Origin of the sequence: Psychrobacillus sp. BL-248-WT-3 (assembly GCF_012843435.1) — a bacterium.
Lineage (GTDB): Bacteria > Bacillota > Bacilli > Bacillales_A > Planococcaceae > Psychrobacillus.
The window spans coordinates 1-57671 of sequence record NZ_JABAFC010000007.1 but is presented as its reverse complement, the minus strand read 5'-3'; the positions used below and the strand labels follow the sequence as shown (position 1 = coordinate 57671).

The window sequence follows — 57671 nt, the reverse complement described above, 5'->3', positions numbered from 1 at the left end:
TTCTAATAATAAAGAGAATTGGATTTCCTTTTTAAGCTGGTTCCATACAATGGCTGTTTTTTGCTTTGCGATTATCTTTGTGACTGGTCTAACTTTAATGTCATACTCGATGACTATCACGGAATATCCGAATTCATGGATGCAGCCCTATGGTCAAAGCCTTCTGATCAAACATTTACTTATCCTTCCCTTGATAGGCTATGCTTTTATTAATGGATTTTTGATGAAAAGAAAGCTACGTGTAAAAGTTGATATGGACCCGCGTCCTTGGACTCGGTTAGAATCTGTTATAGTATTATTCATCTTTGCAGCAACAGGTGCTATGAGCCAGCAGGAGCCACCACACAACAATGTGTTGCTAAGTAATGAAACACTTTTACAAGCCTTCGGTATCTTCCCGTCTAGTGAAGGCTCTTTAGTTCCTTTAACAGTGGAGCTTGTGGCAAATTACAAAGGTATTTCTTTTGGTATTCTAGCTATGGCCTTTTTAGCTATTAGCATCTATTCCTTTATCAAAAAAATGCCACCAATATTTTCATTTATTATGAGTATCTTATTAGTCCTATGTGCGTTATTTGCCATCTCATTTAGCGTAATAGCGTATTAACTAAAAAAGCACTTCTTACAAGGAATTTTTCCTTTGAAGAAGTGTTTTTTTTATTATATTTATATATAAACTCATATTTACTTGTCGTATAATATGAGAAAACATGGAGAAATGAAGGGATTAGGCATGATTCATAAAGAGATAGCTATCAGGAAACTGATGGAGAACGATTGGGAAAAGGTGCGTGCGATTTTTATAGAGGGTATTCAAACAGGATACGCAACCTTTCAAACGGAGGCTCCTACATGGGAGGAATGGGATGCTAGCCATACAGCAAATTGCAGACATGTAGCGGTGTTGGAGGATCAAGTCGTAGGTTGGGTTGCCCTTAGCCCAATTTCAAGTCGAGAGGCCTTTTCTGGAGTTGCTGAAGTAAGCATTTATATATCTGGTTCAGCGACAGGCATGGGGATTGGCGGAAAGCTATTAAAGCATCTGATTGAAGAAAGTGAAGAACAAGGATTTTGGACAATTCAATCCATGATCTTCCCAGAAAATGAAGGAAGTATTCACTTACATAAAAAATATGGGTTTGAAACAGTCGGTACGCGAAAACAAATGGGTAAGCTTAACGGTATCTGGAGAGACGTCGTATTATTAGAAAGAAGAAGCTCTACATTAGGAAAGGATTAAAGTTTATATATGGAAGAGTTATGAGATATAATAGATATTAAATAGATTAGTAATCTCATGGGTGGTTGGCACAATGATCCCTTATGTCACGGCAAAGCGAGACAGGAGGGAGGTGCTGCCTTTTTGACTGTATTTGAATCCCTTGTAATTATGATTAGCTTCGGTTCGCTAATTATTGCTTTAATTACTTTGGCACTTTCAATGACACAAAAAAAGTAACCCACCTGTGAGTTAGCGCTCGGATGGGTTACTTTGCCTTAAGAGCCAATCCCCATTGAAGGGAACTAGTCTATTTTGCCGCTCGGATGCTACCAACATCTAAGCGGTTTTTATTGTTTAGGAAATTCTAAACATATGGACCGATAAAATCGATGTCTAGCTCCATCGCCTTGCCCCTCGGGGTCAAATGGTTAAAAACTCTTGGCTGAAAAGCTGCCTCCTCGCTTTTCTCCATTTGCCTGTCGGGGCAGGAATAGGCGATTGCGCTTTTCTTATTTTATACATTTCTTAACACGAGTATACCAATATTATATGCTAGTATCAATTTAAAGGGAGTGGTGAGATGAATATTAAGCTGGCTGAAAGAAGTGATCTCGTTTCCATTGTAAATATCCTAGACAAAACGACACTGAAGCTATTAAGGAAAGGAATTGAGCAATGGTCTTATCCATGGCCATCATCAATCGTGGAAGAGGAAATAAATAAAGGCTTAGTCTTTAAGATGGAGCTAGATAATGAGATATTGGGAACTTTTATGATAAAGCCTATCCATCGACTAAATAGCCTTCATATTAACCCAAACAGTCTATATGTTGGAAGAATTGCTATTATACCTGAATACCAAGGTAAAAACCTTGGTGCCTCCATTATTAACTTTTGCCGTTCTTTTTCTAAGGAACACAAAAAAGATATGTATTTAGACTGTTGGGCCGGAAATAACAAGCTTAAGTCATTTTATATGAGCTGTGACCTAGATTATTTAGGAGATTTTCCTGAGGATGGTTATCATATAAGTATATTTCAATTTTAAGAGATGTATTTATTTAGGAGGTGGTTTGTTTAAGGAACTTGTTACATAAAGCATCACACAAATATGCTACAACTACACCTAATGTATATCTCCATAGATCTTCGATTAAAAATCCTCTTCCAAGTATTAAAGCCCCGAGTGTATTTCCTCGAATACTATTCATCCACTGACCTTGATATAACTGACTAAACTCAATTCCAAAACAAAAAAATAAACTGATGTAGAAGGAAATATGAGGCTTTTTAGTAACGAAAATAAATCGTGTCCCAAAGTACACCATGGCCGCCCAAAGTGCGTCCCCCGCATTATCGGCTACGATTTCAATAAGCATGTAATCATATTTTCTTGAAGCTAGTCCAAATACGATCATGAGCAAAGTAAGTATCAAATACGTGATGCGAAAATGAATAATTGGCTTCAAAGTATACACTCCTAAAAAACGAGTAATAAATATGGTAATTCCTAAATTTTTCGACAAATTAATAGTTTATTTATATTTACATAGTATAATTAAAATTGTATTTATCTGAATAAAGAGTTAAATAAAAGATTACTTGAAGAGAAGGAGTGTGAAAAACTATGGAAAGAATATTATTTAACCTAGCAAGTGCTCCCAGAAGAATTATAGCATTTTTAGTGGATAGCTTACTCTTTTTATTACTGACTATTATCGTTTCATACATTGTCAAAGGTGATTTTGATAGAACTTTTATAGACAGCAAATATTGGGACGCGATCTTTGCATTATATTTAACGATTCTCCCAGTCGTTTGGATCGGCTATACCGCTAGCAAGAAAATGTTCAACATTAAAATAGTTCGTGTAGATGGTGAACTGGTAACCTTCAAAAATATGCTATTAAGAGAACTAGTCGGCAGATACTTATTGGGGGTTGTAAGTTTTGGTATAACTAACATTGTAAGCTTTTTTATGATTATATTTCGCAAAGACAAGCGAGCTATACACGATTTAATAGGTGGGACAATAGTAGTTCCAAGTAATAAGAAAAAAATGCATTATTCATCTGAAGAGGAATTATTAACTGGTGAGAGAGAAACTATACGTCTTTAGATTATGAATTTCTTATTGTCTTAGCATACATACTGAGAAATGGTGGGGAGTAGATGAGCGAGCGATTTGATTTGAGTTTTAAAAACAAGGAAGTTAGGATGTGGTTTTATATTATATTGCCGACAGTTGTCGCATGTAGTATAGCCTTATTAATTATTAATCCTTATTACGCTTACATTCCACAAGTGATAATTTTTGTTGCCTGGATCATCTATTACTTATGGAGATTTTTTCATAGACGTCATAGAGATCAACGTGATCCTAATATAGACGGTCATTAATACATTAAATATTAAGTTGTGCTCTGAAATGGAAACGCTGTCTTTTTAATAATATGATTACATACATAGCTAAGAAAGTGACTATCACTAAAGTGTATTAATCTTATTCTAAGATTGTGTGTGCAATATAATTAATAAATTGCGGTCCCATCTTGAGTTCCTCACGGGTTAGATAATAAGAAATTATAATTATATAAAAAGGAATAACTAGTTCAGAAGATAAATATAAATACAAGAAAACGGTTACATAATAACAGGGTTTTCAAAAATGTTACGACTGAGAAATATAGGGTTTTAAATTTAAAATTAAAAAATAAATATAGAGGGGGAAAAACATGTTTACATTTTTAATTTCAATTGTAATTCTTGTGATTGCTTATTTTACGTACGGGAAGTTTATTGAAAAGATATTTGGTCCCAAAGAAGACAGAATGACACCCGCCTATGCTAATCAAGACGGGGTAGATTATGTACCAATGAGCAAGAATAAGAACGCTTTAATACAATTATTAAATATAGCCGGGACAGGGCCAATCTTCGGACCAATTATGGGAGCTTTATATGGACCTGTCGCCTTTATCTGGATTGTCGTGGGAGCTATTTTTGCTGGAGCAGTACATGATTATTTAACAGGCATGATTTCTATTCGGAACCGTGGAGCACATATTCCCGAACTTGCAGGGAAATTCCTAGGTAAGTTTTCCAAACACTTAGTAAACGTTTTTGCTCTATTATTGCTATTACTAGTTGGTACTGTGTTTGTTACTACACCAGCTTCTTTATTTAGCGCACTCCTGGATAATAGAATAGCACTAGGTTATATTATTGCAGCTATCTTTATTTATTATTTCTTATCTACCATTTTACCAATAGACAAAATCATTGGTCGCTTTTACCCAATCTTTGGTGCAGTTTTATTAATCGGGACACTTGGAGTTGGCGGAGCATTAATGTTCTCTGATTATACAATTCCTGAATTGACTTTAACGAATATGCACCCAGCAGGGCTGCCTATATTCCCAATCCTATTCTTAACGATTACTTGTGGAGCTTTATCTGGCTTTCACGCAACACAATCCCCGATTATCTCGAGGACTACTCAAAATGAAAGTCAGGGACGATACATTTTTTACGGAATGATGATTACCGAAGCAGTTATCGCAATGATCTGGGCTGCTGCTGCAATGAGCATGTTCGATGGGCAAGGATTACAAGGATTAATCAATGAGGGTACCGCTTCTTTAGTAGTTAAAGAGGTATCTATGACCTTACTAGGAGCAATTGGTGGAACAATCGCTGTATTAGGTGTAATTGTACTACCGATTACATCTGGTGACACAGCATTCCGTGCAGCTCGTTCAATTATTGCGGATTATTTAAATATTAATCAAGCAAAAGTAGCTAAACGTCTGGCAATCGCGATACCATTGTTTGCGATTTCATTCCTATTAACGAAAATAGACTTCAATATTTTATGGAGATATTTTTCTTTTGCAAACCAAGGAACTTCTGCACTAGCTTTATGGATTGCTACGATGTATCTAATGGTAAAAGGGAAGAATTACTATGTCAGCTTAATTCCTGCACTGTTTATTACCGACATGATAGCAGTCTATATATTAAATGACGCAAAGCTCGGGTTTGGATTAGCTTACGGAACAGCACATATTGGTGCATTAATCTTTACAATCATTATTACGATACTCTTCTTTATGAAGGCGAAGAAAAATAAAAAAGAAGGCTTACAAGTTGATTTAGAAGAAACAAAAGTAGTACCAGCCCCTTAAACAACCGAGATGGGTAGTTCGCTGCCCGTCTTTTTTTATGGTTTAAATTATAAAATTCTGAACCTGGCGCTTGCGCTTTTCTTGTGTCAAACCCTCCATTATAACCCCAGCGAAATAATAATTGTTAGAATTGGCTTTGGTGTTTAAAGGGAGGGCAAACAATGATGGATAAAAAAGAGATAACATATTTTGAAAAGATTGAAGCTGACCTTGAAGAAGCTTATCAACGTCTATCTGAAGATATAAATAATCAGGATCAAAACTATAAAGAATTACAAAAATATACGATTGAGTATAAAAATGAGCTCGATAAATTTGAAGTGTATGATTATCAACAAACGCTAAATATGATTGTTAAACAAGGGCTTGCACAAGTATTAGAAAGAGAACAAATAAAAAAGCTGATTGAGTCACCTTATTTCGGTCGATTTGATTTTGTCTATAATGGTGAAGAACAGGACGATGCGGAAACCTTTTACATTGGGCGATTTGGTTTTAGAGATGAAGAAGGTACTTCGCTTATCTATGACTGGCGTGCCCCTATTTGTAATATGTATTATGAATTTGAGCTAGGTAAAGCTTACTACGAAGCCATGGGAAGATGTTTTGAAGGAGAACTCATAGGCAAACGTCAAATCAAAATCGAAAACTCACAAATTAAATATGTCGTAGAAAGCTCATTGACAATTCAAGATGAGGTTCTACAACAAACACTCAATCAACATGCTAGCGAGAAGATGAAAACAATCGTCACTTCCATTCAAAAAGAGCAAAACAAGATTGTGCGTAATGAATTAGCCTATAACGTCATTATACAAGGGGTTGCTGGGTCAGGGAAAACTGCAGTTGCATTACACCGTATAGCTTATTACCTTTATAAATATAGAGATACCCTACGTGCAGATCGAATTTTCATACTGTCTCCAAACAAAGTGTTTGGGGACTATATCTCATCCGTATTGCCAGAGCTAGGTGAGCAGCCTATTCGTTCCTTTACTATTGATGATCTGACGGAAAGCTTATTGCCGCCGGCTGTCACGTTAATTTCCTATGAGCAGGAAACGCGAGCAATTATAATGGACCCTTCTGGAGAGCTAGCTACACGTGCGAAAAAAAAGTCTAATTATTCATTTGTGGAACAACTAAACACATTCTTAAGAGACTTAGATACAAAGTTATTAAAGAAAGAATCCATATCGATTGCAGATACAGAATATACAGCTGATTATTTAAATGGACGTTTCTTTCAGTATCGAAAAGAACCGGTCGCTACTCGTTTAGAGCTGCTGGCTGATGATATTCTTCAGGTATTAAAAGCTAAACGAAACGGGGAAGGGACATACCCAAGTAAGAATGAGATTGTGAAGAGATTAAAAAAACGATTGTTATACACGACTCCATTAGATATCTATCGTCATTTCATAGAGGAACTAGGAGAAGATTTATTTAAGTACTCAAAAAAGACGTTTGAATTCAATGACGTATATCCGTATCTATACGTTCAGTTATATTTTAAAGGCATTAAAACCTTCGAGTTGGTACAGCATTTTGTGCTCGATGAAATGCAAGATTATACGCCAATTCAATATGCAGTTCTATCGAAAGTGTTTAACTGTAAGCGGACTATAATAGGTGACTTCAGCCAAGCATTACTGCCATATGAAACTATTTCTAAGCAATCCTTTGAGAAAATATTCTCTAATATAGAATACGTGGAATTGACGACAACTTATCGATCCTCATATGAAATAGCCATGTACGCAAAGAAATTTATGCGAACCGGTGATATTCATCCAATTGCTCGCCATGGGGAAGAACCAGGAGAAATCATTTATGAAACTTTTGATGAGATGATAGAGATAATTCATCAAATGATTCAAAATGAATATAAGACGACAGCTATTATTTGCAAGACAGAAAACGATTTAAATAGGCTAACAAGCAGCTTAACCGTTCCATTTCATATTTTAGATGGACAAACAGAAAAATTTGAAGCTGGCCTTCTTGTCACAACTATCCAGTATGCAAAGGGCTTAGAATTTGATGCAGTTTTGGTTCCCTTTGTAGATGAGTTTAACTACCATACGTCATATGACCAAGGCTTACTTTATATAGCCACTACAAGAGCAATGCACCAATTAACAATGTTCATTGATGCAAACAACAAATCTCCATTATTGTAGCTTTTCTAAAATCGCAATGATTAACTTAATGTTATTCATTGCTTTTTTTAGGTTTACCTCCAGTTCATCGGTTACATGGTAAAATTCATCTTTAAATTTAGCAGAGCTCAAAAGGGATTGAATATTCGTTACATGGTTTACCGATTCAATTTCTTCAAAAAAGTGAAAGATACTTGCGATAGAGAAATGGGCGCTACGTAATGTACGAATGATCAACAGCTTTTGCATATCTGAAGCCGCATACTGACGACGATTTTGTGCATTTCGAGAAACTGCAAATAAACCGTTCCGCTCCCAGTTTCGAACCGTTTCCTCTGTTAATTGCAGTTTTTTGCAAGCCTCTTTATGTGTGAAAATAGGCAAATTTGTTGTTTCCTCATGAAGCAATTTATCCACCGACTGAATAGCCTTCGTCATATAGTCGTATTCCGAATATAAGAAGCTTAGATAGGCTTTGGCAGACAGCAAACTTTTATGAAACAATTCCTTTCCGCTAAGTAAAACAATTTCGGTAGCCTTCTTACGTAAATTATTTTGGATAAACTCTTGTTTAAAGGCAAGCCGAGCAATATATAGTTGTTGTAAATGAACCTCACTATATTCCCGGTAGCCATTTTCTTTTCTAGGAACGGGAGAGATAAACTTCCACTCCTCGTAAAGACGAACGGTATTTGGATGAATTTGCGCTTTTTTAGCAATCTCACTTGTTCTCATATAAGATCGCCCTTTCTATCTTTAGGTAGTATAAGTTTGTACATCCACATTAAACGTAACATAATAATTTTAATACAGTATAGGAAAGATGCGTACATTTTTATAGATTTATGGATAAAGAACAGTACGATTTAAAAAGGCTTTTAACGGAGCAGCATTAGTAACGTATAAGAGCAGATTCTCTAGATAGCTAGTAGCTAGAGACTGAGCAAGTAGCAAGTAACCTATTGTCTGAAATTGCCAAGCTATTGTATTCTTTATATAAAGGTTAGTACCTTTAAAAGTGGAAGGTGAGTTACGATGGAAAAAATGATAGAACAAGCATTACATTTAAGAAAAGAGGGCCAATTATTAGAATCGAACCGTATTTTTCTTCAATTGGTCAAAGAATTTCCTCAAGATGCTTATATTAACTACCAATGTGCCTGGAGCTTTGACACACTAGGAGACGAGTCACAGGCCGTTCCGTTTTATGAGACAGCAATTAGCCTAGGTTTACCTGAAAAAGACCAGGAAGGGGCATTTATAGGCCTTGGAAGCACCTATAGAACTCTGGGAGAGTATGATAAGTCCCAAAAAACCTTGGAGCAGGGGCTAAAACAATTTCCAACTAATAGAGCGATGCAAGTTTTTTTAGCCATGACTCTTTACAACTTAGAGAGCCATCAGCAAGCAATGGAACTTTTACTGAAAAATATAATGGAGACGTCGAATGATGAAGATATTCAAAGCTATAAAAAGGCGATTGAATTTTATTCAAACAAGTTAGATCAGACTTGGAAATGAACAAATATTTCGATGAAGAAGTAATTGGAATTATTAAGGGACTTTATAAGTATGTTTTATCAAGCTATTATATAAAAACGAAAAATCTGTTGGAAGATAGCAGGCGTTTTTTATCCAAAATGATGAATTTTACGGGATGGAAACAAATGTTCTATTTATGTTTAATGGAAGTTTTGGATGAAGAATGGTGCTAAAAAAAGCTCGTATTGGCTTATTTCGTAAATCTATAACGCTTATAATAGGGAATAACTTTGCTACTAAATCCCTTTAGAACAATAGGTGTCTACTGTCTACGAAGAGGGAGCATAGGCGAAATGAGTTTATTATAGTGTTCTAATAGAAAAAGTTTGCTTACTAATTACCAGTATAACTATCCGACTAGCTGACATGGATATTCGACAAAGGAATACATTAACTCGTGGAATACACATATAACATTTTCCATTTAAGAGGAAGATGTTGAAAACTTCAGAAGGCAATATTTTTTTCTGTGATACAAATATAAAGAGAAAGAATATTTGTTGATCTGGATGGTGAAAAATTATAACGGAACATTGTAAGATAAATTGAACTATTAAAAGAAGGAATATATAACAAGGAATTAAAATCGAAAACAAGGCTAAGAATTGCAAACAAATATTAAAAAGAAAAAATATAAATTTTAATGCTGCCAATAAATCTAATGAAATTTTATAAACAAACCAAAAAAAACACGTTTTTCTCAAATATCTCACTGTTTCAAGTATACTTATGTAATGAAACGTAACTTCGTATAATTTATATTATGTAAACTAAAATATTTATAGTAATAGCAATAACCAATCACTTACCTTCCCGAATATGTACATGAACAAGAATCTACCGTCACTTCGGACAATAATATCCAGACACTCCTTTTTCAAATATTAATTCAGTTTTTTATGTTAAAAATACTATTATATCCCTTTTTAGTGGTGTTAATTTAAATGATTAAATATAGTTTTGCTGTTTAATTTGCGATCACTTCACTTAAAAAGTCATTCTAATCGCAGATCTTTCTTCTCCTCTACAAATAACTAATTGATTAGTCATTAAAGCAATACTTACAGTACACAATTGAATTCACTTGCTAAATAGCTTATTAGAGCTACTGGAACTTCATCTGTTACCTTTGTTACTAATATAGTAAGATTATCTCTATAATTTGCAAACGTATCCTCTAGTCTTTCAATTTTTAATCATTTCAACAGATTTTCATTCATAAAGAATTGTAAAAAGTTCCCATGATAATTCACCAAAGAAGGAAGTCAAATTCTTCTTTGTATATTTTTAATCCAAAAGCCAGTTTTCAATAAAATAAAATGCTTTTTCCTAATAATGGTAATATACAATTTCAGGTGTTGACACAAAAGGAGGATTGAATATTTGAAAAAACTACAGTAGCACTCGTTTCTATTATTTTAGCCGGTTGCTCGGACGAGAAAGACAATATGGGCGCAGGTACAGACTACAAGAAGGAAATCGAGGCACTACAAAAAGAGAACCAAGAGTTAAAGGACATCATGAGTGATTACAGCTCGTTCCTACAGGAAACCGACAGAACTTCGAGACGTTTCATGGATCTACTTGCAGCTGAGGATTTTGAGACGTTAAAAGCCGAGTTCCCAGTCGAGTTCGAAGTGAAAGACAATGCGCTATACCTCAAAGAGCCGGAGAACAATCTACCGTTCGAAGTCGAACTGGCTAAACAATCAAAACACATCGGTTTCTTTAACAAAGACGATGAAATGACCGAGATAGGCTATTACATGTACAACCCGCAACACGACAGCAACAGCCTAGTCGTGTTCCATTACGGCAAGGATAATCAACTGGAGTACGTATACTTGGGTACCAGATAGAATAAAAGAAGGAGTTCGGAAATCCGAGCCCCTTCTTTTATGGATTTATTATTCCGGCAATGTTCCGATATAGTTCTTGATTCACTTAGCAATACCCCTTCCTGCTCCCTAACGCTTAACTAGGGTATCTAGCTTACTCTCATCGGAATTGTTACTTAAACAGCCGATTTTGCACAGAACACCTTATGCCTTCCGTTCAAACTATTTTTTCGATTACGTATTCCCTGTTCAATTAATATACTAAAATATATAAAACGTTACTCTTTGAACGTGTTGGGTTGAAATGAGTGATGAAATTAAGCATTTCAACGACTTGATTACTTCCTTTATCAAAAAATTGTAGATCTTTTGGGTAAAAATCAGACTTGTTTATAATTAGGCTTTTACACCATAGAAACAAAAAACCAGACTCCAAATAATATGTAAGCCCAGTTTCGTTGTTAAGCGTTTATTATAGACTTTTTAAAGGATGGTTTCACTTCCGCGATAATAATAGCGGTAAATATCAGGCAGCTTCCAAAAATCATTCTCCCTGTTAAAATTTCACCTAATAATAATACCGAGAAAAATGTTCCAAATAAGGACTCTGTCGACAGAATTAACGCAGATTTTGTTGGATTTGCATACTGCATTCCAATATTTTGACATACATAAGCAATTAAAGTACAAAAAACAGCTAGATATATTATTGTTAAAGTGCCCTCCACACTTGCAGAAGTAGGAATTTCTCCAAGTATAAGAACACCAATCCAACTAAAAATCGAAGCTACGAAGAATTGGACAATTGTTAATGCTAGTGCATCTTCTTTTTTTACAAATATATTCGTATAAAAAATATCAAATGCAAACGCGAATGCACACAGAATGGATAACATATCTCCGAAATTAATCGTAAATGAATCTTGTAGAGATAAAAATCCAATACCTACAATCGCAATGATAGCTGCAAAAATCTCAAAGTGGTCAAATCGACGTTTATAAATGATGTAAGCAATAATAGGTACAATGATCACATTAATAGCTGTTAAAAAGGCATTTTTTGATGGAGTTGTATACTCAAGCCCTAGTGTTTGTAATGAAAACGCAATAAATAAAATAGCACCTAATATAGAACCTTTCCAGAAAACATTTTTAGAAATTAGTTTTAGTTTTTTAGAGAAAATTATGGCTAATAGAACTGTTGCTAATGTAAAACGGAGCGCCATTAATTGCATTACACTCCAATGTTCTAAGCCTACTGACATTCCAACAAAACCGCTCCCCCACATAACAGCGGTAATAATCATTAATAATTCACCTTTATACTTCTTCATGCTGAACCTTCTCTCTAATACATAGCAAGAACATTTTAATATAATCTTTTTTTCAATTTAATCAATATAAGAATCATATTATTACTTTTTCACAATATCAACTAGACAATAAAAAATTTTTTTATATTTTGTTATAAACTATCTCTAAGTAATTACAATAAGCGTAGATTCTCAAAATCTTAGAAAATAAAATAGGACTGCCTATAATAGACAGTCCTTACTGTATTAGTTTTCTATTCTAACTAGCTGAGTTTTTTCTACATCATATTTCAATCCATCAGCACTCGGATCTTTATCATATTGGAGAACAGCCATCGTTTTTTCCGTACCTTCTATTGTATCATAATCTGTATTAGTGACGATTAGAAACATATCTGTGTATGCTCTTCCTTCACCAATGACTAAATTACCTTCATATTTTACGTTTTCCATCGCATCCAGTTTTTCCACCTTTTGCTTTGCGAAAAGTAATCCCTCACCTTCTGAAACTTTCGAAAGAGACTTAGCTACTTTTGTTTTTCCTTTTTCTTGGTTAGTTATTTCACGTATTAACTGTTTGCTTACAAGTTCTTTTGCTGTTTCTTCCGTTAGAACCATTACCTTTTGTGGACCTTGCTCTATCATTTTAATAGTGAACTGTTCTTCTTCGATTATTTCTTTTTTATCACGCTCTACAGAATCTATAATATCTTGTTGTTCGCCATACAGAATGACCCCATTAGCTTTTGCAAAAAGATTGCACCCTGTTAATACGGTTGATGCTATAACGGTAGTAATAAATATAGTTAGTAACTTTTTCATTTTTTTAGCCCCTTTGTTTTTTAATCTTCCTTGCTATAACCCTATTATAGGGGAGATTTTTACAAAGAGCCTTCGCTTTAGATGACGTTCACATTACATTATTGCAACCTTGGATTTCCAATTAAACAAAAAAGAACCATTCTACTTCAAGTCGTAGAATGGTTTAAAATGAATACTTTTTATTGTCCCAGTAACGCTAGCTTGCTTTTAGATGGCGTTTCGTATTTTATATTGGAGGACTTCTGGATGTAGCTCCCCCCGCCTACGCCATATAATCCGCCATTGTTGCTCTTGTAATTATATACGCGGTATTCTTCGCCTTTTTTAAGCGTACGGACAGTCGTCAATGAACCGTTGCTATCCATTTTTACTAGGTTTGTATTCGATAGGATAGTAACTTTACCTATTTGTCCTAGTTTAAGTTCAGTTTTCCCCCACATTACCTTTTTAACAGGTTGAGTATTCGTTTTTTTGTTAATGTAAGCAGAGGATATAAAACCAACATGTTTTTTGTCTTCTGTTCTAACTGGATACCATACAAATTGATTTATGCTCGTTAGTGACTGGTCATATAAAAATGTTCCTTCAATAATTAAGGTCGTATTCTTACCTAAAGTAGTTGAAGCAGATGAAGTGCTGGGTTGCGATCTTAGCCTTACATTGTCTTGAGCTACACTAACCTTGTCTCCTTTTTGGAAATGATACGAGGAAGCATGCATAGGACTCGTAAATGTGTACTCTTTCTTCTTAAAAACTATGTTTTCGGTGCTGCTAGTATCATATTCAAAGTCCTCTGAACGGAAGTCTAGCTTTACTAATTTAGAATTGTTCAAGTAACTGTCCTTTTCGATAAAAGAAAAGACCTTCTCCTGATATGCCTCGGTATTATTTAAACCATTGGATTTATAAACAGGGCTATTAGCTGGTTTTATACCGTTATAAGCCATGACTGGAAAATACCAGCTCTCGATAATTTCTGGTCCTGCTCCTTTTATTTTCGGTAGATCATTACGTTGATACATACTCTTAAGGATTTCCACACCAGCCTGAATATTGTAGGTGACATGGTATTTTAATCGTTCTTGGTCATAAGCTGCCTGATTAGTTATCTGCATAATACCTATCCCTTGGTCCGTTGAAACGATTGGTTGTCCATTTTCATTAAATTGTTTCCATCCACCATTTTCTTTGGACGCCACAGCTTTCACAACCTCCGGAGGAATATTAGCATCTAAAGCTGCATTTGTAAGTAGGCAATTCATATGTTGATATGATGGATTTTGATTTTGCTTAAAATCTCCATATGAAGAACATTTAGCTTCCCATGTCGGCTCGGCTGAAGCTGTATCATATATTCCAACTAGTAGTACCAAACAAGTTATATGGCCCGCAATGATTCTAGATATTTTCATTAATAAATACTCCATTCATTGAATATTTTATATTTATTAGTATATTTTACCATAAAATATTAAAGATGAGCTTTATTAATTACAAAAGGTGGATTTAGAAAAAAAGATAATCAGATACAGATATTAATATAAAGTTAGAGTTTTTTCCCAAGTTAACTCATTTCCCTGGTCATCCTTGAAAATAAATTTAACCTGACCTTCCTCGCCTTTCATAGCATCAGAATAGAAGAACCCGGAATACTCGCCGTTTCCACTAATATAGAACCCTTCTTCTCCGCTAGCTCCATGTTCAATGGCTTCTTGAACAGTATTAATAACTTGACTTTTATTTGAAATCCACTGCATTTCTGTTAAGGAGAATCCCTCTGGTACTTCTTTTATGACAAAGTCAAAGCTATTCCCTTCAATTGGTTTAGCTGTTTGGTCAATAACAATTAAAATCTCCTCGTCCGTCACTTCTTTCAGTTGATTGTCTTCAGTTTTAGTTTCATTTTCGTTATCCGATGTTCCTTTTGCTGCTGTTGATTCATTTTGACTATCTTCCGACTTGTCAGATGTAGTAGAATTTATTTGTGTTCCACAGCCGCTGGTAAAGAAAAGTACCGTTATAGCTATAATGTAAATAGATTTATTCATCTTGTTCTCCCCTATCCTCATTTAATGTAAAAGAAAATGCTACTCCTTGATTTGTATTCATCCCTCGATATTCACTTTGATGAAGCTCGAGTATATGTTTCACTATGGCTAGCCCCAAACCGGTACCACCGGATTTGCGGTTTCGTGAGTTTTCAATACGGTAGAATTGTTCCCAAATATTGCTTAGCTCTTCCTCCGCGATGAATGAGCCAACATTTTCTATTATTACTGTCACTTTACTCACCTCTGTTCGAGTAATACTAACGGTTATTATAGTATTCTCGGAAGCATGCCGAATTGCATTGCTCAAAAGATTCAAGATAACCTGTTCAATTCTTCTGTAATCTGCTTTAACTAATATTTGATCAGCTTCAAAGTCATAGCTGAGTAATAATCGCTTGCTCTCCAACTGCTGAGAAAAAGATTCAGCTACATTCTCTATTAAATCGGTTAAAGAGAAGTTTTCCATCTGTAAGCGGATAGCCTTTGCCTCATATTTCGAAAGCTCTAGCATATCTAAAATTAAGGCATTCATCCGATCTGTTTCACTAACGATCAGAGATAGATACCGTTCGCTTTTTTCTTTAGCTATATTATCCTGCAAGCCTTCAGCGAAGCCTTTTATAATTCCAAGAGGGGTTTTCAGCTCATGAGAGAGGTTTGCAATTAACTGTTTGCGAAGTTTCTCAGCCTGCTGTTTCTCTTTTATTTCCCCTTGTAGTTTCCCATTTGCAAGTGTTAAATCATTTAAAGCTGCTTGTAAATTATTCGATAAGGAATTCATGTCTCGCGCAAGCCCACCAAATTCATCCTTGGAACGGATTTCTATTTGCTCAGAAAAGTCGAGTTTAGCTAAGCGCGTTGCAGAACGGCTTAACATTCTTATCGGTCTTGAAACAATCCTAGAGTAAATCATAGACAGGATAATAACCAGAGCAATAACAATAGGAGCTATTAAGATAAAGTATTGTTGAAGTACCTCGACGGCCTCTCCAACAGGCTGTAAAGAAGCCATAACCATTAAATACCTGTCCTGATCCTCTAGTGCGGATGTTAAGACAATGTAATTTACTCCACTCCATTTGTCCTGCCATTGTCTTTGTACGACAGATCCATCTTTCAAAAGTGATAATTCTCGAGAATTAGGTATCCAATCATTTAAGACTTCATCGATGAGAGTGTCTTGATAGAGAGGGTTGTATGACCTTTGTTCTGGTAGTAGAAAATCAGTTACCTTTCCATGCACTCTTGACAGTCCCATTTGGACGTCCCTAAATTGAGGAGGGTTAATCTCAACTGGCTGTAAAATTTTATTTTTTTCATCTATGAAAATTCCATCTATAACTAATGTATTGCCAATCTCGAGTTCTTGTGGAAGTGATCCCACCTCCATCCCCTCATTGGGAATTCGAATAGAGATCAAGGTTTGGTCAACGTTTAGCTCGATATAATATGGTTCTATTGGGATGTGGTTAAAGTATTCATTTAGTATAGAAATTGTTGCATCTTTTTGATTCATTAAGGAAGCAATTTGCTCGTTTATTTGTTGTTCATTTAGTTCCTCTTTATTGATTTGATCTTTTAAATAAATCATATTCTCTTCTAATGTTTGTACCTTTGACGAATGGTAGAACTTTTCGAAAAAGAACACTTCAGCTAGCATGATAAAAGAAAAAACAATTAAAATAAGAGTAGTCGTTACAATAAACAGTTTAAAAACCACACTATTTCTTCTCATGATTCCACTTCAAATTTATAGCCAGATCGTATAACGGTATAAATATATTTCCCTTCTACTCCAAGCTTCGCTCTTAACTTTTTTATATGTGTATCTACGGTGCGTAAATCTCCCATATAGTCATACCCCCATACAGCGTTTAAAATATATTCTCGGTGTAATACCTTGCCATAATGCTTGATAAGAAAGATGAACAAATCATACTCTTTTGGTGAGAGAAGTATCTTTTCGTGAGCAACCGAAACGGTATGTGCCGATCGATTAATACGTATATTCCCGTAAATCTCCGTCTCTCCATCCTGTACGACAATACCTTCCCTTCTTTTTATCAATGCATTGGCACGGGCTACCAATACCCTTGGACTTAGAGGCTTAGTAACATACTCATCTGCACCTAGCTCAAATCCCAAGATTTGATCATCGTCTTCTGATTTTGCGGTAATAATTATGATAGGTACCTCCGATTTTTCACGAATGTACTTGCATACAGACCATCCATCCATTTTAGGCAACATGATATCTAAAATAACTAAGTCAAAGTTTGTTTGATTTAAACATTCAATCCCTGCTTTTCCGTCATCTGCTTCATAAATTTCCCAATTATCCCTTTTGAAATAGTCTGTTATAAATTCCCTCATCAACATGTCATCCTCAATCAACAATACCTTTAGTTTCATAGTTTAAGACACCCATTTCTCCCTCAATCTTAGTCATCACCCCTAAGGCTCACTATAAAGGCCTTATGTGTACTTTGTGTGTATTTTATATTATTTTTGAAAAGAATTATATAATAGTAGTTAAAATCTTCCTATTTTCCTATATTTGTAGTTCCTTAGCACAAGGTCTGTTTTCCATAATAATAACTGTCTAACTCCCTCAAAGATGCTGACATATACTAATAAAGGATCGGAATAACAGTTATTGGAATGATTAAAAATGTGGACTGAATCACAAATAAGTGCTTGGATTGAAGCAATCGGAACAGTAATTTCTGCTATAGGAAGCACACCTTCACAAGTTTTATCAGATGCTATGCTAAGAGATTTAAATATCATTGGTCTAGCATTACAAGCTGTCGGAAGTGGTCTTATTCCAGAAAATCAGGATTATCTATATAAATTAGGTAGTCAGCTTGAAGCAATCGGGAACTTGGTTTCCCTACAAGGGGAATTCATTGAAAATGAAAACGTTAGCTCGGTATTGAGTTCGCAAGGTGATCTGATCGAGGCAGTTGGTGGAGTATTAACGATTGATTTTACAGGAAACCAATCTATACAAAATGCTTTAAATAATATAGGTGATGTTATTCAGGTCATTGGAGCCTCTTATCAAGCATTGTCAGTCAGATATCCCCCTAATAGCCAAAAAAATCAGGAAATCAATACGGTTGGTAGCTGGATACAAGCAGTTGGAGCTGTTCTATCTGCTATTTTTGTGGAGGGGTAAGGAAACTAGTAATTGTATCCTTTATACAAAGCATTTTCGATGATCTTCCTTCCCTTTTACTTAAACCTTTTCTCCAGTCGTATATTCTCTTTTATGTTTGGTCATTATTGCTATGGGTAATTAATCATTATAATGGAAAATTACAATTAGCTTTCAAGAAGGGAATGATTCTAGTGGAAAACCGAAAAAATGAAAAAATTCCAGCACAAGAACAGAAACGTCAACCAGGAATTGAAGCAGAAATGGAACCAAGACCTGACTTCTCTCAAAACCTTGCTGGTAAATCTCAAAGACTAGCCGGAAAAATTGCTTTAATCACTGGTGGAGATAGTGGTATTGGACGAGCAGTAGCAGTAGCTTATGCTAAAGAGGGTGCAGATGTAGCAATCTCCTACTTAGATGAGCATGAGGATGCGGAAGAAACCAAAAAAATTGTAGAGAACGAAGGAAAAAAATGTTTACTATTACCTGGAGATATTGGTGAGGAATCTGTTTGTCAGGAAATTATAAGTAAAGTAATCGGCGAATTTGGAAAGCTTGATATACTAGTTAATAACGCTGGTGAACAGCATACCCAAACATCTCTGAAAGATATAACAGCTGAACAAATGGAAAAAACCTTCCGTACAAACGTCTTTAGTATGTTCCATTTGACTAAAGCTGCGCTTGATCATTTAAAAGAAGGAAGTACGATTATTAACACTACTTCTATAACTGCATTCCAAGGTGCACCTAATTTGATTGATTATTCCGCTACAAAGGGTGCTATTTTAACGTTTACTCGTTCACTAGCAGGTTCCCTTGTCGAACAAGGAATCAGAGTAAATGCTGTAGCTCCAGGACCAATATGGACACCGCTTATTCCTGCCTCCTTTGCTGCTGATGAGGTGGATGGTTTCGGCAGTCAGACACCTATGAAACGTCCAGGTCATCCAAGTGAGTTGGCTTCAGGCTATGTATACTTAGCATCTGAAGATTCGTCTTATATAACTGGACAAGTACTTCATATTAACGGCGGTACTCCTTTGTAATACGTTGTATATCATCCTAAAACAGGTTCCTCTTTCTTAAGATGAGGAACCTGTTTTTAGATTTTACATAAATAAGCAATGGGATGTGCTGAATATGGAGATTTTAAATCAGTATGCTTCCCCCCTCACCTCCTCTCCTCTAGTAGTATTAAACAAAAGACTAGATAAGACTGCAGACTTAGACAATTTTAGCCTCAAGCCTGATTACCAGTTAACACTATTACGGTATGATGAGTTAATAGATGGAATATTTCTGTAAAATAAGAAAAATACAGGAGGAAAAGTATTGAAAAAATCTATTGATACGAAGAAACTAGGCTTGGTTCTTCTATTAATATTTATCCTATTAGCTAAGTTACCCTTTCCGTTTTTAGGTGAAGTATACGCTAATCACACCTTTAAAATTGAAGACATTGATAAGTTTGTCACTAGCTATATAAAGCTCCATGGACTACCTGGTGCTTCCATAGTAGTTGTAAAAAACGGTCAGTTAATATATGAAAAAGGATATGGTCACGATTCTGAAGGGAATCCTATAACGGAAAAATCGTTAATGAGAATTGGTTCCGCATCTAAATCATTTTCTGCATTTGCTGTTTTACAGCTTGTTGAGGAAGGTAAAGTACAACTCGATGATCGAGTAATTAAGTATTTGCCAGAGGTCACACTTGATGATTCACGCTGGAAGGAAGTTACGATTCGTCAACTTTTGAGTCATACATCAGGTATACCAAATCCGATCATTGTTCCACCAGCGAATAATTTAAAAGCGGGAGTAGAACGTTTAAGTGATTGGAGGCTTCAAGCAAACCCAGGAGAGAAATATTACTATAGTAACGCAAATTACTGGATCATAGCACTTTTAGTAGAAAAAATTAGTGAACAGGAATTCTCTGAATATCTTAATCAAAAGTTATTCTCTCCGCTTGGAATGGACGATTCACTTGCTAATGTTAATTCGAGAGACTTAGTAGTTGGTCTACCTAGAGGATATGTAACCGTATATGGAAAGGCAATGCCTTGGTCAGAGCTAGAAGCGATGAATATGGGGGCTGGAAGTATTATATCTACAGCATCTGATATGGGTAAATGGCTTTCTATGCAAACAAACGAGGGTAAATCTGAAGAAGGAGAACAATTACTTTCAAAAGAATTATTAGAAGAAACTTATTCTCCACAACTTGGAAGTGAAAAATATGGTCTTGGTTGGGAATTAAGCTCACCTAATGTAAAGCCAGCACGCATTTCACATAGCGGGGTGGAAACAACCTATCAAGCGCAACAAGATATAATACCGAATAGTGGTTATGCAGTTGCAGTTCTATTAAATAGCTTTACTCCTACAATTGAACACGCTTATGAGATAAGTACAGGTATTATCCAATTGACTGAGGGGCAAAAACCTGAACTAAAAGCTCCAGTATCTAAAATCATTGATTTATCACTTGGAGTTATTACAATGATCTATTTGTTATTAGGAATTAGAGGTATTCTGCGGAGTAAAAGATGGTCTAAGGAACGGAAAAAACAAACCGCTTGGAGATTTGTCCTTGGATTAATGCCTCAAATAGTTCCATCATTATTAATCGGATGGTTGTTTTTTATTGTTCCCACGTTACAAAATAATAGTTCGACCACAATGAATGTATTTGGTCTTTTTCCAGCTGCGCTGTTCTTACTAGCTATAGTTTTCATGATTGGTGTGGTTCTTACCGTTTTAAGAATCTATTATCGAATATCATTCAAGGATAAGAATTATACGAAAAAACGCTCAGAATTACTCTGAGCGTTTTGTATGCCATTTATTATGGTGAATTTTTTCGAAATATATTGCTAACACTTAACTCTGCCTTTGGAAATATACCTCTTCATAAGGTTGTACAATAACAAAGCCGTCTCCTTGGAACTTCATTTGAATCGACTCTCCACTACCTCTACCCACGAAGGTTTTAAAGTAGACGTCTGTTTGGAAATCAGGCTGAAGGTTGCCGGACCAAGCCACGGTAGCATTAGGATCTGTAAAAACAGGCTTTCCTGGAGTCACACGCAATGTAAGAGGCTCGTAATGAGATGTAATAGCCACTAAACCAGTTCCTTCACACTTTACATTAAACAAGCCCCCAGACATCATTCCTGCCACTTTTTTCATGATTTTAATATTATGCTTAATCGTAGGCTCAAAAGCTAGCAAATCATTCCCATTTACAAAGATCGCTTCATTTTGTAGATGAAGGATAATGATTTTCTTTCCACTGTCGGCAAGATATAACTTACCATGGCCATTTGCCTTCATAAGCGAGGCGCCTTCCCCTGTTAAAGCTTTTTTGAACATTGCACCCATCCCCTGCTCAAAAACGCCCTCACGCTCAAACTTAATCTTTCCATGATAAGCAACCATGGATCCTGCCTTTGCCCAAACTAGCCCCTCCAGATTAACCTCCAGTAGACGTTCTGTTTCTAATTCAAAAAAGCCTTCTCCCTTATCTTCCTGCTCCGTACTTTTTATAAATTCAGCTATTGAATATCTACTCATCAACAAACACCCCTTCTACTTATCATATACGTTGAAGATTCAAACTATGATTTAAATCGATTAATAAAATCTATAAATCTAGCATGATATCCATGATCTTGCTACTGATATCACGATGGACGCTACTATCAAAGTTTAAAAGAATGGCGATGCCAATACTTTCCTCTGGTACTAATGATATTAATGCTCTAACTGCCATTTGCCCTCCGCCATGCTCTACTATGGTATGGCCCTTATAATCCTCTATAAACCACCCTAGCCCATAAAAGCATGTATTCGTCTCGTTATCCCAGTCTTGAGAAACGCGACTCTCTCGACTTTGCATTTCCTTTTTTGAAGAAACGTCAAGTAACTGGTTAAATTCTTTGTTCAAATGAAACAACATATAGGCTGCCAAATCTGTTGCGGTAGAGTAAAGGAAGCCTATCGGAGCAGCCAATGAATTCGTTGGATAAGGTGTTTCAATTTTATCAGGCCCCATATAATATTTAGCATAATTGTCATCGTCCATTATGATACGGACATCTGCCGTAGTTCTCTTCATTTGTAATGGTGTAATAAACCGATTTTGAAGGAAGGATTCCCAGCTTTCACCTGTAACCTTCTCTATCAAATCTCCTAAAATAACATAAGCATCCGTACAATAGTTCCAAGTATGTCCAGGAGGGTAATCTAACTCAACCTTGCGAAACCATCTAGTGATATCCTCTCTACTATGGATACTAGTTACCTCTTCTTCTTTTAACCGATAATGGGCTAAAGCCTCACTCCATTCAGTTGGTGTATCTGAATAAATCTCCCTTACATTTGGCGCAACCAAATTGGCTATCCCTAAATCTGCTGGGAAACCAGAAGTGTGACTTAATACTTGCCTTACTGTGATATGATCACTCGAGCCTTTCTCTTTTGTCCGAAAGTAGGGCAGATAATGTACGATAGGCTTATCTAGATGAATCAAGTCCTCTTCGACTAATTTCATCATACATACTGAAACAAAATTTTTAGTTACACTCTGAATACTCATATACGTATTTTCATCAATTAATTTAGGGGTAGGTTCCAGCTGAGCGTATCCATAGCCTTTAGCAAAAATTAGTTTCCCATTTTTAACAATAGAGACACTAATTCCAACTCCTTGTTCTTCTATAACTCCATTTATTAAAGCGTCTATTTCTTCTAGTTTAGTATTTATTGTTTTCATATTTTCTCCTAAACTTTTACTTTATTAACCGGTTTAGTTCTCGTTTACATAAAAGCAGACTTCTTATCTTTTTTCTTCTTTTAAAATGACTGATTGTTATATCGATCTACTTCTCTATCTGAGTTGGCTTGGGCAGCTACCTGATTCATTGTTTTCTTATGCTCCAGATTATATTTTCTACTACCTAAACGATCCACAAGATAGGCAGCTAGTATGATACCTAAAAAAAAGCCCCAAAAAACCCACATAATCCAGTGCATGACACCCTCTCCTTCTACACGCTAGTATACATACGTTTGAATATTTGGAAAGTTTCAATTATTATAACTGAAATTAAGAAAAGAACCCTATCGCTAGGATTCTTTTTTAAAACTCCTTCAGTAAGTTCATCTCTTTTTTATATCCAATAATAACTTTGATGGTTAAAATAATCCAGAAAAACGTCATAAATGTTATAAGGTACTTTAATACAATAGTAAATGTAGACGAAGGCATATCTAATACCCACTGCATATACAAGGATTGGCCTAAAACTAGTAATAGGAATAGAGTGATTGTTATATTCATTTTAAATGCTTTTTTTATTTGCTGTCGTTTTTCTGCTATATCATAAGTGAACGAAGGTTTAGGTGCTTGCTCACTATAAGGCATTGACCAGATAGAGTAATTCAGCACGGACATATTGGACGTATACTTAAGCTTCCATCCGATTTCCTTGTGAAGCGTATAATAATCGGATTTCAGCTTAGGTTCAAAAGTAACCTCATATGCTATTTTTTCATGCTTAGAAGGAACAAAAGTAAATATGGCAGCATATACGCGATCAAGCTCATAGCCTTTCCTGTGCATTTCATCTAACCACTTTTTAGTTTGAAGCGGTTGATACATCCATGCTAAACGGATTTTCCTTATTCTCTTTCTACTATTTTTGACCTCTTCGTTAAGATTAAACATATATTTTTCATATGCTCTATAGGATATAAAGACAAAAATCGTAACACTTGCTAATAGTAATAATATAAGTAACGGAATAATAATAGATGCAAAGTTAGGATTATTATCATCAAATGATTTTAAAATCAAGAAATTCACGGGACTTGTGGATAAATAAAAGATGGATATGATCAAAAATAAATATGCATGTAATCGAATCCGTTTAAACAAGCTATCGCTAGATGGATAAAACGGAACATGAGATGCTTCATTTTTGAGAATACTCCATTTACCCGCCTTTAATGGATCTCGCCAGCCGGCTTTTTGTAACCGATCGGGTAAACTGCAAGATTTGAATTGTATCGAATAGGTTACTTTGCTAGGTGTTGTTTTATTAAATGTAAATATACGTGTGAATCTATTGAAATCTTTTAACATAAAACCTTTCAAAGCCATGCTTTCTAGCCATTTCTCGGTCGATTGTATACGGTAGCTCCAAAACCATCTAAATCTCTTCATCAAACTCCCCCTTATAAAGCGAAATATTGTTTTGCACTTCCTGTAACCTCTCCATTTCCTTTCGCATAATCAGTTTACCTATTCCTGTAATTTCATAAATTGTTTTTCTTTTTTCATCTGAAAAGACAGTGATCATTTCATCTTTTTGCATTTTAGTGAGCGTTCCATAAATCGTTCCCGAACCTAGATGAAGCCTTCCATTTGTCAGCTCTTCTACTCTTTTAATAATTCCGTATCCATGACGTGGTTCTGTCAAAGAAAAGAGGATATAAAATGCGGTCTCCGTCATCGGTATGTATTTCTTAATTAACTTCTCCAAGCTGCTCCACCCTCTTTATAATATGTCACATCATGACTATATCACAACGTGACATATTAGCCAATATGTTTTTAACTGATTATTTGTTTATTTTACAAAGTAGTAAATATTACCTTTTTCGATATTTCTCTCATAAATAATAGTTTAAAGTTCATACTTAAAATAGTTTATTGAATCGGGAGGTATCTTTTTGACTACTAAAAATTCGGCCGTATCTGTATTTGCACTTGGTGGTATAAATGAAATCGGAAAGAATATGTATGTGATTGAATCATACGATGATATTGTGATTATTGACTGTGGTGGTAAATTTCCAGATGAAAGTCTTCCAGGTGTTGATTTAATTATTCCTGATATTACATATCTGCAGGAAAATGAAAGCAAAATACGTGGATTAATCGTCACCCATGGACATGAGGACCATATTGGAGCAATCCCTTACTTTCTAAAGCAGCTGAATGTGCCAGTCTATGCCACAAACCTCACACTTGGTCTAATTGAGATTAAGTTAAAGGAGCATGGGATTCTTAGGGATAGTAAGCTATTTTTGATAGATGAGGATAGTGTTTTAAGGCTCGGTACCATACGGACAACCTTCTTCCGAACAAGCCATAGTATACCAGATTGCTTAGGAATTACTTTTCAAACTCCATTAGGCACAATCGTTCATACGGGAGACTTTAAGTTTGACTGGACTCCCGTGGATAAACAAGCTGCAGACATTCATCGAATGGCGGCAATCGGTCAAGAAGGTGTGCTGTTGCTTCTTTCTGAAAGTACGAATGCAGAGAGACCTGGCTCCTCCCCTTCTGAGAAGCTTATAGAAGAGCATTTAGATGAAACCTTTAGGAAGGCAACGCGTAAAATTTTTATTACGACCTTTGCTTCCAATGTTCATCGTGTACAGCAAATAGTAGACGTTTGCATTAGAAACAATAGAAAGATCCTCTTACTCGGTAGAAGTATGGTGAATGTCGTTCGAGTTGCTATGCAGCGTGGGTATTTGAGAATACCGGAGGGAATGTTACTGGAGGAAAATGAGGTGCCAACCATGTCTCCCGAGGAAGTGACGATTCTTTGTACTGGTGGACAGGGTGAGCCTATGGCTGCTCTTTCAAGACTGGCAAGCTCTAGGTTTCGTAAACTCGAGGTTCATCCTGAGGATACCGTAATCTTTTCATCTAGCCCCATCCCTGGTAATGAAACGAATGTCACAAGGGTAGTCGATAATCTGTTAAGATTAGGAGCTAACGTGATTTATGGCTCTGGAAGCAAGACTGGTATGCACGTTTCAGGTCATGCTTACCAGGAAGAGCTGAAGCTCATGCTTACATTGATGAAGCCAAAGTACTTTGTCCCGATCCATGGAGAATATCGCATGCTCCATATACATCGCGAGCTAGCACAGTCCGTGGGTGTTAAACGATCTAATATTTTTCTACTGAACAATGGAGATGTTGTAGATATTGTAGATACTAATGAGGTCATACAAACGCGGTCCGTAGAAGCAGGTGATGTCTTTGTAGATGGATCAGGCATTGGAGATGTTGGAGAGATTATTCTACGTGATCGAAGAGTTCTTGCTGGAGACGGGATGGTTGTGATCGTCATTAGTATGCAAAAAGGATTGAAAAAAGTATTAAATGGACCTGATACTCTAACTCGAGGCTTTGTATATGGTCCAGACTCTGAAGAGCTAATCAATTTAATCAATCAAACCGTTCGTACAACAGTAGAAAAATGGGATAACAATAAGAATCAGCGTACACTCAAAAAGAATATTAAAAACTCGGTAGAAAACCTAATATATGCTCGTACAAAGAAAAAACCCATGATTCTGCCAATCCTTATTGAAATATAAACACACTAGCGCATCCTAACTTATAGTAGGATGCGCTTTTTGAAAAGTATTTTGATCTACCCAAAAGCAACATCTAGAATCATCATGATTGTAAATCCGATCATCAAGCACACCGTTGCTAAATCACCATTCCCATACTCCTGGGAGCCGGGAATTACCTCCTCCACCACAACAAAAATCATTGCTCCAGCTGCGAACGCGAGTGCAAAAGGTAGAATAGGGGACATAAAGGAGACTGCAAGGACACCGACTACCGCAGCTATCGGCTCGACCATTCCGGAAAATTGCCCATAAAAGAAGCTCTTTCTACGAGACATGCCATCTCTTCTCAAAGGTAATGCAACCGCTGCACCCTCCGGTAGATTCTGAATACCAATGCCTATTGCTAATGCTAAGGCTGCAGTTAAAGAAGAGGTATCTAGTCCTGCTGCTACTGCCCCAAAAGCAACGCCTACCGCAAGACCCTCTGGGATATTATGAAGGGTGATCGCAAACACAAGCAACGTACTTCTTCTTTTGCCTTTAGGTTTTATCCCTTCTGTTTGGTTCGAGTTCGAGGAAGGATGCATATGTGGAATGAGTTTATCGGCGAGCCACAAGAAGAATCCACCTAGTAAAAATCCGGTAGCTGCTGGAAACCAGGCAGGGAATGTCCCTTCCTTTGACATTTCAATAGCAGGAGCAAGAAGCGACCAAAAGCTTGCCGCTATCATGATTCCTCCAGCCGAGCCAAGCATGCCATCCATTAACTTTTGATTTACTGATTTTGTAGTGAAAACTAGAGCTGCACCTAATGCTGTCATGCCCCAAGTAAATATAGTCGCTAACAATGCCTGCAATACCGGACTGAGCGTAGATATGTAAGCAATCATAAGACCTGTCCCTTCTTCATGTTCTTCTACTATCGTATGATTGACTATACATTTTTATCTTTAAACAAGTCCGTTGTTTGTTACTAAATATTTGAATACAAAAACGCCGAGCAGGTATTAAACTGCTCGGCGCTTGTTCAATCTATTTCTTCCAGTCACTTGCTAGCATACCGTAGACCTCATGATCCACATAATGATCGTATAGCCATTCCGATTGACGAATGGTGCCTTCATGAGTAAAACCAAGCCTTTCAGGAATTGCTCTGCTTTTCTTGTTCTCTACTGCAGCGCGAATTTCTACTCGATTCAATCCTAAATCGATTAAAGCATAATCTACAAATGCTTTTACGGACTTCGTCATGAGTCCATTACCCACATAATCTTCGCCCAACCAATACCCGATGCTTGTGGATTTGTTATTCCAGTCTATTTTATGAAATCCGATAACACCTGCAAGATTGCCTTCATACCATATTCCTGCTTGGATTCCATTGTTTTCGCTGAACTGCTTCATCGTCGATTGGATGAAGTTCTCCGTATCAGCAACCGTTTTTGTATAATCGATAAACGGTAGCCATTCTCTTAAAGAATTCTTAGACCCTACAGTTAAATAGAACAATTGTTCGGAGTCTCGTAAATCTAGCATTTTTAGTGTAATTTTGTCATCAATTGCATATGTAAACATAATATATCCCTCCTTATAAAGAGTATAAAATATTTTTAGAATAATAGAAATAGTTTTTGGTTTACATAATAAAATTATAATAAAAAATGGTTACCCATATTTCATGGATAACCACCATTTAGTTTAACTTAAACTGTACTATCTTTTATAATTGCTTTTTGTGAGATTGCACAAGAGTTACGAACCACAAGCTGATGTGGAATGATAATGCGCTTTACAGGTTCGTTCTCATTCTCCAGTATTTGAATTAAGCTTCTGGCTGCCTGATAACCTAACTCCACAATATTGATATTAATGGATGTCAACGGTGGTCGAGACATTTCTGCAAACAACGCATTGTTGAAGCTTATGATAGAGACCTGGTTTGGAATGTCGATTGCCATTTTCGTAAGCGTGTTAACTACACCTAAGGCCATCAAATCATCCGTTACGATTAAAGCGGTTGGAGAAACACTTGCTGAGAATAGTTTGTTGACCGCTTGCTGGCCACCTTCTCTCAAGAAGTATTCAGAATGAATGATATAGTCCTCTAATAATGGCAGATCTTCCTCGCTCAAAGCATTCTTATAACCTTGAAGTCGGTCCAATGTAACGGTTAGGCTTGGGCTACCTCCAATGAAACCAATATGCTTATGTCCAAGTCCTATCAGATACTCAGTCGCCTCTTTAGCTGCTAGAAAGTTGTCATTATCTACATGAGTTATTTTTTCTACATGCTCAAAAGGCTTACCGATCATCACAAATGGGAAATGGCGTGTTCTTAAATAACTTAAAATCTCATCATTAACACGAGAGTAAAGAAGTATAATTCCATCCACTCTGCCGCCTTGGACCATCTGTACTACTCCATCAAATAGTTCTTCTTCTGTCGTTCCAGTTGTCATTTGAAGGGCATAATGTTTTTCATGCACACCATCGCTTAGTCCGTGCATAACCTCTGCAAAGAAAGGATTTTGAAAGAAAGCACCTGAAGAAGGCGGTAATACCAGGCCAATTACTTTCGTGGATTGATTTGCTAGACTTCGAGCAATAAAATTAGGATGATAACCTAGCTGCTCCATTGCTTCTCTTACACGCTTCTTAGTTTTGTCACTAATGCGGGGATTATTGGCAATTACCCGAGAGACCGTCGAGGGAGCTACATCTGCTAATTTTGCTACATCTTTAATCGTAACCGCCAAAGGAATTCACCACTCTTTTTCTGTTTTCTTCAATATTCTTTAGAATATCATTATATAGATAAGGAAAGTTATTAACTAGTCTATATAGAAGTTAAACCTATTATTTAGACAGATATACTCTTGTCTCGTAGGGCTTTAAAGTCGCCTTTTTTGTTAATGTTTGAGGTGCCCCCTCAAAATTACTTAGCACGAGGCGATAATCCTTCTGCTCCACCTCATGAAGGTCCAGTTCTACTGTCTTGTTACGGAAATTGCATAGAATAACCGCAAATACATTATCTAAGTATCTTGTATAGACATATACATCTGGATCAGTTTCTAAAAGAAGATCATATGCTCCATAAACAAACACTTCATGTTCCTTGCGAAGCTTAATCATGCTTTTAAAAAAGTGGTAAATAGAATGTTCGTCCTTTAATTGAGCCTCTACATTAATGGAGGAATAGTTTGGATTGACTTTCATCCAAGGTGTACCTGTAGTAAACCCGGCATTATCTGTGTTATCCCACTGCATTGGAGTTCGTGAATTATCTCTTCCACTAGTCCAAATAGTTTCCATCACTTCAAGATGTGGACGACCCTTTGCTATTTCTATCTCATAGAAGTTACGCATACCAATATCATCGTAATCATCTATAGAAGGTAGTTGGACATTTGTCATACCAATTTCTTGCCCCTGGTAGATGAAAGGTGTGCCCTGCATAAGGAAATAGCAGGCCCCAAGCATTTTAGCACTCTCATTCCAATATTCCTGGTCATTTCCCCAGCTAGAAACACTTCTTGTTTGATCATGATTTTCTAAAAATAGCGCATTCCAGCCTCTTTCATGGAGTCCCTTTTGCCATTTTGTTAGCGTCTTTTTTAGACCAATGACATCCACAGATTTATTGGCATCCTTGTTCCAAAGCCCTAAATGTTCAAATTGGAAGATCATACTAAATTTCCCGTTTGACTCACCAACCCATTCATCTGCCTCTTCTATACCAACACCATTAGCTTCTCCAACCGTCATGATGTCATATTTAGAGAACGTTTCTTCCTTTAATTCACTTAGGAATGTTTGAATGCCTGGTTGGTTTGTATGCATATCAAAAGAGGAAACAAACTGCTGTCCATCCGGATTTGGCATGTCTGGAAAGCCTTCTCGTTTTTTAATATGACTGATCGCATCTACACGGAAACCATCTATCCCCTTATCCAGCCACCAATTAACCATCTTATATAATTCCGTTCTTACTTCTTCGTTTTCCCAATTTAAATCTGGTTGTTTGATCGCAAAAAGGTGCATGTAATATTGTTCCGTTGCCGTATCATATTTCCATGCGCTCCCAGAAAAAATACTTTCCCAATTGTTTGGTGGCTCCGTTCCTTTGCCATCACGCCAAATATACCAGTCTCTCTTTGGGTTATCTTTAGAGGACCGTGACTCTATAAACCATGGATGCTCATCACTTGTATGATTGATAACAAGGTCTAAAATAAGCTTCATACCTCGTGCATGCGTTTCTGTTAATAATTCATCAAAATCCTTCATATCTCCAAATTGCTCTGAAATCCCTTGATAGTCGCTAATATCGTAGCCATTATCCGCATTTGGGGATTTAAAAAAGGGAGATACCCAAATGACATCTATTCCTAAATCTTTTAAGTAATCAAGCTTTGTTATGATTCCACGCAAATCTCCTATGCCATCACCATTGCTATCCATAAAGCTTCTAGGATAAACCTGATAGCTGACCGCTTCTTTCCACCAATTTCGATTCATATAAAAAATACTCCCTTCGTTATGAGTTGTGTACATCTATCCCATAACTTTTAGACTTTCTTTTAAAGCTTCTTTCAGTCCTTACAATCTAGACCGTTTGTTCACTTCTTTAATTCCTAGTATAAGAATAATGATGAATGACACAATTACTGCAGATGAAAGAACTATAAATAACCAGTTAGGTCCTGGCTTCTCAGCTAGCTCGAAGATTTCTGCTTGACCACTCTCTAATTTAATCGAGTATTCATTCCCATTCGACTTAACGATAGCTTCAGTGAGCTGGCTAACTAACCGTTTCCCATTTTCAAGCTTATCCTTAAGCACAATGGTTTGATCACTCGACATGTTGTTTATGGCAACAACAATTGTCTCTCCATCTAGTTTTCTAGAATAAACTGCGGTCCCTTCTTCTTCATATAGCAGCTCCATCTCACCATTGGTCAAAGCTGGATGCTCTTTTCTTATTGCTCCAAGCTTTGATATGTAGTCAACTACATTTTTTTCTGTATTAAAATCCAGCATACGACGATTATCCGGGTCATTTCCTCCATCCATCGCCATCTCCGTACCATAATAAATGATAGGCACTCCAGGAGCGGTATATAGAAAGGTGAGACTTTGCTTAAGCTGAGTCAAAGGATTTTCTTTTTGATTGATCACCAGATGACTAAACCTTGTCATATCGTGGTTATCGACAAACTGTCCAAGCAAATGGGACCGATCAAAAACCTTCTCGTTTCTTTCAGCATTGAGAACAGCCAGCCAAGTGATTGATTTGATCTCTCGAAAGCAGTGCGCAGACTACCATTTTGGGAAAAGTCAAAAAAGCTATCTATTCCTGTCTCCTCATAGCTGGCAACGACATTTGGATTGTCATGCCACACTTCCCCTATCAAATATAAGTCTTCCTTTTCAGCCTTTACAGCAGAAACGAATTCTTTCCAATAATCCTTTGATACATGTTTGACTGTATCTAAACGGAAACCATCTATATCTGTTTCTTCTATCCACCATTTCGCTGCATCTATTAAATAGGCAGCTACCTCTGGATTGCTTTGATCTAAGTCTGGTAAATCATATAGCCAGCCATTTTCTACTTCCTGCTGGTCATTCCAATTAGTTATGGGTTGTTGGGGATGAAACCAGTCTTCCTTAGAAGGGTCACTTAGCCAGTCATGATTTGGTCCCACATGATTGACAACAAAATCTAAGATAATTTTTATATCTCTTTTATGTGCTTCATCAACAAGGGTCTTAAATTCATCCATTGTTCCGAAATATTCGTTTGTTTTATAGTAATCCTTTGTCCAATAGCCATGGTACCCTTTTGGCATATTTTCAAAGATCGGGGTCAGCCATATAGCTGTGAAACCCATTTCTTCTATATGATCTAGCTTATCCGTAATTCCTTTAAAATCGCCACCATGATAAGCATAAGGGTCATCAGGGTTAGCATCCTTATCATTGGACGGATCACCATTATGAAAACGATCTACCATGATCATATATATAATCTCATCCTGCATCGTACGCTCTCCACTGGCAAAGACTGAAAGTGGCTGGAAGCTAACTAAAAGTATAAGAATGAAAAGTAAATGTCTACCCCTTTTTATAGTCATACACCCCCGATAGTTTCTTTGAACATTATTATCCCTTTGTTCCCCCAGCAGTTAGTCCGGAAACAAAATACTTTTGGAACGCTAAGAACAAAATAGTTATCGGAATTGCGATTAATACGGAGCCCGCAGCAAAAGTGGTGAACTCATTCCCAAATTGCTTAGATACTAGCTCATACAGCCCCACGCCCATCGTAAATTTTTCCTCTGAGCGAAGCATTACGCGAGCCAATATAAAGTCTCCGAATGGAGCGATAAAAGAAAACAACGCAACTACTGAAATAATAGGCTTTGCTAGCGGCATAATGATCTGCCAAAAAATACGAAGGTGTCCAGCACCGTCCATCCTTGCAGATTCATCAAGCTCTTTTGGAATGGTATCGAGATACCCTTTCATTAGCCACGTATTCATCGGTATTTGGCCGCCTGTATAGATTAAAATTAATCCTAAATGAGTGTCTAAAAGACCAGTTCTTTGAGCTAAAACAAAGATTGCAATTAGCGCTGCAAAGTTAGGAATCATTTGTAGCACTAAAAACGTTAGTAGGCCATTTTTGCGTCCGACAAAGCGATAACGTGAGAAGGCATATGCGGTTAGTGATACACTGATGACCGATAAAGCCATCGTGATCAAGCTAATCTTCATTGAGTTGATATACCATAAAACATAATTAGAGTTTTCCATATCAAACAACTCTAAGTAATGCTTAAAAGTCGGGTTTTCAGGAAACATAGTAGACCCGGAAAGACTCTGACCTGGATTTAGTGATGACCCAATTACCCAAAGAAGCGGATAGATAACGACTAGAGCAGCTACTAAGAGAATAAAGTACGAAAGTGTCAGTCTAATAATTTTCTCTGTTTTCGTATTCATATCACATCATATCCTCCTCTTTGAATGAGTTTGTACGTTTGAACTGCCATAAAGCAACGGCTACTACAACTAATGATAAAAGCATCGTGATTGCTGCAGCTTTACCATATTGAGCAGAAGTCATCGTTAGCTTGTAAATCCATGATATTAAAATATCTGTTCCTCCGGCATTTTGGCCAGGTAATGCAGGCCCACCGCCGTTGAATAAGAAAATAACATTGAAGTTATTAAAGTTAAACGTATATTGCGTGATAATAATAGGAGCAGTTGCATATAAAACCATCGGCAAAGTAATGCTTTTGAACTTTTGCCAAATAGACGCTCCATCTACGTTAGCTGCCTCATATAGTTCATCAGGAATTGATTGCAGAACACCTGTAGTCATTGCAAAAACAAATGGGAATCCAAGCCAGGATTGTATTCCTATTAATGCAATACGGGTCCACATTTCAGAAGTCATCCACGGAACAGGGTCAATACCAAGAAAGCTTAAAATTCCATCGTTAATAACCCCGAATGATTCATTGAACATACCAGAAAATATTAAGATAGATATAAATGCTGGGACTGCCCAAGGAAGTATTAAAATAGTACGGAAAACTGCTTTTCCTTTTAAATCTTTTTGATTAATGACAACTGCAAGGAATATACCAACTGCAACCTGGAGTGTTGTAGCTCCAAAAGTCCAAACAATCGTCCATCCGAGCACGCTGAAGAATGTAGAGCGCCACAATTCTAATTTAAAAATGTCTATATAGTTTTGTATACCAACCCAGTCCACTAGCTTTGCAGGTGGCGTATGATACAGGTCATAGTTTGTAAATGAAAGAAGGATAACGAAAAAGATTGGGAAAATAACTACAAAGATTAACAGTAAAAATCCAGGGGAAATCATTAAATATGGAAAACCATTATCTAATAAGTTATGGTACTGCTCTCTTACGCTATTTAACTCAAAGCCTTCATCTCTCTTTTTTCCATTGTTATAGGCATCATAAATATTAAAAGCATATATACCTAACCCGATTGCTGCTACGAGTAAGGCAATAACTCCATCAACTAAAAGGAACACGGAATGATCTAAACCTGGAATTTCTCCAAGCGTAATTAGTCCCCAAAAGCCCCAGTTAAGGGTTTGATAGAAGCTACTGAAAAAAGCTACTGTTAAAACTAAGAAAATGATTCCTTTAACATACTGTTTATTATAAAGCTGACCCATACCTGGAATAATCGATAAAAGCCCAGCAGTTTTTCTATGTTTGTTTGTGACATTATTGTCCATCGCTAAAGCGGCCTCCCTCTTTCCTTTGAAAGGAGAATTTCTTTTCAAAATTATATTATATATAAGCAAAGCCATGTTCCCATGATAGGAAACATGCCTTTGCAATTTAAATCATCAGTTAGGGTGATTTGTTTCAATATTTGTTTTGATGTTTTTAACTGCATCATCCATTGCTGCTTGTGGCTCTGCTTTTCCTGTTGCAATAGTTTGTAGTGCTGATGCTGCAGGACCCCATACCTCTGACATTTCTGGAATGTTTGGCATTGGTACTGCATATTGAGATTGAAGTGCTACTGCTTTCGCCCCTTCGTTGTCTGCAATAATCGGATCGTCGATTAATGTTTTAACTGGAGGAATTTCTTGTGTTGTTTCAAAGCGAATTTTTGCATTTTCTTCATTTGTTAACCACTCTACTAATTTTGTAGACCAATATTTGTGTTCAGTGAATGCTGTTACATGCCACCCTTTAACTCCCATGAACGTTTTCATAGGTTCACCATTAGGAAGCTTAGGCATTGCAGAAATACCGATGTCAATTCCAGCATCCTTCATGCTTTGGAAAGACCAAGGACCATTCATAACGGAAGCAATTTTACCTTCGTTAAATAGTCCATCTCTTGTAGAACCACCGCTTTCCCCAATAATCCCTTTAGGGAAAAGACCTTCTGAATACCATTTTTGGATATAAGAAGCTCCTTCAACTGCTCCTTCGTTGTTTAAACCAATGTCGTCTCTATCAAGAGCGCCATCATTTTCTTTGAAAACGTATCCGCCCATACCAGCAATTACACCATGTGCAAAATAGAAGTCATCCCAAGTTGCAATGAAGCCAAACTTTTTACCATCTGTAAAGCCTTTAGAAAACTCATAAACATCATCCATTGTTTCTGGTGCTTCTGTCATAAGAGCCTTGTTATAAATAAATACAGGTGTTTCCGTTGCTTTTGGAAGCCCGTAAAGTTTTCCATCATATTTTTGTGCATTTACAGAAGACTCACTAAATGTAGAAAGTACTTCGTCACTTACTTCAATTTCTTGAAGAAGCCCTTCTGTAACTACCTGACCAATTTGGTCATGCGGCAAAGTAACAACGTCAGCACCAGTTCCTGATGGACCATCCATACGTAGCTGGTCGCGCATCTTATCTGCCATTCCTAATTCTTTAAATTCTACTTTAATCCCATATTCCTTTTCAAAAGACTCAATTGCAGGTTTTAATGCTACAGATTTATCTGTATCTTCCCATACAACAAGTTTTTCAGGCTTTGCTGGTTCTTCCGTGTTGCCTTCACTTTCTTTTTCACCTGTGTTAGATGACCCTGTGCTTGTTTCTCGATCTGGTCCACATGCTGCTAACATAGCCATCAATAAAACTAGAATCGATAAGAATGATAGTGTTTTTTTCATTTCTTTTAACCCTCCCAATTGTTTATCTCTTTTTCCTAAAGTTGTACAACCGTTTGCACAAATGAATAAATGAAAACGCTCACATAAAATTAGAATATGAACATGCTAATCTACTTATTCTAGCTATTTCTAGTATATTAAGATAAATAGAATCATAATGTTTCAAAAAAATGTTATGAAAGCGATTGCACAACTTATGGTTTTATTATACATTTAAAGTAAGTTTGCACAATACTTTTTTTAATATTTATAAAAAATATTTTATTTCATAATATGAAGTGTGCTGTTCTCACTTCTAAAAAGGAGCAATCATATGGAAAAGTCCGCTGTATTTCATAGACCAGTAGATAACCTAGCTTATTTACTCGATAACAAAACGTTACACATACGATTAAAAACGAAAGCAAATGACCTTCAAGAAGTTTTACTGATTCATGGAGACCCATACATTTGGGCAGATGGTGAATGGATGCATGATATGGAAAGGATGTACTTAGCTGGCACAGACGGCGTACATGATTATTGGGAGATTAAGATTTTCTCAGAAACAAATAGAATCCGATATGGCTTTAAGTTAATTTCTAGTAATGAAGAAGTAATTTATACAGAAAAAGGGTTTTACTCTACTCCCCCTAAAGATTCAGACTACTATTTTTGTTTTCCTTATTTGCACAATATTGACCTTTTTGACGCACCAGCCTGGGTAAAGGACACCATTTGGTATCAAATTTTCCCAGAACGCTTTGCTAACGGTGATCCTTCTATAGATCCTCCAACGGCTAAAGCCTGGGGCAGCGAGCCCCCCGCTATAAACAATTTCTTTGGTGGGGATTTCGCAGGTGTCATTCAGCATTTAGACTATTTGAGTGATTTAGGTGTAAACGGTATTTACTTCACTCCTGTGTTCAAGGCAAGCTCCAATCATAAATACGATACAATTGATTATTTGGAAATAGACCCACAGTTTGGAGACAAAGAATCGTTGAAGCGACTTGTAAAAGAGTGTCATAAGCGTGGCATTAAAGTGATGTTAGACGCTGTTTTTAATCATAGTGGCTACTACTTCCCACCGTTCCAAGATGTTTTAGTTAATGGGGAAAGTTCACGATATAAGGATTGGTTTCATATCCATAGTTATCCTGTTCGGGGTGGTGAAAGACCCAACTATGAGGCATTTGGTTTTGTCGAGTCTATGCCGAAGCTAAATACTGCCAATCCGGAAGTGAAAAAGTATTTAATGGATGTAGGTGCATTTTGGATAGAGGAATATGACATCGATGGTTGGAGATTAGATGTGGCAAATGAAGTGGACCATAAATTCTGGCGTGAGTTTAGGGAAACTGTTAAAGCAATTAAGCCTGACGTATATATTCTAGGTGAAATTTGGCATGACTCCATGCCGTGGCTTCGTGGAGATCAGTTCGATGCAGTAATGAACTATCCGTTCAAAACAAATCTATTTAATCTTTTAGTAAATGAAAGCATTAATTCTACACAGTTTGTAGAAAATATCACAAGGGTTTACTATAACTATCCTAAAAATGTTTTTGACTATACATTTAATTTAGTTGGTAGCCATGACACTGCTAGATTATTAACAGAATGTGACGACAATATAGGTAAAGTGAAGCAAATATTTACCCTTCTACTAACTTTCATGGGGACGCCATGTATATACTACGGAGATGAGATTGGCTTAACTGGTGGTCAGGACCCTGGTTGTAGAAAATGTATGGATTGGGATGAGTCGACACATAACCTTGATTTAAAAAACCACATTAAAGAACTTATTAGTATACGTAAGCAAGAAAGGCTGCTTGCCAACGAAGGCTCAGTTAGGTTTATCCTTCCTACTACTGAAAATGGGATTTTTGGTTATGAAAAATTCGATGAAAAGTATTCTATCATAGTTTTATTTAATCCAGAACGATTGGAGCAATCAGTGGAGTTGGACATAGCTAGTGAGCAGGTGTTGGTGTATAGCGATCCAATGTCTGTCGAGGGCAGTACGCTTACGATTGGAGGAAATGGTTACGTCATTATCAAATCAAGGCTAACGTGATTTAAGCATACTTTGAGGATTTTCCATTAACAGTTAATGCACAGCAAAAAGGTCGGATTCCATCGTTTTGGAATTCGACCTTTTCATTCTGTTAAAATCCTATTTTCATTGGATTATTGAAACCATGTTATTCAGCATTCCTTCTATTATTCTAGCGTTACTATCATTTTTGGGAGCAACCTTACGTACGATAAAGAGAATTTGGTCATAATTTGGGCTCTGTCACATACAATCAATTGATAGACAAATATACAAAACATTATTTATTTATGTATGGAGGTGTAGTCCTTAGATGAGATTCCCGATCCAAGAAAGACGCACTCTATTTCAATGGATAAATATGATAATCCCTTACATTTATACTATTGGAATATTAATCATTGTCGCATGGATGGCCACCTCCTCCTTGCTTATTGGCATTTCTATATGGCAGGAGAACCCCAAGGCATTTTTCCTTCAAAATGCCGAGATTAAAGAAATAGAAGCCGAGCAAGTGATCCAAGACACTGCTTTTTCGATTATCATAAAACCCTTTGTACAATCTAATTTTCATCAGGTCATATTTAGAGGCATCTTTTTGCTTTTTATATGGTTTTTGCTTTTTCTATTGATTCCAGTTGCCTTTAAGAGATTGAAAAGGTTTAAGTTTATGAATTTAGAATTTGAAGTGGATAATATTGAGCAGGCGGCTATTGAAACTGTGGAAATTAGTGGAACAAAGGCAAAGCTCATGGCATATTTTACAGGAGACGATGCCTCAGGTAGGACATTAGAATTTTTGTTCAGATCAGCAATCGATTTCAAAGAGGTCTTGGAGTACTTTTTAGAGGAAACACAAATAGGATACAAAAATTATCCGATTCATGGAGCGTTCTCTTTTCAGGTCTATACAAGAGATACCCCAGAAAAGCTGATTGATTTAATAGAGGAATCGAAGGAAACCGGCGAGGCTGTCGTGTTTAATAAGACAGATGAGTTAAATATATGGAAGAAAAATTTTTTAGTTTACCATTTCACGTATGACGACCTAGAATTTATAACCGTGATTGAAAGCTTTACCTATTCATTTGATATTATTGACAAATATCTCTTTGAGCTGCTTCATAAAACTATTGCAAAAAATATTGAAAACATCGAGTACATGGTAGCTTTAACTAACTCGGAACAAATGGAAAACCAATAAATATTTATTTCTTAAGGAGTGTTGAGTATGCTAAGTGAAAAGGTTCCTATTTGCACGGAAGATGTGAGGAGTCGGGCAGCAAAAAAGCTAAGTGGATTCAATGCATCCAAAAAAAGCAACAAACATGTTAAGACGGTAGCGATTACGGGAGACCTAGTTAAACCAATCCACGTAAAAAAGACAGAGCCATTAGTGAAGAGAATAACTTATTTTCAAAACAACAGTTAGTACCCACTATATTAAAGTGGGTACTTTCTATTTTTTTCTTTGAAATGCTTCGAGTGCTTTTCAGCCATTTCCTGCATTATTGGCGATGGTCCAACCAAGTCTGCTGGATGCTTCACGGGTAATTGGTTTAGCTTTATATCACTAACGTTTTTGAACTTCTCACCCTTTAGTAAACGATTATATATGTCCCTTATTTTCATTGCTTCCCCTCATCTTTTCATATTCCTGTTGTAGTATATTCGTCCATGAAAAAATGACTTAAGTTATCGGTAAAAAAGGATGAACAATTAGTTTACATAATAATATTATAAGTAAATAAAAAGAAAACAACCGTTATTTTGTACCCTTTCTCTTATATTGTCCACAAGACCGATGCCTTTTAAATGTAGTAGAAGAAAAATAAGGATCTTCGCTTTAATCTAATCCATGACTATCAGCTGTAAGAAAAACAGAAAAAATCGAATCCTTATGTAATCGGACTCGACTTTTTCTGTGTTGATTCTAATGCATTACACTACTCCATTACGATCTAAAGGATAAGAAGTTAACAGAATCCAGTGTTTGTCTTTAGGCTATGTTAAAGGTTAGGGTTGATATAAGATGTACTCTTATTCGGGAAGTAAAATTGATTTCCGCGCCAAACGGACGCTGCGCGCGTGGTTGTGACATCCTTATCTGTCTCCCTCATCCCTGCTTATGTCTCCGTTTAACACCCCGAACGATAAATGGAGAACAGCTTTCATTTATAAAGCTCTATTGGTATAAAACACTGTATAAACAAAGCCGTAAAAATGACTCCAACACACTTCATAAATTTATTTATTTCTTAATAGTCATTTAAATTGTACTCGAAATAAAAAGAAATGTTAAGTTAAAATCTACCAATAACCTTAACGTAGCTTTCTTAAAACGATTTTAGTTTACATAATAAAGTTATATGTAACTAATTGATTTGATTGAATGGATTGCTCTCTAAAACTTGTTGTATTTCTTTGTCTTCCACATGCGTATAGATTTGAGTAGTGGAAACGCTCGTATGACCTAAAATATGCTGTAGACTTCTAATATCTGCTCCATGCTTGTACATTATTGTTGCAGCTGAATGCCGTAGCTTATGTGGAGTAATTTTATCATTTTTAAGTCCAGAGTCTACGTTGATCTGCTTCACTATTTTAGCAACGGTTTGTCTTGTTAGACGTGTTCCTTTTTGAGATAAAAATAAGGCATTATTTTCTTTTGCCCCTTGTATCGTTGGTCTTTCCTTCTCAAAATACATTTGAATAGAATTCATACAGGCGTTATTTAAGTATACCGTGCGCTCCTTGTTCCCTTTTCCGACGATTCGAAGGGTTCGATCATGTATCGAATTAAGATCTAAGCTACATAGCTCAGAGACACGAAGTCCTAAATTCAAAAACAGCATAATCATGCAGTAGTTTCTATAGTAATGATTGTTACGCTTGATACCTGCTATAAATTGTTCTGCCTCTACTTGGTTCATGTAAATAGGAGACTTTTTCCCGATTTTAGGGCTTTCCAGCTCATCTGCAGGATTATCCTCCAATAATTTTCGTTTCCCCTTTAAATATTTGAAAAAAGATTTTAGTGTTGCAACCTTTCTCGCTCTAGTTGCTGCACTATTATTTCTCTGTACCTCACAAAATTCAATAAACATATAAAGATCCTCTAATGTGACTTCTCTTATTCGATCTATCTGAATATCTTTAATATCTACTTCTTCTATTTTGTTTGCTGGAATATCCTCGTCCAAAGATTTTATAAAACGTAAGAACAGGCTAATATCATATTCGTACTCTTTTCTAGTTCGAGGAGATTTCCCTTTAATAGTTGTCAAATATACTAAAAAGTCCTTTAATAATCTCGGAATTTCTTGTTGCATTTCGCTCACCTCATAACATCCATTTTATCACAAAATAAGGTTCCCAAATATGAATTTGGGAACCTTTTTAAAATTTATAGTTTTATATTACTTTTACTGGAAAGTTTGCTATCTATTAGGGCGCTTGAGATTAGCTCTGAGAGCGTTTTAAATTATTATTTACGTATAGTAACCCCTAACTGTTCTCTTATTGGAAATTCAGAAAAACTAAGTTGAAAGTTGTAGATATTCCTTTATAGAGTCAAAATCCTTTGAAATATACTGCGCGTTTTGTATAGTTTGGTTATACCAAGTAACTATTTGCTCCTTATCTTTCTGCAAGATCTCTTCTCCTTCTGATTCTTTTTGAACTACGAAATTAACTAAAGCTACTCTATCTCTGTAATACAAAATATGTTGCATGAAACGATCTTTTACTTCTGGATTAAATAACTCCCCCATTTGTATAATTCCATTATTTATATGCTCTTCGGCATAAATTGCTGATGCAGTCACTGCAAGTTCTTCCTTAAACGAGTTACTTTTTACCATTTCATTTTTATATTCCTCACATAATTCTTCTGCTATATGGGCGATTTCTAACAAGCTATTCTTGTTAGGCTCATCTAAACTTTTTTTACTATTAAAAACTTCTGCTATTTCTAGTACTTTTTTTAATTGTTGAGTAATGATATCTATTTTTTCAACATTAAAAGCACCATTATTCAGAATACCTTTTGTTTTTTCAAAAACATATAGTCTTTGAAGATAACCATTTAATAATACTAAACCGTTATATTGTGTAGCGGCATTCATTGGTACACCCCTTTTCTATATTTATTTAGACGCTTCCCTTTATAAGAACCTTGTAAACGAGTATATTCCAAAAAGTGGATTTCAGAATCTATTTACTAATTTTTACGCTAAATAAATAGAGAACTATGACATTTATATGCTTTCTAAGGAGTTAATCAAATAAAAAAATACCTATTTTTCTATATCACATTTCTCCTTCTTCAATTGATATCTTTTTAAAACAGCAACACTTACTGAGCTAAACTTCCCAGTTTCTACAATAAGTAATTCAATTTAAGAAGGCGTTAATCCTTTCCGGATCAATGCCTCTTAATTGAAGTATGTTAGTTCATATCATTTGTAAGTTTTTAGTTATAGATTATTGTGTCTTAAAGAGAAGTATTCATCTAACCAAGGTGGATAGCTGGACTAACATTAATGAGAATTTAAGTATGTATTGGCAAGTAGATTTCAACTTCTTCCTCACCATTTGCCAATGGATGATAGGTTTCTACAATGTAATCATCTAATTTCCTTTTATAACCTTTATTATCCGTCCATTTCAATAATTGATTATGCAGGCTCCCGATATTATTTATATTGCCTCTCGTAGTAACATATACTTGGCTTAATTCAATGTAATCCATTCCAGGTGGTATTTCAGTTATTGTCTGGTTAACTACTACTCCTACATAATAGATACCTTCCAGATGGTTTTTATCTATTTTAGATTCAAAAATAGATATTTCAGTACCGGAACTATTTTTAATTTCATCTATCCGAACTAGAAATTTTCGGGCAGCTTTTGGAACCTCTGTATTAAAATTAGTAAAAGCTCCATTACCTCTTTGTGCTACTATTCTAAAAATTTTCTTAACTGTTTTACACTCCATGCCGTTTTCCTCCTTTCACTTCCTTAACAATATATTTCTACCTAAATCCACTTATTTCCTTCTGTAATACACTATATTCAACTCAAGCAATAACTTACTCAACTAGGAAGCTACGAAAATGTTGAGTGCTTATGAAAGATATCTCCCAGTTCGGATCCTTATCTTCGATTGCCCAGCAAGCACTCAAAGTTCCCATTATAAAACTAGCTTTAATTAGTTTTTGTTTATCTAAATGTAATAAAGCAGAAATTTTATTTATTCTGTTGTGTATTACTTGTTTCACATCCTGATTTTTCGGAAGATGATTGACCATAAAGGAAGTAAAGTCAAAATATAGATGACCTATCACTCCTTTTGGATCTATAGCTGTCCAACCATGTGAGTCGGAAAATAGGATGTTTTCATGATGCAAATCTCCATGCAAAAGAAATATCTCATCTTTGTTGTTTATAAAGTCGCTAACAAAAGATTTGGCTTCTAATACAAATTCCTTCAAAGGATACTTGTCTGCATACTCACTCCTCAAAAAACGGTCAAAACCTGAGAACCATGTAATGATTTCTGTCATTGAGTATGTTGGATTTACTGTTCTTGGTAGTTTGCTCCATACCTCAACATATGTCTCAATTGCCTCTTCCTCCGGCAAATCAGAAAGCATATTGCCTGGGGATAGTTTTTCGAGTAACATAATCCCATCCTTGTAATCATATCGAAGTAATTTTACACATCCTGTTCCGTTATATGTAATAAGCGTGTTAATTTCATTAGAAAAATCCCAGTTAGGAACTCCTATTTTGAGAATTGATTGTGTTCCATCTTGCTGAGTTACGTTTATTACATAGTTATAAGACAAGTTGTCTACTGGTTCCTCTATCGACAACTCCCATTTTTCTTTATATTCTTCTATTACTAGATGTAATCGATTGAGCCATTGCTTTCCTTCTTCTTGGAAAGCTCCTGTTATTTTATCTACAAATGCTGCTGGATACTTCATTTTGCCTTCATCCTTTATTGTTATTTGACCTATACTTGAAAAACTAGTTTTTCTCTATTATATTCCTTGTTTATTTTATAAAGTAAGAAAATTTGAATTTTAGAGTTGCAAAAACATAGCACTCTAGTAAAATAAATTAAAATATATAGTATAAGTAGGAGACATAGAATGGAAATATTAATAGAATGTGCAACTTTAGATGATTTTAATTCGATTAATTTATTAGTTAAAGAAGGGCATGACGAACATTCCCTTGCCTTACCAAATATTTTTAGACAGGTCGACCAAGTAATGCCGCATGAATACTTCCATTCGTTGTTAACAAATCCATCCAGTGAAATATTAATAGCGAGGCTTGCTAATGAGGTAGTTGGGTTTGCGGTATTAGAGGTTAAAGAAGCTCCTTTGTTCGACTCATTAATTCCAAGAAAATTTGCATATATCAATGACTTTGGAGTGGCAGGCAAGCATAACAGAAAGGGTATTGGCAAAAAAATATTCCATGTATGCCTGGATTGGGCAAAAAGCCATGAAGCCACTACATTGGAACTGAACGTGTGGGAATTCAATAATGGAGCCATTTCCTTTTACGAAAGTCTTGGAATGGAAACAGTAAGCAGGAAGATGGCTGTTAGTATAGTTGAATAATTTTTAATTCGAGTAGTCTGATATCAAGGTGGATGTAATCAAATATTATGACCTTTCTGGTAAGAACATACAACTATTGATTTGCAAGTAACTATTGATGTGAAGCGCTTCTTGCTTGCACTTTGCAAGGTTCTGGTTCATTTCCGCAAGGTTTGAGTTCATCTCTGCAAGATTGTTACCCATCTCTGCAAGATTCTCTTTCGTCTCCGCAAGATTTATTTACGTCTGTGCAAGGTTTTTATACTCTAGTAGGTTTGATCAAAACCTTACCCATTAAAAAAGAATGAACTATAAAAGTCCATTCTCACTCGTATTATATCTTCTATAAAAATTATTTAACAGATATACTGCCTAAATCCGTATCCAGCTCAATTTGATACTTGCCTTTGCCATATGTGATGGTTTTATCAGAGGATCCGTAAATATTAATACCACCGAAATCATTGCTTGCTGTAATGGTTGCGTTTGTAGGCTCCTGATCAGAGTTCACTTCAATGCTACCATTATCCGTGCTTAGGCTAATATGCTGATCTAGTGTTTTTGTATCCAACGTGATGGATCCATTGTCTGAATCTGCCTCGATTTTTCCTTCGACATTTTTCATGAAAACTTTACCGTTATTCGTTTCGGCATAGACATCTTTACCAATAATGTCTTCTAATTCTACTGAACCATTATCAGATTCAAATATAAATTGATTTGCCTTAATCTCCTTCCCTTCCACACTGCCATTCGATGTAGACACCATTATTTCTTCATATTCTTTTTCAGGTAAATAAATGATTAGCTTATTACTACTCGTGTTTATTTCAAATCGAAAATTATTCCACCATTTTTGCTTTAGCTCTACTAATAGAGTATTGTCCTTCACTTTTACCGAAAGATTTTTTTTGTTTTGTTTGGATGAATATTCAACTGACGCATCCGAACTAGACGTAGGTAATACACTAATAGATGCATTGTCAGAAGTGACTTCCACATGATCAAACTGCTCAGTTATGGTTGTTACCTTAGCAGCGTCTACTTGATAAAATCCTCTTACATTAAAGGCAATATTAATAACAACTCCAACCAATAAAATGGTTATACAAACGTATACTATTCTTTTTAAATTCATATACTTTCCCTCCATCCCTTCTATGTCAAAGGGGCTGTGTTTTGAAACAAATATTAATTAAGCATAATCGCTCTGCGTTATTGGCTTGGAAATAAAAGCAAGGTACATCCAACGGCTGTTTACGATCAGCAATAAAATACTAATTCCTATTGCTATAAATAGCTGTATTCCTATCGAATAGATCGCACCAATAATCACAAATGCAATGATTAAAAAGAATATGCTAATTGCACCTAATGCACATGCAACAGCCATAATATATTTCATAAAAGAAATACCGACGGAATATAAAAGTAAGGGCACTAGATAGCAAACTAATAAGAATGCTAAACCTAGCCACATGCCCGTTGTTCCAAACTTATTTGAGTTTTCACCAATTTCAGCCATTGGAGATAAAGAAGTCACAACTAAGAGGCTACTAAATAGAATTGCGGAAAAAATTGTACAAATAATTAACTTCTTTTTATTGTTTTTCACGAACTCACCACCTTTTTAGACCTTTCCTAAATTATAGTAAATGTAGGAATGACCTAAAATAGACCTAAGGCTTTTGTTTACTAAGCCTTAGGTCTGATTATTTATGGATGTTTAGTTTTTTGAAATTTTTCTGCCAATAATTGTGTCTGGTCATTTAACAGCTCGGTATATAAGGCAAATTCATCTTTGTTTTTTACTTGTATAAAAATGGGTTCCCCAAATATGATGGTAGCTTTTTTCATTTGCTTTAATTCCTTTAAAGTACGAGGTCCCTCATAATAAGCTGGAATAATTGGAGTTTTAGATAGGTTTGCAATCGTCACTGCCCCTCTTTTTAATGGAGCTCCTTCGGAATTGCGTGTTCCACTTGGGAAAATACCTACTACTTCCTTGCTTTTTAATAATTTAACTGGAATTTTTATAGTACTCGGTGAAGGATTGTCACGATCTACTGGAAACGCATTGATTTTACGTAACAGAAAACCGATAATTCTATTATTGAATAGCTCTTTTTTTGCCATAAAATGAACTGGTCTTGGAACTGCAATTCCTAATATAACTATTTCCAGCCACCCTCTATGAGTACATGTGACAATATACCCCTCTTCTTTTGGCAAACGATCCTGGTGCAATACCTCTACTTTACCAAAAGATCTTACAATAATTTTAGCTATACCTAATACAAACTTATACATATTAACCACCTTATCATCTACAATTAGTACCTAGTGCCAATTGTAGATGAGTATATAAAAAAATACTAGACATTTTTATATTTACTAGAAGAATAGTTGCTCACTATGTGATCAGGCACTAGCAAAATTCCCTTACGATATTTAAATGACAGGAGCAGTCTTCTTCTACACTTTAGTTATTGATCGGTATACCATTTAGGTATTATAAGCTGGAAATTATTAAATTGGTCTAACGTAAATCGGGTAAATGCTTGGAACTTTTCTTTTTGTTTGATTGCAACTTGATGTCCCCATACCTCAGCTGAAATTAGATGAACTGCAGCATAAAACCGATGTAACTCCCAAAAGCTAGAAGGTATTTCCCCTTGCTTATGATATCCATCTAATACTCCCTTTGAGTATGATTTACTAACCTGTACATTAAAATATTCAAGCTTATAAAATTCATTGACTGGATCGGCATATCTAATTTTTTGCATATCGATTAAACCACTAAATTTTTCGTCATCTATTAAAATATTACCAGTGTGAAAGTCATAATGCTGAATACAGCTTGGTCTTCCTTTTAACAGGTGAATTTGACTGTCTATAAAAGGAAGTATGCAGTTATAATCAGGATTTGCCTCTACTATAGGTAGAAATTGAGGTGTCAATTTTATAATACGCTTTGTCCATACTTCCTCCCAACAAGGAGTATTAGGTGGAGCTTTGATACTATGCATTTTACGGAGTGTTTCTCCAACCTGTATACCTACTTGATATTGAACCTTTTTTGATAGAGTAGGAAGTTTCATTTCTCCATTTTCGCCTTTTATGTAATCTAAAATTACGTAACTTCTATCCTCTAAAACCCCAACCTCATAGACACATGGGATATGGTGGTCTAATTTATGTACTTTATTTGTGAGCTCGGCTTGATTTTTTAATTGTTGAAGATCTGTATTACTGGATAAACGAAGTAAATATTTTTGATCTACACACTATTTCTCGTCCTCTGAGTAACCTTCCTCTATTAGTTGGAAAGACGAGTAGTTTTGGAGGAAATGTATTTTGTGAAACTCCATAATTAGCACCCTTCCTAAAATTAGTTTAAATAGCAAAGGCACTAACCAAAGCTAGTGCCCCTACAAAGATTTATTTCTTTCATATTGAATATATATGTAAGTTACCTATTCAATAAACTCAAGTATTTCAGGTGGAACTGTCATAAAAATTAGGATTTCTGCATTTTCATATGGCCTATTTGCTAAATAATCCTCGATACTGATCATGCTTTCCCAGTATTGTTTTACTAAGGTTTCCTTAGTAGGGAGCCCCTTAGTAAAATAACCTCCCCCTGTTTCTTCTTTCATATAATCGTCCTCCATGTAAGCAAACAAATCACTAGAGATTTCTCTATTAAAAATGAGGATTTTGTTAGTGAAAATAGGAAACTTGAAATAAGGCTTGGAAGGTTCCGTAAATTCTGCTCCTATTGCTTGACCAAAATCAATCCATGTCGGTGCACGTAGTGGTCTATATTTTTCTGTTACTTTAGAAAACAAGCGTCCTCCGTTTGTATAGGAACCTGTTTTTGTAGAAATATTTAAACCATGTTTCATCGCTTGCTCTGGATTGATGTATTCATTACTATCTTGCTGGTATCCTACATAATGGTATAATTCCATTTGTTATTCCCCTTTAATATATGTTCATAATTAGGAAGTTAAATTTATTTACTTTATTAAGTCCCAAGATCACTTCCTATAGGCGACTAGCTCACTTTTTAAATCAAAACCACATGACTTATAAAGACCTATCGCTTCATCGTTACCAGAACTAACGCTTAAAGTAATTTCCGTAATACTTTCGTAGGAAAATAAGTATTGTAAGGCAGCTTGCAGAAGCTGGGTCCCTACTCCTTGTTTCTGATATTCAGTAGAAACTGCTATATACTCTATTGTCCCATCGTTAAAACTAGGCTCTGCCTCTACATAAACATAACCTTTTATTTTTTTATTTCCATCTCCTACCACCATTAGTCTATTATGTTTGTCCAACCTACTTAAAATTTCTGAACTATTATAGTAGGTCTCTGGAAAAGTAACAGTGTGAAGGGCTTCAAATGATTCTTTAAAAGAATGGTCATATTCAACGACTTCTGTACTTTTTGAACAAAAGCTCTCTTTTTTAGCTGTTAGGATCAAATGCTGACCGGTTTCCACTCCGCCAGTTTCACGAATATATTCTCTTGTACGAAAGTTTTCCTTACCGACAAAGAATTCGAAGGTTTTAATTTCAAAAGGCAGCTTTGAAACCAGGTGTTTCCACATGGCATCGGCTATTTCCTTATATTGCTCTGACTCTAAAACAAATGGTCCCCATACCTCAATGGTTCTCTCTTCCTCATCTATGTCAAAGCCAAGAGCACCTTTAATCGTGTCTAGCTCAGAGGCTACCGCAAAGGAGTGCTCTAAATCCAAATCAGAAAACTCATGTAGTATTGTATATTTTATTTCCTCCGCGTCTTGTCCACAATAGCCGATATGGGAAATGGGTTGATTATTAAGTGTTTCAAGAAATGTTGAAAGCTTTGTTAGGTTCGTTGGCTTATTAATTTCTAACATGTTATTGCCTCTATTCTAGTTATAATATAGTGCTTACTAAAGAAGCTTGGTTTAAAGGGGTTATAAGTTTCTCCTGCTCCTATTATGAGCCTAATACAGTAATTCTATATATTGGCTAGAAATCCTCTTTAATTTAGAGGAGTAGACAATGTTATAATCAGAAATTTCCAAGGTGTAAAATGTGGATGATTAGAAAATTGGTGAATGTTGTGCTAAAATTGGAATAAATTAGATATTTCAAGAAGGGGGCTTAAAGTATGAATATAGCATTGGATATGATTAATTCATTATTACCTCTTGTAATAGTCGGAGGAATTGTAGTATTTGTTATACTCCGAATGAAAAAAAAGTATGAAAACGGTACCCTTGGTAAGAAAAAATCAAAAAGTGATCAAATTTTATTAGATAGTTTAATACCATTTGGATTGATGAGTGGACTTGTAATTGCTGTACTTTTAAACATATTCTTCCCAATCTCCTTACTAACTGCAATCACTTGGGCAACTGGGTTCGGTTTCTTACTTGGATACTTTGCTTATGAAGCCTATAGTAAAACAGAAGACAGCTATTCATAAAAAAGGCAAGTTGATTACAGATTTTGAACAATCCACTCCAGTGATATATATTAAGAAGTAACTTCCATAAACCATTTTAGAAAGAAATAGCAATCCGATGTGTTTTTTAGCGGATTGCTAAGCTTAAATGGTACGTTTTTCAAGAAATTATTTTACTTTTGGAAGCGTTTATTAAATTTTTTATTTGCTCAGAATCTCCTTCATTAAATGCCTCTACAATTGCACTACCAACAATAACCCCGTCTGCTATTTCGGTCATTTTTTCTACTTGATCGGGAGTAGATATCCCAAACCCCACCATCACTGGTAAATTACTTATTACTTTAATAGAAGAGAGGTACTCACCTAAATTATTATTCATTTCAGTCCAAGTCCCAGTTATGCCATTGATGCTGACTGCATATATAAATCCTTCACCAGCATCTACGATTTTCTTGATACGTTCTTTAGGACTTGTCAAAGACACAAGTGGCACTAATGCTACGTCCGTTTCACTAAGTACTGTCCGTAAAGACTCACTTTCCTCGTAAGGTACATCAGGGACGATTAAGCCACCAATACCAAGATGATGACAATCCTTTGCAAAATTACTTAATCCATAGCTTAATAAAGGATTATAATATGTCATTAGAATCAAAGGTATAGTCACCTCATGAAAGAAATCCTCTAATTCCCTCATGATATTTTTTAAGGTAGCTCCGTTTTGAAGAGCTCTTTCGCCCGCTTGTTGAATAGTTGGTCCATCCGCTACCGGATCTGAAAATGGAATTCCTAATTCAATAGCAGTAGCTCCTGCCTTTTGAAGAAATAGAATTCTATCCTTCAACTTATCTAGACCCCCATCCCCTGCCATAATGTAAGGTACGAAAGCTTTTTGTCCATTATTTAAGCAGCTTACTATTGCCTGTTCAAGTTTCCTTTTAGTCATGATTCAACCCTCCTAATGCATCTCTTACTGTATGGACATCCTTATCCCCACGACCAGATAGACAGATAACTAGTGTTTCTTCAGGACTCATTTCTTTAGCCAGGTTGGCTGCATAATAGATAGCATGGGCACTTTCTAAGGCTGGGATAATGCCTTCTGTTCTGGCGAGTAATTGTAATCCTTCTAATGCTTCAGAATCTCTTACTGCATCATACTTCACTCTTCCAATATCGTTTAAATAACTATGCTCTGGCCCAGCTGCTGGATAATCTAACCCAGCTGAAATAGAATGTGCCTCCTGTATAAATCCATCATCATCCTGGAGGATATACATATACGCACCATGTAGTACACCTTCTTTAGCGCCTGCAATGGCTGCAGCATGCTTTCCAGTTTCGATACCTTCTCCCGCTGCCTCAACTCCGTATAAAGCGACGTTTATATCGTCTATAAATGGATGAAACATTCCAATGGCGTTACTTCCTCCGCCAACACAGGCTACGATGGCATCCGGTAGCTTCCCTTCCTTTTCAACTATTTGCTTCCTAGTTTCAACACCAATGACACGTTGAAAGTCGCGAACTATTCTAGGAAATGGGTGAGGACCAAGGGCAGATCCTAATATATAATGGGTGTCCTCTACATTGGCTACCCAGTACCTAAGTGCTTCATTGACTGCATCCTTTAAGGTTCCAGAGCCTTGATCTACTGACACTACCTTGGCACCTAGTAGCTCCATTCGAAAAACATTTAGCTGCTGTCTACGAACATCTTCTTTACCCATAAAGACGATACACTCTAGATTAAATAATGCACAAACGGTAGCGGTCGCAACTCCATGCTGACCTGCTCCAGTTTCTGCTACAATTTTCTTCTTACCCATCCGAACGGCCAGGAGCGCTTGCCCGATCGTATTGTTTATCTTGTGGGCACCTGTATGGTTTAAATCCTCGCGCTTCAATAAAATCCTTGCTCCGCCTACTTCCTTCGTGAGACGTTCTGCAAAGTAGAGAGGTGTCTCTCTTCCTACATAATCTTTCAGGTAATAATTTACTTCCTCTATAAAGGTTGAATCCTGAATTGCCAAATCGTATGCCTTTTCTAATTCTATTAGTGCCGTCATTAATGTTTCCGGGACATACTGCCCACCAAAACGTCCATATCGTCCAGCCTTCGTTTGTACCATGCTCATCTCTCCTCATCCTTGACCGTTTGTATAAATTCACGTATCAATTGCTCATCTTTTTTTCCATCTATCTCAACTCCACTAGATACATCCACCATAAAAGGCTTTACTCGTTCAATAGCCTCTTTTACGTTAGATACATTCAGCCCACCGGCCAAAATTACTCGATTAGGGGATATTCGGTGTCCATTTAATAGCTTCCAATCAAAGGTCATGCCACTACCACCCATATAATTCGTACCTGGGGCATCAAAAAGCATATATTCTGTATCAAAATTACTCGCTTTCTCAACGTCCTGTTCTTCTCTAATAGCAATTGCTTTAATAGTGGGAAACTTAACAGCCGCTATTAAGTCGGATCCCTCAATACCATGTAATTGTATATAATCCAGAGGGACTTCACGGATTGCTTGTTCCAGTTCATCTACCTCCGGATTAACAAAGACTCCTATTTTTAAAACATCTGCTGGAACTATTTTCGCTAGCTCATGCGCCTGGGTTATTGTGATTCTCCTTTTGCTAGGTGCAAAGACAAAGCCTATGGCATCGGCGCCGGCTTCTACTGCTGCAAGGACGTGAGTTTTCTCCATCAATCCACATATCTTCACCTTCGTCATAGGACAACCACTTCCCGTTCGACCTGTAAGCTACGGATAGACTGCTGCACCTCACCGCTTCTCATTAAGGCTTCTCCTACTAATACTGCACTGGCACCATAGCCCGCAACTCTTTTGGCATCCTCGGTAGTCCATATACCGCTTTCACTAATTAACACCCGTCTCTCTTGAAATGGAAAATGCTTTGCCAATTCAGCGGTATTAGTTAAATGAACTTCAAATGAATGTAAGTCTCTGTTATTCACTCCAATAAGTTTTGCATCTAATTGAAGTGCTACATCAAGCTCTTGGGCGTTATGAACTTCCACTAGCACCTCTAGACCATTTGACACTGCATATGCATATAAATCTTTTAACTTTTCCTTCGAAAGTGCTGCGACAATGAGAAGAATGACAGATGCACCAGCACTTTTAGCAAAATCAATTTGTATTTCGTGTATGATAAAGTCCTTGCACAAAATCGGTATGTCTACTGTATCTGCTACAGTCATTAAATCTTCAAAACTACCTTGAAAGAAAGGAGTATCGGTTAAAACGGATATGCAGGCAGCCCCTGATTTTTGATAAAGTAGCGCCTGGTGAGCAGGGTCTACCATTCCTTGTATTAATCCCTTGGAAGGGGATGCTCGTTTAATCTCAGCAATGACTTGGAGCTGCTTGTTCTTATATAAAAGCTCAAAAAGAGAAGATCTTTTAATGTCTTTTTTAGATATCGGTAGTTTTTTTTGCATCAAAAACTGATTAACATAGCTCTCTTTTTCTTTAAGTATTTTTTCGAGAATCGTAGTCATAGTATTACCTCCTGCGCTGCTGATGAGCTATAGGCGATAACCGCCTCCAATTTATCAAAAGCTTTGCCAGAGAGAATGCTGTCTTTAGCTAGTTTTACACCCTCAGGTATATTATTAACCGCTCCATTGGCAAAAAGACCGATACCTGCGTTAAATATAACGCTATCAAAATAAGCATTTTGCTTACCGTTAAGCAAGTTCCGCATGATCATGGCATTTTCTTGAGCAGTTCCTCCTTGTACAGCTGAGGCTGGATATGTGGGTAGGCCAACATCCTCAGGAGAAAGGGTGAAAGGGATCAAGTCACCCTTTTCTACTAACACGAAAGAATTACTGCCTACAAGGGAAGCCTCATCCATACCTCCAGTCCCGCATACTACAATGGCTCGTTCTCTTCCAAGCATATGCAGCACCTTTCCATATTCCATCGTAAAATCTGACCGGTTAATGCCGGTATATTGACTGTTGAGTGGAACTGGGTTTGTAAGTGGACCAACGAGATTAAAGATAGTTGGTTTACCTATTTGCTGCCTCACTAGTCCGATTCTTCTTAGTTTCGGATGTACAATTGGGGCATATAAAAACGTAATGCCTTCATTTTTTAAAATATTTAAAGAACCTTGTATATCAATCATAGGTTCTATTCCAAGTGCCTCTAATACATCTGTACTCCCAGATGCACTGGAGATTTTTCGATTCCCGTGCTTAGCTACCTTTACACCCGCACCTGCCATAACAAACGCTGAGGCTGTACTAATATTAAAGCTATTAGATCCGTCACCACCCGTTCCGCAATTATCCATATAATTTCCGGAAGGTATATCAAGCTTGACGGCTAAAGATTTAATTACCGTAGCAAGAGCTGCTACTTCGTTTGCCGTTTCTCCTTTTTTAGATAAAACAATCAAAAATTCCTGTATCAAGTTTAAATCTGTGCTTTCCTCAAAAATAATTCTGGAAGCTTCCTTCATTTCCTCGAATGATAAATGCTCTTTCTTATTAACCTTTTCAATATACTCTCTCATCTAATCTCTCCTCGTCTCATCTCAGCTAAATAAAAAAATCCTCTCCATAGGAATATAAAAATTCCCATGAAGAGGACGATGTTAACCGCGTTGCCACCTCTAGTTGGAGTATATATACTCCCCCTTTGTTCCTTATAACGTAGGAAATACGTCTACCTCTAAAACAAAAATGTTATCAAGGTAGCTCTGATAAGTCCATTCACATCAGTTGCAAATCAGTTCACACCTACCACTGACTCTCTTGATTGCATCACTGATGCTACTTCTCTTATTTAAACAATTTCTCAGCTATACTCATCTCGACTCGTCTGTTCTATTGGCGACATTGCTCTCAATGCCTTCTGCCTTTACCCGAACATAAAAGTTATTGTCTATGTTAATAGGAATACTTTAAATTGTCAAACTATTTTTGTTCCTAAATAATAATTTCAATTTCAAGACCACCATGTGTCATACTTGCAAAAGGTATATGATCAGACTCTTTGTCAGGCTTTATGCCAATAATGATACTTTGTGCAGATATTTGATGGCTGTAAATGTAATTGATGAATTGCTCGGAAGCAGTTAACCCCTTTTCTCCTGTTTGGGAAACCTTCACCATTGGCTGAATCCCAGGAGAAGTATTTCGAAGCTTAACCTCTAGTCCCTTTTCATTGCTTTCTATGATTGAAATATAAGATTGTCCACTTTTAAATTGCACGGCACCATTCCCATTATTTGCATTGATAGTAAAGACAACTGAATGACCCTGAAGTGGCTGAAATGCAGCATTTCCTCCATACAAGGTGTTGTGCGCTACTATCCCTGTTGTTTCCGCATCCAAAGGTATTCCTTCTGGACCCATTTTGACCGTATTTCCAACTGCTCCTACGTCCTTACAGTTCCATAATCTTAAGCCGTAAAGAGTCAATGGATTCTGTGTTTTAATCGTGTTACCTAGAACAGAGCCTTCCTCCAAATTTCGAACTAAAATCCCCCCAGCTATTTGTGGATGATTTACATCGATCACGTTATTAGAAATATTACCAGCAAAGTTTGGCTGTGTAGCAATCGAATATCCAACATACATTACATATGGCTCAAAAGTGGTGTTAGCTACGTCTAATTCCCGTGGTGTTCCATGAACGATATTTCCCTCGATAATCAGTCGATCAAATGCCCCAGCAAAAATCAAACCTTCTGTACCAAAACAATTCTTTATATGATTATTTGAGATTATCGTATTCATTTCTTGGTTTTCTCTTGATTCTCTTTGTACACCTCCAACATATATCGCTCCAAGAGGATTTTTAGCATATCCGCAATCTTCAATTTTATTATTTGCAACAATACAATCTTTCGTAAACTGATCGACATTTGTCCATTTATAGAACACACCACCGACCATGGAGTCCGAGATTAAATTATCAGTTGCGATTAAGCCACCTGCTGCATGTCCATCAATCGCTTTACGTTTATTTCCCCTTAAGGTGCATCCGGTCACTAAAAGGTCGTTTGCCTTAGGAAACATAGTCCCAAGAGCATTTATTCCATAACCCGGGTCGACATACGTATGCAGCTTAGAGGCATTCGGATGCCCTGCTCGATCGCTTATACAATTGATCACTCGTGGTCTCTCCACAGCAGAAAAAACAAAATTACTTGAGTAATTGTCATGGGCATTACATTCTAGGAAAGTAATGTCTTTATTATCCTCGTATTGTAAATCGGTTGGTAAGTAGTCTCCCAGATGACCAATTGCAAAACCTGAAAAGTTAAATCCACTGCTCTCACACGATTTAAAAAGAACGTTTTTGCAGCCACGATGCACTAATACACCGCTGCCGACATTCCCGATGAACCCACCACCAAATATTCCAAAAGGTTTTCCATCATTTCTTGCGCGCTCGCTTGTATCAAAGCTATTATTTTTACGATAGTTCCAAAAACCAGACGTGGGATACCCTCCAGCTTTCGTTCCTTTTTCCCCATATCCTGTTACTGGATCTATGCCAGGGAATTCCCCATACCCTTCAAATGTGATTCCCTCGATTACACAATCCTCACATTGCTGAAGCTCTAAAATTCCTTGGGCATGTGTCCTTGTAAACAACACTGCACCGTAGCCAACTAAATGCACTCTTTTTTTCCCTCTAAGGAGCAGGCATGGCTGGTCATTATTGGGGAAATCCTTTAGTTTGTTGTTTTTTTCTAGCCAATAACGTCCTGGTGGGAGAATTAAAGTGTCTCCATCTCTAGCGTGATCAAAAGCAAGCTGGATTAATTCTTGAATCATTGTCCGTCCGGTTGTGTCGGCCTTAATCGTCTTAGCTGTACCACCATCCATTTCATCTAACATTTCAAAATTACGTGTTATTCCTTGAACGAAATCCTTTGAAAGTTTGTCTTCAATGTTAGTTGGAATATAATATTTTTTCTTGGGTGTATAATTAGTCATTTTTATATCTCCCCTTTTAAATTATTTTTTACAGGCTAATTCCTTATCAATGTTCTTTTCCTTCCCCCCTCGTATATTAGTAATAAGAGCTCTTTCCGATAGAATTTCCAGTTGATCCGGACAGCTGGAGGATCTGTT

Annotated in this window: 56 protein-coding genes, 2 pseudogenes and 1 other annotated feature (1 of these 59 running past the window's edge); of the genes and pseudogenes, 20 read left to right on the top strand and 38 right to left on the bottom strand. The window is 36.3% G+C overall.

What is annotated here, in order from left to right; genetic code table 11:
- From HF876_RS06025 to HF876_RS06015, 4 genes are all read left to right on the top strand, one after another.
- A protein-coding gene (locus HF876_RS06025; protein WP_169359167.1) for a copper resistance D family protein crosses the window boundary here: on the top strand, positions 1 to 607 show its 3' portion. 500 nt of this gene lie to the left of the window's left edge; 607 of the gene's 1107 nt are visible here — the last part of the coding sequence; its start codon lies beyond the left edge, outside the window; it ends in the stop codon at positions 605 to 607.
- A 126-nt stretch (positions 608 to 733) separates the two neighbouring features.
- A complete protein-coding gene (locus HF876_RS06020; protein WP_240949677.1) occupies positions 734 to 1240 on the top strand; it encodes a GNAT family N-acetyltransferase in 507 nt (168 codons plus the stop codon).
- Between the two features lie 57 nt (positions 1241 to 1297).
- The gene (locus HF876_RS19350; protein WP_353056452.1) at positions 1298 to 1459 is read left to right on the top strand and encodes a putative holin-like toxin; all 162 of its coding nucleotides are present in this window, start codon (positions 1298 to 1300) and stop codon (positions 1457 to 1459) included.
- A gap of 343 nt (positions 1460 to 1802) precedes the next feature.
- A complete protein-coding gene (locus HF876_RS06015) occupies positions 1803 to 2270 on the top strand; it encodes a GNAT family N-acetyltransferase (RefSeq protein ID WP_169359165.1) in 468 nt (155 codons plus the stop codon).
- Positions 2271 to 2283: 13 nt separating this feature from the next.
- On the opposite strand, the gene HF876_RS06010 is transcribed toward HF876_RS06015, so the two are convergent.
- Positions 2284 to 2691: a ribosomal maturation YjgA family protein gene (locus tag HF876_RS06010; protein ID WP_240949675.1), complete on the bottom strand. Its 408-nt coding sequence runs from the start codon at positions 2689 to 2691 to the stop codon at positions 2284 to 2286.
- A 158-nt stretch (positions 2692 to 2849) separates the two neighbouring features.
- Here HF876_RS06010 and HF876_RS06005 point away from each other — a divergent pair, with 158 nt between their 5' ends.
- The 4 genes from HF876_RS06005 (at position 2850) to HF876_RS05990 (ending at position 7592) form a co-directional block, all read left to right on the top strand.
- On the top strand, positions 2850 to 3341 hold the full coding sequence (locus HF876_RS06005) for an RDD family protein (RefSeq protein WP_169359164.1): 492 nt from the start codon (positions 2850 to 2852) through the stop codon (positions 3339 to 3341).
- Positions 3342 to 3394: 53 nt separating this feature from the next.
- On the top strand, positions 3395 to 3622 hold the full coding sequence (locus HF876_RS06000; RefSeq protein ID WP_169359163.1) for a hypothetical protein: 228 nt from the start codon (positions 3395 to 3397) through the stop codon (positions 3620 to 3622).
- Between the two features lie 335 nt (positions 3623 to 3957).
- Positions 3958 to 5409: a carbon starvation CstA family protein gene (locus HF876_RS05995; protein ID WP_169359162.1), complete on the top strand. Its 1452-nt coding sequence runs from the start codon at positions 3958 to 3960 to the stop codon at positions 5407 to 5409.
- Positions 5410 to 5570: 161 nt separating this feature from the next.
- Positions 5571 to 7592, top strand: coding sequence for a HelD family protein (locus HF876_RS05990; protein ID WP_169359161.1), 2022 nt, complete (start codon positions 5571 to 5573; stop codon positions 7590 to 7592).
- Here HF876_RS05990 and HF876_RS05985 read toward each other — a convergent pair.
- Positions 7584 to 8306: a MerR family transcriptional regulator gene (locus tag HF876_RS05985; RefSeq protein WP_169359160.1), complete on the bottom strand. Its 723-nt coding sequence runs from the start codon at positions 8304 to 8306 to the stop codon at positions 7584 to 7586. The two genes, HF876_RS05990 and HF876_RS05985, sit on opposite strands and share 9 nt — an antisense overlap.
- A 300-nt stretch (positions 8307 to 8606) precedes the next feature.
- Here HF876_RS05985 and HF876_RS05980 point away from each other — a divergent pair, with 300 nt between their 5' ends.
- Together HF876_RS05980 and HF876_RS05975 are read left to right on the top strand one after the other, a co-directional pair.
- Positions 8607 to 9092 (top strand): tetratricopeptide repeat protein, encoded by a 486-nt coding sequence (locus tag HF876_RS05980; protein WP_169359159.1) that lies wholly within the window; start codon positions 8607 to 8609, stop codon positions 9090 to 9092.
- A 1469-nt stretch (positions 9093 to 10561) separates the two neighbouring features.
- Positions 10562 to 10972: a hypothetical protein gene (locus HF876_RS05975; RefSeq protein ID WP_169359158.1), complete on the top strand. Its 411-nt coding sequence runs from the start codon at positions 10562 to 10564 to the stop codon at positions 10970 to 10972.
- A gap of 440 nt (positions 10973 to 11412) precedes the next feature.
- Here HF876_RS05975 and HF876_RS05970 read toward each other — a convergent pair whose 3' ends face one another.
- The 6 genes from HF876_RS05970 to HF876_RS05945 form a co-directional block, all read right to left on the bottom strand.
- Entirely contained in the window at positions 11413 to 12285 is an 873-nt protein-coding gene (locus tag HF876_RS05970) for a DMT family transporter (RefSeq protein WP_169359157.1), read from the bottom strand.
- A gap of 225 nt (positions 12286 to 12510) precedes the next feature.
- A complete protein-coding gene (locus HF876_RS05965) occupies positions 12511 to 13086 on the bottom strand; it encodes a lipoprotein BA_5634 family protein (RefSeq protein WP_169359156.1) in 576 nt (191 codons plus the stop codon).
- 179 nt (positions 13087 to 13265) lie between these two features.
- Positions 13266 to 14498: a transglycosylase SLT domain-containing protein gene (locus tag HF876_RS05960; protein WP_169359155.1), complete on the bottom strand. Its 1233-nt coding sequence runs from the start codon at positions 14496 to 14498 to the stop codon at positions 13266 to 13268.
- 123 nt (positions 14499 to 14621) lie between these two features.
- Positions 14622 to 15134 (bottom strand): hypothetical protein, encoded by a 513-nt coding sequence (locus HF876_RS05955; RefSeq protein WP_169359154.1) that lies wholly within the window; start codon positions 15132 to 15134, stop codon positions 14622 to 14624.
- Complete coding sequence (locus tag HF876_RS05950; RefSeq protein ID WP_298467449.1) at positions 15127 to 16857, bottom strand: sensor histidine kinase; 1731 nt, start codon at positions 16855 to 16857, stop codon at positions 15127 to 15129. Before HF876_RS05950 ends, HF876_RS05955 begins: the two co-directional genes overlap by 8 nt.
- An 11-nt stretch (positions 16858 to 16868) precedes the next feature.
- A complete protein-coding gene (locus tag HF876_RS05945; protein WP_169359152.1) occupies positions 16869 to 17549 on the bottom strand; it encodes a response regulator transcription factor in 681 nt (226 codons plus the stop codon).
- Positions 17550 to 17808: 259 nt separating this feature from the next.
- Between HF876_RS05945 and HF876_RS05940 the strand changes: the two genes are divergently transcribed.
- The 4 genes from HF876_RS05940 to HF876_RS05925 all read left to right on the top strand — a co-directional run bounded on the left by HF876_RS05940 (position 17809) and on the right by HF876_RS05925 (position 21135).
- A complete protein-coding gene (locus HF876_RS05940) occupies positions 17809 to 18318 on the top strand; it encodes a DUF6944 family repetitive protein (protein WP_169359151.1) in 510 nt (169 codons plus the stop codon).
- A gap of 164 nt (positions 18319 to 18482) precedes the next feature.
- Positions 18483 to 19349 (top strand): SDR family oxidoreductase, encoded by an 867-nt coding sequence (locus tag HF876_RS05935; protein ID WP_169359150.1) that lies wholly within the window; start codon positions 18483 to 18485, stop codon positions 19347 to 19349.
- 94 nt (positions 19350 to 19443) lie between these two features.
- On the top strand, positions 19444 to 19608 hold the full coding sequence (locus tag HF876_RS05930) for a hypothetical protein (RefSeq protein ID WP_169359149.1): 165 nt from the start codon (positions 19444 to 19446) through the stop codon (positions 19606 to 19608).
- 27 nt (positions 19609 to 19635) lie between these two features.
- The gene (locus HF876_RS05925) at positions 19636 to 21135 is read left to right on the top strand and encodes a serine hydrolase domain-containing protein (protein WP_240949674.1); all 1500 of its coding nucleotides are present in this window, start codon (positions 19636 to 19638) and stop codon (positions 21133 to 21135) included.
- A 54-nt stretch (positions 21136 to 21189) separates the two neighbouring features.
- Here the strand turns inward: HF876_RS05925 and HF876_RS05920 are convergent, their stop codons facing one another.
- The 5 genes from HF876_RS05920 to HF876_RS05900 form a co-directional block, all read right to left on the bottom strand.
- Positions 21190 to 21882, bottom strand: a complete 693-nt coding sequence (locus HF876_RS05920) for an AIM24 family protein (RefSeq protein WP_169359148.1) — start codon at positions 21880 to 21882, stop codon at positions 21190 to 21192.
- Positions 21883 to 21952: 70 nt separating this feature from the next.
- Positions 21953 to 23083, bottom strand: a complete 1131-nt coding sequence (locus tag HF876_RS05915; protein ID WP_169359147.1) for a serine hydrolase domain-containing protein — start codon at positions 23081 to 23083, stop codon at positions 21953 to 21955.
- Between the two features lie 80 nt (positions 23084 to 23163).
- Positions 23164 to 23343 carry a hypothetical protein gene (locus HF876_RS05910; RefSeq protein ID WP_169359146.1) on the bottom strand — a complete coding sequence of 60 codons (180 nt, stop codon included), beginning with the start codon at positions 23341 to 23343 and terminating at the stop codon, positions 23164 to 23166.
- Between the two features lie 106 nt (positions 23344 to 23449).
- A complete protein-coding gene (locus HF876_RS05905; RefSeq protein ID WP_169359145.1) occupies positions 23450 to 24535 on the bottom strand; it encodes a DUF2812 domain-containing protein in 1086 nt (361 codons plus the stop codon).
- A complete protein-coding gene (locus HF876_RS05900; RefSeq protein ID WP_169359219.1) occupies positions 24522 to 24824 on the bottom strand; it encodes a PadR family transcriptional regulator in 303 nt (100 codons plus the stop codon). The genes HF876_RS05905 and HF876_RS05900 overlap by 14 nt, the downstream gene beginning before the upstream one ends.
- 220 nt (positions 24825 to 25044) lie before the next feature.
- On the opposite strand from HF876_RS05900, the gene HF876_RS05895 reads away from it, so the two are divergent.
- Positions 25045 to 26715, top strand: coding sequence for a ribonuclease J (locus HF876_RS05895; RefSeq protein ID WP_169359144.1), 1671 nt, complete (start codon positions 25045 to 25047; stop codon positions 26713 to 26715).
- 56 nt (positions 26716 to 26771) lie between these two features.
- Here HF876_RS05895 and HF876_RS05890 read toward each other — a convergent pair whose 3' ends face one another.
- The 8 genes and pseudogenes from HF876_RS05890 to HF876_RS05855 form a co-directional block, all read right to left on the bottom strand.
- Positions 26772 to 27587: a ZIP family metal transporter gene (locus HF876_RS05890; protein ID WP_169359143.1), complete on the bottom strand. Its 816-nt coding sequence runs from the start codon at positions 27585 to 27587 to the stop codon at positions 26772 to 26774.
- A 142-nt stretch (positions 27588 to 27729) separates the two neighbouring features.
- Complete coding sequence (locus HF876_RS05885) at positions 27730 to 28272, bottom strand: GNAT family N-acetyltransferase (protein ID WP_169359142.1); 543 nt, start codon at positions 28270 to 28272, stop codon at positions 27730 to 27732.
- 128 nt (positions 28273 to 28400) lie between these two features.
- Positions 28401 to 29453 carry a LacI family DNA-binding transcriptional regulator gene (locus tag HF876_RS05880; protein ID WP_169359141.1) on the bottom strand — a complete coding sequence of 351 codons (1053 nt, stop codon included), beginning with the start codon at positions 29451 to 29453 and terminating at the stop codon, positions 28401 to 28403.
- 100 nt (positions 29454 to 29553) lie between these two features.
- Positions 29554 to 31218 (bottom strand): glycoside hydrolase family 13 protein, encoded by a 1665-nt coding sequence (locus HF876_RS05875; RefSeq protein WP_169359140.1) that lies wholly within the window; start codon positions 31216 to 31218, stop codon positions 29554 to 29556.
- A gap of 81 nt (positions 31219 to 31299) precedes the next feature.
- Positions 31300 to 32837: pseudogene (locus HF876_RS19345) on the bottom strand (alpha-amylase family glycosyl hydrolase).
- Between the two features lie 28 nt (positions 32838 to 32865).
- Positions 32866 to 33708 (bottom strand): sugar ABC transporter permease, encoded by an 843-nt coding sequence (locus HF876_RS05865; RefSeq protein ID WP_169359139.1) that lies wholly within the window; start codon positions 33706 to 33708, stop codon positions 32866 to 32868.
- Position 33709: 1 nt separating this feature from the next.
- Entirely contained in the window at positions 33710 to 34990 is a 1281-nt protein-coding gene (locus tag HF876_RS05860; protein WP_169359138.1) for a sugar ABC transporter permease, read from the bottom strand.
- Positions 34991 to 35104: 114 nt separating this feature from the next.
- Positions 35105 to 36397, bottom strand: a complete 1293-nt coding sequence (locus HF876_RS05855; RefSeq protein ID WP_169359137.1) for an extracellular solute-binding protein — start codon at positions 36395 to 36397, stop codon at positions 35105 to 35107.
- Positions 36398 to 36710: 313 nt separating this feature from the next.
- Between HF876_RS05855 and HF876_RS05850 the strand changes: the two genes are divergently transcribed.
- The 3 genes from HF876_RS05850 to HF876_RS05840 all read left to right on the top strand — a co-directional run bounded on the left by HF876_RS05850 (position 36711) and on the right by HF876_RS05840 (position 39870).
- Positions 36711 to 38459 carry a glycoside hydrolase family 13 protein gene (locus HF876_RS05850; protein WP_169359136.1) on the top strand — a complete coding sequence of 583 codons (1749 nt, stop codon included), beginning with the start codon at positions 36711 to 36713 and terminating at the stop codon, positions 38457 to 38459.
- A gap of 292 nt (positions 38460 to 38751) precedes the next feature.
- A complete protein-coding gene (locus HF876_RS05845) occupies positions 38752 to 39642 on the top strand; it encodes a hypothetical protein (protein WP_169359135.1) in 891 nt (296 codons plus the stop codon).
- 27 nt (positions 39643 to 39669) lie between these two features.
- Positions 39670 to 39870, top strand: coding sequence for a hypothetical protein (locus HF876_RS05840; protein ID WP_169359134.1), 201 nt, complete (start codon positions 39670 to 39672; stop codon positions 39868 to 39870).
- 11 nt (positions 39871 to 39881) lie between these two features.
- Here HF876_RS05840 and HF876_RS05835 read toward each other — a convergent pair whose 3' ends face one another.
- The 5 genes from HF876_RS05835 to HF876_RS05815 form a co-directional block, all read right to left on the bottom strand.
- Positions 39882 to 40070, bottom strand: a complete 189-nt coding sequence (locus HF876_RS05835) for a hypothetical protein (protein ID WP_169359133.1) — start codon at positions 40068 to 40070, stop codon at positions 39882 to 39884.
- Positions 40071 to 40813: 743 nt separating this feature from the next.
- Positions 40814 to 41770: a tyrosine recombinase XerC gene (locus tag HF876_RS05830; RefSeq protein WP_169359132.1), complete on the bottom strand. Its 957-nt coding sequence runs from the start codon at positions 41768 to 41770 to the stop codon at positions 40814 to 40816.
- A 207-nt stretch (positions 41771 to 41977) separates the two neighbouring features.
- A complete protein-coding gene (locus tag HF876_RS05825) occupies positions 41978 to 42565 on the bottom strand; it encodes a hypothetical protein (protein WP_169359131.1) in 588 nt (195 codons plus the stop codon).
- Positions 42566 to 42990: 425 nt separating this feature from the next.
- Positions 42991 to 43437: a GyrI-like domain-containing protein gene (locus HF876_RS05820; protein ID WP_169359130.1), complete on the bottom strand. Its 447-nt coding sequence runs from the start codon at positions 43435 to 43437 to the stop codon at positions 42991 to 42993.
- Positions 43438 to 43531: 94 nt separating this feature from the next.
- Entirely contained in the window at positions 43532 to 44431 is a 900-nt protein-coding gene (locus tag HF876_RS05815; protein ID WP_169359129.1) for an aminoglycoside phosphotransferase family protein, read from the bottom strand.
- A gap of 168 nt (positions 44432 to 44599) precedes the next feature.
- On the opposite strand from HF876_RS05815, the gene HF876_RS05810 reads away from it, so the two are divergent.
- Positions 44600 to 45079 (top strand): GNAT family N-acetyltransferase, encoded by a 480-nt coding sequence (locus HF876_RS05810; RefSeq protein ID WP_169359128.1) that lies wholly within the window; start codon positions 44600 to 44602, stop codon positions 45077 to 45079.
- A 331-nt stretch (positions 45080 to 45410) separates the two neighbouring features.
- Here HF876_RS05810 and HF876_RS05805 read toward each other — a convergent pair whose 3' ends face one another.
- From HF876_RS05805 to HF876_RS05780, 6 genes and pseudogenes are all read right to left on the bottom strand, one after another.
- A complete protein-coding gene (locus HF876_RS05805) occupies positions 45411 to 46196 on the bottom strand; it encodes a DUF4097 family beta strand repeat-containing protein (RefSeq protein WP_169359127.1) in 786 nt (261 codons plus the stop codon).
- A 57-nt stretch (positions 46197 to 46253) separates the two neighbouring features.
- On the bottom strand, positions 46254 to 46673 hold the full coding sequence (locus HF876_RS05800) for a DUF5391 family protein (protein ID WP_169359126.1): 420 nt from the start codon (positions 46671 to 46673) through the stop codon (positions 46254 to 46256).
- A gap of 101 nt (positions 46674 to 46774) precedes the next feature.
- Positions 46775 to 47368 (bottom strand): lysophospholipid acyltransferase family protein, encoded by a 594-nt coding sequence (locus tag HF876_RS05795; protein WP_169359125.1) that lies wholly within the window; start codon positions 47366 to 47368, stop codon positions 46775 to 46777.
- 176 nt (positions 47369 to 47544) lie between these two features.
- Positions 47545 to 48327, bottom strand: a pseudogene (locus HF876_RS05790) (aminoglycoside phosphotransferase family protein); the annotation flags it as partial.
- Between the two features lie 210 nt (positions 48328 to 48537).
- A complete protein-coding gene (locus tag HF876_RS05785; RefSeq protein ID WP_169359124.1) occupies positions 48538 to 49035 on the bottom strand; it encodes a hypothetical protein in 498 nt (165 codons plus the stop codon).
- Between the two features lie 69 nt (positions 49036 to 49104).
- Positions 49105 to 49974: a GNAT family N-acetyltransferase gene (locus HF876_RS05780; protein ID WP_169359123.1), complete on the bottom strand. Its 870-nt coding sequence runs from the start codon at positions 49972 to 49974 to the stop codon at positions 49105 to 49107.
- A gap of 269 nt (positions 49975 to 50243) precedes the next feature.
- On the opposite strand from HF876_RS05780, the gene HF876_RS05775 reads away from it, so the two are divergent.
- Positions 50244 to 50549 carry a hypothetical protein gene (locus HF876_RS05775; RefSeq protein ID WP_169359218.1) on the top strand — a complete coding sequence of 102 codons (306 nt, stop codon included), beginning with the start codon at positions 50244 to 50246 and terminating at the stop codon, positions 50547 to 50549.
- A gap of 139 nt (positions 50550 to 50688) precedes the next feature.
- Here the strand turns inward: HF876_RS05775 and trpA are convergent, their stop codons facing one another.
- The 6 genes from trpA to HF876_RS05745 form a co-directional block, all read right to left on the bottom strand.
- A complete protein-coding gene (gene trpA, locus HF876_RS05770; RefSeq protein ID WP_169359122.1) occupies positions 50689 to 51477 on the bottom strand; it encodes a tryptophan synthase subunit alpha in 789 nt (262 codons plus the stop codon).
- The gene (gene trpB, locus HF876_RS05765) at positions 51470 to 52663 is read right to left on the bottom strand and encodes a tryptophan synthase subunit beta (RefSeq protein ID WP_481900279.1); all 1194 of its coding nucleotides are present in this window, start codon (positions 52661 to 52663) and stop codon (positions 51470 to 51472) included. Before trpB ends, trpA begins: the two co-directional genes overlap by 8 nt.
- A gap of 2 nt (positions 52664 to 52665) precedes the next feature.
- Positions 52666 to 53280: a phosphoribosylanthranilate isomerase gene (locus HF876_RS05760; RefSeq protein WP_169359120.1), complete on the bottom strand. Its 615-nt coding sequence runs from the start codon at positions 53278 to 53280 to the stop codon at positions 52666 to 52668.
- Positions 53277 to 54071 carry an indole-3-glycerol phosphate synthase TrpC gene (gene trpC / locus HF876_RS05755; RefSeq protein WP_169359119.1) on the bottom strand — a complete coding sequence of 265 codons (795 nt, stop codon included), beginning with the start codon at positions 54069 to 54071 and terminating at the stop codon, positions 53277 to 53279. Before trpC ends, HF876_RS05760 begins: the two co-directional genes overlap by 4 nt.
- The gene (gene trpD, locus HF876_RS05750; RefSeq protein ID WP_169359118.1) at positions 54068 to 55096 is read right to left on the bottom strand and encodes an anthranilate phosphoribosyltransferase; all 1029 of its coding nucleotides are present in this window, start codon (positions 55094 to 55096) and stop codon (positions 54068 to 54070) included. Before trpD ends, trpC begins: the two co-directional genes overlap by 4 nt.
- Before the next feature lie 68 nt (positions 55097 to 55164).
- Positions 55165 to 55381 (bottom strand) — a binding site (T-box leader).
- Between the two features lie 130 nt (positions 55382 to 55511).
- Positions 55512 to 57533 carry a right-handed parallel beta-helix repeat-containing protein gene (locus HF876_RS05745; protein WP_169359117.1) on the bottom strand — a complete coding sequence of 674 codons (2022 nt, stop codon included), beginning with the start codon at positions 57531 to 57533 and terminating at the stop codon, positions 55512 to 55514.
- Between the last annotated feature and the right edge of the window lie 138 nt (positions 57534 to 57671).

Excerpts from the sequence above, each read along its gene's own strand:
- HF876_RS06020 (WP_240949677.1), top strand. The coding sequence starts at position 734 with ATGATTCATAAAGAGATAGCTATCAGGAAACTGATGGAGAACGATTGG.
- HF876_RS19350 (WP_353056452.1), top strand. The coding sequence starts at position 1,298 with ATGGGTGGTTGGCACAATGATCCCTTATGTCACGGCAAAGCGAGACAG.
- HF876_RS06015 (WP_169359165.1), top strand. The coding sequence starts at position 1,803 with ATGAATATTAAGCTGGCTGAAAGAAGTGATCTCGTTTCCATTGTAAAT.
- HF876_RS06005 (WP_169359164.1), top strand. The coding sequence starts at position 2,850 with ATGGAAAGAATATTATTTAACCTAGCAAGTGCTCCCAGAAGAATTATA.
- HF876_RS06000 (WP_169359163.1), top strand. The coding sequence starts at position 3,395 with ATGAGCGAGCGATTTGATTTGAGTTTTAAAAACAAGGAAGTTAGGATG.
- HF876_RS05995 (WP_169359162.1), top strand. The coding sequence starts at position 3,958 with ATGTTTACATTTTTAATTTCAATTGTAATTCTTGTGATTGCTTATTTT.
- HF876_RS05990 (WP_169359161.1), top strand. The coding sequence starts at position 5,571 with ATGATGGATAAAAAAGAGATAACATATTTTGAAAAGATTGAAGCTGAC.
- HF876_RS05985 (WP_169359160.1), bottom strand. The coding sequence starts at position 8,306 with ATGAGAACAAGTGAGATTGCTAAAAAAGCGCAAATTCATCCAAATACC.
- HF876_RS05980 (WP_169359159.1), top strand. The coding sequence starts at position 8,607 with ATGGAAAAAATGATAGAACAAGCATTACATTTAAGAAAAGAGGGCCAA.
- HF876_RS05975 (WP_169359158.1), top strand. The coding sequence starts at position 10,562 with ATGGGCGCAGGTACAGACTACAAGAAGGAAATCGAGGCACTACAAAAA.
- HF876_RS05970 (WP_169359157.1), bottom strand. The coding sequence starts at position 12,285 with ATGAAGAAGTATAAAGGTGAATTATTAATGATTATTACCGCTGTTATG.
- HF876_RS05965 (WP_169359156.1), bottom strand. The coding sequence starts at position 13,086 with ATGAAAAAGTTACTAACTATATTTATTACTACCGTTATAGCATCAACC.
- HF876_RS05960 (WP_169359155.1), bottom strand. The coding sequence starts at position 14,498 with ATGAAAATATCTAGAATCATTGCGGGCCATATAACTTGTTTGGTACTA.
- HF876_RS05955 (WP_169359154.1), bottom strand. The coding sequence starts at position 15,134 with ATGAATAAATCTATTTACATTATAGCTATAACGGTACTTTTCTTTACC.
- HF876_RS05945 (WP_169359152.1), bottom strand. The coding sequence starts at position 17,549 with ATGAAACTAAAGGTATTGTTGATTGAGGATGACATGTTGATGAGGGAA.
- HF876_RS05940 (WP_169359151.1), top strand. The coding sequence starts at position 17,809 with ATGTGGACTGAATCACAAATAAGTGCTTGGATTGAAGCAATCGGAACA.
- HF876_RS05935 (WP_169359150.1), top strand. The coding sequence starts at position 18,483 with ATGATTCTAGTGGAAAACCGAAAAAATGAAAAAATTCCAGCACAAGAA.
- HF876_RS05930 (WP_169359149.1), top strand. The coding sequence starts at position 19,444 with ATGGAGATTTTAAATCAGTATGCTTCCCCCCTCACCTCCTCTCCTCTA.
- HF876_RS05920 (WP_169359148.1), bottom strand. The coding sequence starts at position 21,882 with ATGAGTAGATATTCAATAGCTGAATTTATAAAAAGTACGGAGCAGGAA.
- HF876_RS05915 (WP_169359147.1), bottom strand. The coding sequence starts at position 23,083 with ATGAAAACAATAAATACTAAACTAGAAGAAATAGACGCTTTAATAAAT.
- HF876_RS05910 (WP_169359146.1), bottom strand. The coding sequence starts at position 23,343 with ATGCACTGGATTATGTGGGTTTTTTGGGGCTTTTTTTTAGGTATCATA.
- HF876_RS05905 (WP_169359145.1), bottom strand. The coding sequence starts at position 24,535 with ATGAAGAGATTTAGATGGTTTTGGAGCTACCGTATACAATCGACCGAG.
- HF876_RS05900 (WP_169359219.1), bottom strand. The coding sequence starts at position 24,824 with ATGACGGAGACCGCATTTTATATCCTCTTTTCTTTGACAGAACCACGT.
- HF876_RS05890 (WP_169359143.1), bottom strand. The coding sequence starts at position 27,587 with ATGATTGCTTACATATCTACGCTCAGTCCGGTATTGCAGGCATTGTTA.
- HF876_RS05885 (WP_169359142.1), bottom strand. The coding sequence starts at position 28,272 with ATGTTTACATATGCAATTGATGACAAAATTACACTAAAAATGCTAGAT.
- HF876_RS05875 (WP_169359140.1), bottom strand. The coding sequence starts at position 31,218 with ATGAATCGAAATTGGTGGAAAGAAGCGGTCAGCTATCAGGTTTATCCT.
- HF876_RS05865 (WP_169359139.1), bottom strand. The coding sequence starts at position 33,708 with ATGAATACGAAAACAGAGAAAATTATTAGACTGACACTTTCGTACTTT.
- HF876_RS05860 (WP_169359138.1), bottom strand. The coding sequence starts at position 34,990 with ATGGACAATAATGTCACAAACAAACATAGAAAAACTGCTGGGCTTTTA.
- HF876_RS05855 (WP_169359137.1), bottom strand. The coding sequence starts at position 36,397 with ATGAAAAAAACACTATCATTCTTATCGATTCTAGTTTTATTGATGGCT.
- HF876_RS05850 (WP_169359136.1), top strand. The coding sequence starts at position 36,711 with ATGGAAAAGTCCGCTGTATTTCATAGACCAGTAGATAACCTAGCTTAT.
- HF876_RS05845 (WP_169359135.1), top strand. The coding sequence starts at position 38,752 with ATGAGATTCCCGATCCAAGAAAGACGCACTCTATTTCAATGGATAAAT.
- HF876_RS05840 (WP_169359134.1), top strand. The coding sequence starts at position 39,670 with ATGCTAAGTGAAAAGGTTCCTATTTGCACGGAAGATGTGAGGAGTCGG.
- HF876_RS05835 (WP_169359133.1), bottom strand. The coding sequence starts at position 40,070 with ATGAAAATAAGGGACATATATAATCGTTTACTAAAGGGTGAGAAGTTC.
- HF876_RS05830 (WP_169359132.1), bottom strand. The coding sequence starts at position 41,770 with ATGCAACAAGAAATTCCGAGATTATTAAAGGACTTTTTAGTATATTTG.
- HF876_RS05825 (WP_169359131.1), bottom strand. The coding sequence starts at position 42,565 with ATGAATGCCGCTACACAATATAACGGTTTAGTATTATTAAATGGTTAT.
- HF876_RS05820 (WP_169359130.1), bottom strand. The coding sequence starts at position 43,437 with ATGGAGTGTAAAACAGTTAAGAAAATTTTTAGAATAGTAGCACAAAGA.
- HF876_RS05815 (WP_169359129.1), bottom strand. The coding sequence starts at position 44,431 with ATGAAGTATCCAGCAGCATTTGTAGATAAAATAACAGGAGCTTTCCAA.
- HF876_RS05810 (WP_169359128.1), top strand. The coding sequence starts at position 44,600 with ATGGAAATATTAATAGAATGTGCAACTTTAGATGATTTTAATTCGATT.
- HF876_RS05805 (WP_169359127.1), bottom strand. The coding sequence starts at position 46,196 with ATGAATTTAAAAAGAATAGTATACGTTTGTATAACCATTTTATTGGTT.
- HF876_RS05795 (WP_169359125.1), bottom strand. The coding sequence starts at position 47,368 with ATGTATAAGTTTGTATTAGGTATAGCTAAAATTATTGTAAGATCTTTT.
- HF876_RS05785 (WP_169359124.1), bottom strand. The coding sequence starts at position 49,035 with ATGGAATTATACCATTATGTAGGATACCAGCAAGATAGTAATGAATAC.
- HF876_RS05780 (WP_169359123.1), bottom strand. The coding sequence starts at position 49,974 with ATGTTAGAAATTAATAAGCCAACGAACCTAACAAAGCTTTCAACATTT.
- trpA (WP_169359122.1), bottom strand. The coding sequence starts at position 51,477 with ATGACTAAAAGGAAACTTGAACAGGCAATAGTAAGCTGCTTAAATAAT.
- trpB (WP_481900279.1), bottom strand. The coding sequence starts at position 52,663 with ATGGTACAAACGAAGGCTGGACGATATGGACGTTTTGGTGGGCAGTAT.
- HF876_RS05760 (WP_169359120.1), bottom strand. The coding sequence starts at position 53,280 with ATGACGAAGGTGAAGATATGTGGATTGATGGAGAAAACTCACGTCCTT.
- trpC (WP_169359119.1), bottom strand. The coding sequence starts at position 54,071 with ATGACTACGATTCTCGAAAAAATACTTAAAGAAAAAGAGAGCTATGTT.
- trpD (WP_169359118.1), bottom strand. The coding sequence starts at position 55,096 with ATGAGAGAGTATATTGAAAAGGTTAATAAGAAAGAGCATTTATCATTC.
- HF876_RS05745 (WP_169359117.1), bottom strand. The coding sequence starts at position 57,533 with ATGACTAATTATACACCCAAGAAAAAATATTATATTCCAACTAACATT.